56 protein-coding genes (1 of these 56 running past the window's edge) are annotated in these 56,729 nt (G+C 58.1%); 32 read left to right on the top strand and 24 right to left on the bottom strand.

Features of this window, described 5'->3' with window-relative positions; all coding sequences use genetic code 11:
• On the bottom strand, positions 1–335 hold the 5' portion of the coding sequence (locus ACTG3T_RS13395; RefSeq protein ID WP_439102784.1) for a DUF1820 family protein. It extends 13 nt beyond the left edge of the window; the window shows 335 of its 348 coding nt (coding positions 1–335); its start codon is at positions 333–335; its stop codon lies off the left edge, out of view.
• 213 nt (positions 336–548) lie between these two features.
• Here ACTG3T_RS13395 and miaB point away from each other — a divergent pair, with 213 nt between their 5' ends.
• From miaB to ACTG3T_RS13330, 13 genes are all read left to right on the top strand, one after another.
• A complete protein-coding gene (gene miaB / locus ACTG3T_RS13390; RefSeq protein ID WP_439102783.1) occupies positions 549–1,889 on the top strand; it encodes a tRNA (N6-isopentenyl adenosine(37)-C2)-methylthiotransferase MiaB in 1,341 nt (446 codons plus the stop codon).
• 39 nt (positions 1,890–1,928) lie between these two features.
• Positions 1,929–2,963 carry a PhoH family protein gene (locus ACTG3T_RS13385; protein ID WP_439102782.1) on the top strand — a complete coding sequence of 345 codons (1,035 nt, stop codon included), beginning with the start codon at positions 1,929–1,931 and terminating at the stop codon, positions 2,961–2,963.
• Entirely contained in the window at positions 2,963–3,484 is a 522-nt protein-coding gene (gene ybeY, locus ACTG3T_RS13380) for an rRNA maturation RNase YbeY (RefSeq protein ID WP_439102781.1), read from the top strand. The genes ACTG3T_RS13385 and ybeY overlap by 1 nt, the downstream gene beginning before the upstream one ends.
• Positions 3,481–4,323, top strand: a complete 843-nt coding sequence (locus tag ACTG3T_RS13375; protein ID WP_439102780.1) for an HlyC/CorC family transporter — start codon at positions 3,481–3,483, stop codon at positions 4,321–4,323. The genes ybeY and ACTG3T_RS13375 overlap by 4 nt, the downstream gene beginning before the upstream one ends.
• Positions 4,320–5,855 (top strand): apolipoprotein N-acyltransferase, encoded by a 1,536-nt coding sequence (lnt, locus tag ACTG3T_RS13370; RefSeq protein ID WP_439102779.1) that lies wholly within the window; start codon positions 4,320–4,322, stop codon positions 5,853–5,855. Before ACTG3T_RS13375 ends, lnt begins: the two co-directional genes overlap by 4 nt.
• Before the next feature lie 65 nt (positions 5,856–5,920).
• Positions 5,921–8,380 (top strand): leucine--tRNA ligase, encoded by a 2,460-nt coding sequence (gene leuS, locus ACTG3T_RS13365; protein ID WP_439102778.1) that lies wholly within the window; start codon positions 5,921–5,923, stop codon positions 8,378–8,380.
• Positions 8,381–8,492: 112 nt separating this feature from the next.
• Positions 8,493–8,978 carry an LPS-assembly lipoprotein LptE gene (locus ACTG3T_RS13360; RefSeq protein ID WP_439102777.1) on the top strand — a complete coding sequence of 162 codons (486 nt, stop codon included), beginning with the start codon at positions 8,493–8,495 and terminating at the stop codon, positions 8,976–8,978.
• A gap of 9 nt (positions 8,979–8,987) precedes the next feature.
• Entirely contained in the window at positions 8,988–10,022 is a 1,035-nt protein-coding gene (gene holA / locus ACTG3T_RS13355) for a DNA polymerase III subunit delta (protein WP_439102776.1), read from the top strand.
• 130 nt (positions 10,023–10,152) lie between these two features.
• Positions 10,153–11,022 carry a translesion DNA synthesis-associated protein ImuA gene (gene imuA, locus ACTG3T_RS13350; protein WP_439102775.1) on the top strand — a complete coding sequence of 290 codons (870 nt, stop codon included), beginning with the start codon at positions 10,153–10,155 and terminating at the stop codon, positions 11,020–11,022.
• A 141-nt stretch (positions 11,023–11,163) separates the two neighbouring features.
• Positions 11,164–11,601, top strand: coding sequence for an OsmC family protein (locus ACTG3T_RS13345; RefSeq protein WP_439102774.1), 438 nt, complete (start codon positions 11,164–11,166; stop codon positions 11,599–11,601).
• Positions 11,602–11,610: 9 nt separating this feature from the next.
• A complete protein-coding gene (locus ACTG3T_RS13340) occupies positions 11,611–11,817 on the top strand; it encodes a DUF2788 domain-containing protein (RefSeq protein WP_008294084.1) in 207 nt (68 codons plus the stop codon).
• Positions 11,818–11,900: 83 nt separating this feature from the next.
• Positions 11,901–13,328, top strand: a complete 1,428-nt coding sequence (locus ACTG3T_RS13335; RefSeq protein ID WP_439102773.1) for a Y-family DNA polymerase — start codon at positions 11,901–11,903, stop codon at positions 13,326–13,328.
• A gap of 288 nt (positions 13,329–13,616) precedes the next feature.
• Positions 13,617–13,997 carry a hypothetical protein gene (locus tag ACTG3T_RS13330; RefSeq protein WP_439102772.1) on the top strand — a complete coding sequence of 127 codons (381 nt, stop codon included), beginning with the start codon at positions 13,617–13,619 and terminating at the stop codon, positions 13,995–13,997.
• A gap of 135 nt (positions 13,998–14,132) precedes the next feature.
• Here the strand turns inward: ACTG3T_RS13330 and ACTG3T_RS13325 are convergent, their stop codons facing one another.
• From ACTG3T_RS13325 to ACTG3T_RS13305, 5 genes are all read right to left on the bottom strand, one after another.
• On the bottom strand, positions 14,133–14,723 hold the full coding sequence (locus ACTG3T_RS13325; protein WP_439102771.1) for a lipocalin family protein: 591 nt from the start codon (positions 14,721–14,723) through the stop codon (positions 14,133–14,135).
• 96 nt (positions 14,724–14,819) lie between these two features.
• Positions 14,820–15,050 carry a methyltransferase family protein gene (locus tag ACTG3T_RS13320; RefSeq protein ID WP_439102770.1) on the bottom strand — a complete coding sequence of 77 codons (231 nt, stop codon included), beginning with the start codon at positions 15,048–15,050 and terminating at the stop codon, positions 14,820–14,822.
• Between the two features lie 70 nt (positions 15,051–15,120).
• The gene (locus ACTG3T_RS13315) at positions 15,121–15,351 is read right to left on the bottom strand and encodes a hypothetical protein (RefSeq protein WP_439102769.1); all 231 of its coding nucleotides are present in this window, start codon (positions 15,349–15,351) and stop codon (positions 15,121–15,123) included.
• 211 nt (positions 15,352–15,562) lie between these two features.
• Positions 15,563–16,384 (bottom strand): class I SAM-dependent methyltransferase, encoded by an 822-nt coding sequence (locus ACTG3T_RS13310; RefSeq protein WP_439102768.1) that lies wholly within the window; start codon positions 16,382–16,384, stop codon positions 15,563–15,565.
• On the bottom strand, positions 16,381–17,244 hold the full coding sequence (locus tag ACTG3T_RS13305; protein ID WP_439102767.1) for a lipase family protein: 864 nt from the start codon (positions 17,242–17,244) through the stop codon (positions 16,381–16,383). The genes ACTG3T_RS13310 and ACTG3T_RS13305 overlap by 4 nt, the downstream gene beginning before the upstream one ends.
• Before the next feature lie 67 nt (positions 17,245–17,311).
• Here ACTG3T_RS13305 and ACTG3T_RS13300 point away from each other — a divergent pair, with 67 nt between their 5' ends.
• Positions 17,312–18,091 (top strand): SDR family NAD(P)-dependent oxidoreductase, encoded by a 780-nt coding sequence (locus tag ACTG3T_RS13300; RefSeq protein WP_439102766.1) that lies wholly within the window; start codon positions 17,312–17,314, stop codon positions 18,089–18,091.
• A 43-nt stretch (positions 18,092–18,134) separates the two neighbouring features.
• Here ACTG3T_RS13300 and ACTG3T_RS13295 read toward each other — a convergent pair whose 3' ends face one another.
• Complete coding sequence (locus ACTG3T_RS13295) at positions 18,135–19,262, bottom strand: DsbA family protein (RefSeq protein ID WP_439102765.1); 1,128 nt, start codon at positions 19,260–19,262, stop codon at positions 18,135–18,137.
• 164 nt (positions 19,263–19,426) lie between these two features.
• On the opposite strand from ACTG3T_RS13295, the gene ACTG3T_RS13290 reads away from it, so the two are divergent.
• Entirely contained in the window at positions 19,427–19,816 is a 390-nt protein-coding gene (locus tag ACTG3T_RS13290; RefSeq protein ID WP_439102764.1) for a neutral zinc metallopeptidase, read from the top strand.
• A gap of 211 nt (positions 19,817–20,027) precedes the next feature.
• Here ACTG3T_RS13290 and ACTG3T_RS13285 read toward each other — a convergent pair whose 3' ends face one another.
• From ACTG3T_RS13285 to ACTG3T_RS13270, 4 genes are all read right to left on the bottom strand, one after another.
• On the bottom strand, positions 20,028–20,315 hold the full coding sequence (locus ACTG3T_RS13285) for an encapsulin-associated ferritin-like protein (RefSeq protein WP_439102763.1): 288 nt from the start codon (positions 20,313–20,315) through the stop codon (positions 20,028–20,030).
• Between the two features lie 111 nt (positions 20,316–20,426).
• The gene (locus tag ACTG3T_RS13280) at positions 20,427–21,617 is read right to left on the bottom strand and encodes an NAD(P)/FAD-dependent oxidoreductase (protein ID WP_439102762.1); all 1,191 of its coding nucleotides are present in this window, start codon (positions 21,615–21,617) and stop codon (positions 20,427–20,429) included.
• Entirely contained in the window at positions 21,610–22,167 is a 558-nt protein-coding gene (locus tag ACTG3T_RS13275) for a DUF1415 domain-containing protein (protein WP_439102761.1), read from the bottom strand. Before ACTG3T_RS13275 ends, ACTG3T_RS13280 begins: the two co-directional genes overlap by 8 nt.
• A gap of 19 nt (positions 22,168–22,186) precedes the next feature.
• Positions 22,187–23,032 carry a glycoside hydrolase family 16 protein gene (locus ACTG3T_RS13270; protein ID WP_439102760.1) on the bottom strand — a complete coding sequence of 282 codons (846 nt, stop codon included), beginning with the start codon at positions 23,030–23,032 and terminating at the stop codon, positions 22,187–22,189.
• Between the two features lie 163 nt (positions 23,033–23,195).
• Here ACTG3T_RS13270 and ACTG3T_RS13265 point away from each other — a divergent pair, with 163 nt between their 5' ends.
• Positions 23,196–26,306, top strand: coding sequence for an error-prone DNA polymerase (locus ACTG3T_RS13265; protein WP_439102759.1), 3,111 nt, complete (start codon positions 23,196–23,198; stop codon positions 26,304–26,306).
• Positions 26,307–26,377: 71 nt separating this feature from the next.
• Positions 26,378–26,578: a YgaP family membrane protein gene (locus ACTG3T_RS13260; protein WP_439102758.1), complete on the top strand. Its 201-nt coding sequence runs from the start codon at positions 26,378–26,380 to the stop codon at positions 26,576–26,578.
• 4 nt (positions 26,579–26,582) lie between these two features.
• Here ACTG3T_RS13260 and ACTG3T_RS13255 read toward each other — a convergent pair whose 3' ends face one another.
• The 9 genes from ACTG3T_RS13255 to ACTG3T_RS13215 all read right to left on the bottom strand — a co-directional run bounded on the left by ACTG3T_RS13255 (position 26,583) and on the right by ACTG3T_RS13215 (position 35,308).
• Entirely contained in the window at positions 26,583–27,533 is a 951-nt protein-coding gene (locus tag ACTG3T_RS13255; RefSeq protein ID WP_439102757.1) for a proline iminopeptidase-family hydrolase, read from the bottom strand.
• 41 nt (positions 27,534–27,574) lie between these two features.
• Entirely contained in the window at positions 27,575–27,964 is a 390-nt protein-coding gene (locus ACTG3T_RS13250; RefSeq protein ID WP_439102756.1) for an MAPEG family protein, read from the bottom strand.
• 45 nt (positions 27,965–28,009) lie between these two features.
• Positions 28,010–29,152, bottom strand: a complete 1,143-nt coding sequence (locus ACTG3T_RS13245) for a PQQ-dependent sugar dehydrogenase (RefSeq protein ID WP_439102755.1) — start codon at positions 29,150–29,152, stop codon at positions 28,010–28,012.
• Between the two features lie 62 nt (positions 29,153–29,214).
• Complete coding sequence (ppnN, locus tag ACTG3T_RS13240) at positions 29,215–30,639, bottom strand: nucleotide 5'-monophosphate nucleosidase PpnN (protein ID WP_439102788.1); 1,425 nt, start codon at positions 30,637–30,639, stop codon at positions 29,215–29,217.
• A gap of 71 nt (positions 30,640–30,710) precedes the next feature.
• The gene (locus ACTG3T_RS13235) at positions 30,711–31,337 is read right to left on the bottom strand and encodes an alpha-ketoglutarate-dependent dioxygenase AlkB family protein (RefSeq protein WP_439102754.1); all 627 of its coding nucleotides are present in this window, start codon (positions 31,335–31,337) and stop codon (positions 30,711–30,713) included.
• Between the two features lie 13 nt (positions 31,338–31,350).
• Positions 31,351–31,665, bottom strand: coding sequence for a hypothetical protein (locus tag ACTG3T_RS13230; RefSeq protein WP_439102753.1), 315 nt, complete (start codon positions 31,663–31,665; stop codon positions 31,351–31,353).
• A gap of 139 nt (positions 31,666–31,804) precedes the next feature.
• Entirely contained in the window at positions 31,805–32,371 is a 567-nt protein-coding gene (locus tag ACTG3T_RS13225) for a peroxiredoxin (RefSeq protein ID WP_439102752.1), read from the bottom strand.
• Positions 32,372–32,529: 158 nt separating this feature from the next.
• Positions 32,530–34,023, bottom strand: a complete 1,494-nt coding sequence (locus ACTG3T_RS13220; RefSeq protein WP_439102751.1) for a flavin-containing monooxygenase — start codon at positions 34,021–34,023, stop codon at positions 32,530–32,532.
• 64 nt (positions 34,024–34,087) lie between these two features.
• Positions 34,088–35,308, bottom strand: a complete 1,221-nt coding sequence (locus tag ACTG3T_RS13215) for an argininosuccinate synthase (protein WP_439102750.1) — start codon at positions 35,306–35,308, stop codon at positions 34,088–34,090.
• Between the two features lie 135 nt (positions 35,309–35,443).
• Here ACTG3T_RS13215 and pyrC point away from each other — a divergent pair, with 135 nt between their 5' ends.
• Together pyrC and rnt are read left to right on the top strand one after the other, a co-directional pair.
• The gene (gene pyrC / locus ACTG3T_RS13210; protein ID WP_439102749.1) at positions 35,444–36,493 is read left to right on the top strand and encodes a dihydroorotase; all 1,050 of its coding nucleotides are present in this window, start codon (positions 35,444–35,446) and stop codon (positions 36,491–36,493) included.
• A 3-nt stretch (positions 36,494–36,496) separates the two neighbouring features.
• A complete protein-coding gene (gene rnt / locus ACTG3T_RS13205) occupies positions 36,497–37,129 on the top strand; it encodes a ribonuclease T (RefSeq protein WP_439102748.1) in 633 nt (210 codons plus the stop codon).
• 15 nt (positions 37,130–37,144) lie between these two features.
• Here the strand turns inward: rnt and ACTG3T_RS13200 are convergent, their stop codons facing one another.
• From ACTG3T_RS13200 to mpl, 3 genes are read right to left on the bottom strand one after another with little or no spacing between them, the layout of a single operon-like run.
• Entirely contained in the window at positions 37,145–37,735 is a 591-nt protein-coding gene (locus ACTG3T_RS13200; protein WP_439102747.1) for an LON peptidase substrate-binding domain-containing protein, read from the bottom strand.
• Entirely contained in the window at positions 37,732–40,362 is a 2,631-nt protein-coding gene (locus tag ACTG3T_RS13195) for an efflux RND transporter permease subunit (RefSeq protein ID WP_439102746.1), read from the bottom strand. The genes ACTG3T_RS13200 and ACTG3T_RS13195 overlap by 4 nt, the downstream gene beginning before the upstream one ends.
• Positions 40,363–40,420: 58 nt before the next feature.
• Complete coding sequence (gene mpl, locus ACTG3T_RS13190; RefSeq protein WP_439102745.1) at positions 40,421–41,791, bottom strand: UDP-N-acetylmuramate:L-alanyl-gamma-D-glutamyl-meso-diaminopimelate ligase; 1,371 nt, start codon at positions 41,789–41,791, stop codon at positions 40,421–40,423.
• 89 nt (positions 41,792–41,880) lie between these two features.
• Between mpl and ACTG3T_RS13185 the strand changes: the two genes are divergently transcribed.
• Positions 41,881–43,191 carry a 6-phosphofructokinase gene (locus ACTG3T_RS13185; RefSeq protein WP_439102744.1) on the top strand — a complete coding sequence of 437 codons (1,311 nt, stop codon included), beginning with the start codon at positions 41,881–41,883 and terminating at the stop codon, positions 43,189–43,191.
• A gap of 159 nt (positions 43,192–43,350) precedes the next feature.
• Positions 43,351–43,989: an inorganic pyrophosphatase gene (locus ACTG3T_RS13180; RefSeq protein ID WP_439102743.1), complete on the top strand. Its 639-nt coding sequence runs from the start codon at positions 43,351–43,353 to the stop codon at positions 43,987–43,989.
• Positions 43,990–44,011: 22 nt separating this feature from the next.
• Here ACTG3T_RS13180 and ACTG3T_RS13175 read toward each other — a convergent pair whose 3' ends face one another.
• A complete protein-coding gene (locus ACTG3T_RS13175; protein WP_439102742.1) occupies positions 44,012–44,788 on the bottom strand; it encodes a M15 family metallopeptidase in 777 nt (258 codons plus the stop codon).
• Between the two features lie 87 nt (positions 44,789–44,875).
• On the opposite strand from ACTG3T_RS13175, the gene ACTG3T_RS13170 reads away from it, so the two are divergent.
• The 11 genes from ACTG3T_RS13170 to acs all read left to right on the top strand — a co-directional run.
• Complete coding sequence (locus tag ACTG3T_RS13170) at positions 44,876–45,199, top strand: Rieske (2Fe-2S) protein (RefSeq protein ID WP_439102741.1); 324 nt, start codon at positions 44,876–44,878, stop codon at positions 45,197–45,199.
• Positions 45,200–45,564: 365 nt separating this feature from the next.
• A complete protein-coding gene (gene dksA, locus ACTG3T_RS13165; protein WP_439102787.1) occupies positions 45,565–45,978 on the top strand; it encodes an RNA polymerase-binding protein DksA in 414 nt (137 codons plus the stop codon).
• 22 nt (positions 45,979–46,000) lie between these two features.
• A complete protein-coding gene (gene gluQRS, locus ACTG3T_RS13160) occupies positions 46,001–46,867 on the top strand; it encodes a tRNA glutamyl-Q(34) synthetase GluQRS (protein WP_439102740.1) in 867 nt (288 codons plus the stop codon).
• Positions 46,868–46,948: 81 nt separating this feature from the next.
• Entirely contained in the window at positions 46,949–48,076 is a 1,128-nt protein-coding gene (locus ACTG3T_RS13155; protein ID WP_439102739.1) for a sensor histidine kinase, read from the top strand.
• Between the two features lie 75 nt (positions 48,077–48,151).
• Entirely contained in the window at positions 48,152–49,600 is a 1,449-nt protein-coding gene (locus tag ACTG3T_RS13150) for a sigma-54-dependent transcriptional regulator (protein WP_439102738.1), read from the top strand.
• Positions 49,601–50,125: 525 nt separating this feature from the next.
• Entirely contained in the window at positions 50,126–51,406 is a 1,281-nt protein-coding gene (gene pcnB, locus ACTG3T_RS13145) for a polynucleotide adenylyltransferase PcnB (protein ID WP_439102737.1), read from the top strand.
• Positions 51,403–51,924 (top strand): 2-amino-4-hydroxy-6-hydroxymethyldihydropteridine diphosphokinase, encoded by a 522-nt coding sequence (folK, locus tag ACTG3T_RS13140; RefSeq protein WP_439102736.1) that lies wholly within the window; start codon positions 51,403–51,405, stop codon positions 51,922–51,924. Before pcnB ends, folK begins: the two co-directional genes overlap by 4 nt.
• Positions 51,921–52,586: a deoxynucleoside kinase gene (locus ACTG3T_RS13135; protein WP_439102735.1), complete on the top strand. Its 666-nt coding sequence runs from the start codon at positions 51,921–51,923 to the stop codon at positions 52,584–52,586. Before folK ends, ACTG3T_RS13135 begins: the two co-directional genes overlap by 4 nt.
• A gap of 80 nt (positions 52,587–52,666) precedes the next feature.
• Positions 52,667–53,458: a 3-methyl-2-oxobutanoate hydroxymethyltransferase gene (gene panB / locus ACTG3T_RS13130; RefSeq protein WP_439102734.1), complete on the top strand. Its 792-nt coding sequence runs from the start codon at positions 52,667–52,669 to the stop codon at positions 53,456–53,458.
• A gap of 289 nt (positions 53,459–53,747) precedes the next feature.
• Positions 53,748–54,632, top strand: a complete 885-nt coding sequence (gene panC, locus ACTG3T_RS13125; protein ID WP_439102733.1) for a pantoate--beta-alanine ligase — start codon at positions 53,748–53,750, stop codon at positions 54,630–54,632.
• A 179-nt stretch (positions 54,633–54,811) separates the two neighbouring features.
• Positions 54,812–56,729 (top strand): acetate--CoA ligase (gene acs / locus ACTG3T_RS13120; protein WP_439102732.1); only part of this gene is annotated, 1,918 nt, incomplete at its 3' end.

Here is a 56,729-nt window from a genome sequence, read left to right as displayed (position 1 = left end):
CTGCGAGGCTTCACGGGGCTGGATGGCATGGGAAAGGACGTCACGTTGGTATTCTCGCCGGGCTTCACATCGGAGATTTTGGCGATACCCTCTTTGGCTACTTCGTCGATACGAATCACCGAGTGAAGGGGGATGTAGCTGCGCTGAACGCCGTTAAACTCTGTTTTGAGCTTTTCCTCGGCAGGATCCACAAGAATCTGGGAGCGCTCGCCAAAGAGAAGTTCTTCCACCTCGATGAAGCCCCACATGTCGCTCTGGTAAATCTGACGCGCGAATATCTCTACGACCTGGTTGCCGTTCTGGAAAATAACTTTATAGACAGGACTGCTGGACATGGCGTTTCCGTTTACTCACTGTGGCTGCCCGGACGTCCTCCGACGTTCCGGATTGCCGCGTTTTAGCGGGCGCGAGAGTCTACCTAGCCTGCCACCGGAATACCAGTAAATTCACTGGGCAGCGGGGACATCCGGCGCTATACTCCGCGGCCCTTTTAACAAGGCTCATCCCGCGTGTTGCATCGCGAGGAGGTGCCCGCAAGGTCAGGAGCCGTGAGCAAAAAAGTCTTCGTCAAAACCCATGGATGTCAGATGAATGAGTACGATTCCGCGCGCATGCAGGATTTACTCGTGGACAGCCATGGACTGGTACCTACAGACCGTGAGGATGACGCCGATGTCATCCTGCTCAACACCTGCTCCATCCGCGAAAAGGCCCAGGAAAAGGTCTTTCACCAACTGGGCCGCTGGAAGAACCTCAAGCAGAAAAACCCGGAGCTGATCATCGGTGTGGGCGGCTGCGTCGCAAGCCAGGAAGGCGCCGACATCGGCAAGCGCGCACCCTACGTCGATCTGGTGTTCGGTCCCCAGACGCTCCATCGGCTGCCGGAAATGCTCGACGAGCGTCGCGGCAGCGGCAACCTCGTGGTAGATATCACGTTTCCGGAGATCGAAAAGTTTGATCGTCTTCCCGAACCCAGCGTCGACGGGCCCTCGGCCTTTGTGTCAATCATGGAAGGCTGCAGCAAATACTGCAGCTTCTGCGTGGTCCCTTACACGCGGGGTGAAGAGGTATCCCGCCCCCTCGATGACGTCATTGCCGAAATCGCCAGCCTCGCCGGGCGCGGCGTGCGAGAAGTCAACCTTCTTGGACAGAACGTCAACGCCTACCGCGGGGAGAGTCACGAAGGTGACATCGTCGATTTCGCCGAGCTCCTCCACTTTGTAGCCGCTATCCCAGGCATCGACCGCATCCGTTACACCACCTCCCATCCGGTGGAGTTTTCTGAAGCGCTGATTCAGGCCTATGCCGAGATACCCGAACTCGTGGATCATTTGCATCTGCCGGTGCAGGCGGGCTCCGATCGCGTATTGGCCAATATGAAGCGTGGACACACCGTGCTTGAGTACAAGTCGAAGATTCGCAAACTCCGTGCTATCCGCCCGGACATCAGCCTGTCATCGGACTTTATTATCGGCTTTCCTGGAGAAACGGAGGCCGACTTTGCCGCAACCATGAAGCTCATTGACGACATCGGCTTTGATATGTCCTTCAGCTTTATCTACAGCGCTCGACCAGGCACGCCGGCTTCGGACCTCGAAGACGACACCGATGAAGAGACCAAAAAATCCCGGCTGCATATTCTTCAGGCGCGGATTAATCAGCAGGCGCAGGCCATCAGCCGGCACATGGTGGGCACCCGTCAGCGCATCCTGGTCAGCGGCCCGTCTCGAAAGGATCCGGGGCAGTTGCAAGGCCGCACGGAGAACAATCGGGTGGTTAACTTCAGCGCGGATGACCACAGCCTTATCGGCCAGTTTGTGGATGTCACCATTGGCGAAGCCCTCCCCAACTCCCTTCGGGGTGAATTGATACCGGGCACCGCGGGTTGACTGTGGCGGATTCGTGACTATTCTTGCAGTTCCATCGACATGGCTAGCGCCACCAACAACGATTTGACCTCAGAACCTCCCAGTCCGGGCGGGCAGCCTTTCAGGCTGACCCTAGAACCTGATGATGCACGACATCTTGCTGCCCTGTGTGGGCAGTTTGACGCGCACCTGCGCCAAATCGAAGAGCGCCTTCAGGTCACCATCCGCTCCCGCGGCAATCAGTTCACTCTGGAAGGTGACACAGATGCCGTCGCCACCGCGAGTGCGCTCCTGGAGCATCTCTACGCCGAGGTGTGCCAGGGCATTGGCGTAACGCCGGAGTCTCTGCATCTGCAACTGCAGCACGCGGGCACCGAGGGACTGAACACCGGGGACGGCGCCTCCACCTTACAGGTGATCAGAACCCGCAAAGGCTCCATCAAGCCCCGGGGCAGAAACCAGCAGGCCTATGTGCGCAGCATTCATAACTGCGATATTAACTTTGGCGTGGGTCCTGCGGGCACCGGAAAGACCTATCTGGCGGTAGCCTGCGCAGTAGAGGCGCTTCTCGAGGAAAAAGTGCGTCGCATACTTCTGGTGCGCCCGGCAGTAGAAGCGGGAGAGAAGCTCGGTTATCTCCCGGGGGACCTCAGTCAGAAGGTGGACCCCTATCTCCGCCCCCTTTATGACGCACTCTACGAGATGCTCGGATTCGAAACTGTCAGCAAATATATTGAGCGCAGCATTATCGAAGTGGCGCCCCTGGCATTTATGCGCGGGCGCACACTGAACCACTCTTTTATCATTCTCGACGAAGCCCAGAACACCACCCGGGAACAGATGAAAATGTTTCTGACACGTATCGGCTTTGGCTCCACGGCCGTGATTACCGGTGACGCCACACAGATTGATTTACCCCGGGGCACCCAGTCGGGACTCACCCATGCAGCCAACATCCTTGAGGATGTGGCGGGCATCGGGTTCACCTGGTTTGCCAACAGAGACGTGGTTCGTCATCCACTGGTACAGCGCATCGTCGCCGCCTACGAGAGTCATGACGCGAACACCACAAGTCTGGAGAAGAGTAAGCCCTGATGCTCACCCTCGACGTATTTCGTGAGACTGTCGAGAAATCCCCGGATGATGAGACGCTCCTTCGCGCCGCCAAAACTGCATTAGCAGTGGGTTCACCCGAGACCGGCAAGCACTGGGAAGCCGCTCTTCGCATTGTCGATAAACCGGAAATGCAGCAGTTGAACGGGCAGTATCGGGCAAAGGACAAGCCGACCAACGTGCTGTCCTTTTCCGCGGATTTACCCGCTGATGTCACGCTGGATCTTTTAGGGGACATCATCATTTGCGCGCCGATAGTAAGAGAAGAAGCAATGAGCCAGGGCAAGTCCCTCGCCGCGCACTGGGATCACCTGCTGATTCACGGCGTGTTACACCTACTGGGTTTTGACCACGAAATTGACGCTGAGGCGACACACATGGAATCCCTGGAAACCCGGGCGCTGGCTACCCTTGGCTGGCCCTGTCCCTACAACGCCGACCGGGCAACTCAGACATCGCAAAACCAGGCACCGGCAACCCAGCCAGAGGTAGCGCCCGGATGAGCGACGATCGCAACGGCAGCGAAGAAAAATCTTTTTTGAGCCGCATTGCCCAGGCGTTTTCCAGCGAGCCACGCAGCCGCGAGGATCTCAAGGAGATTCTTCAGCTGGCTATGGAGAACGACATCATCGAAGAGGACTCCATGTCGATTATCGATGGTGCCATGCAGGTCAGTGGCATGCAGGCGCGGGACATCATGGTGCCCCGCCCACAGATGGTAGTGATCAAGGCGGAAAGCACCCTTGAAGAGATATTGCCGCACATCTCCGTTAGCAAGCACTCCCGCTACCCGGTGATCGGCGAAAGCCCCGATGACATCCTCGGTATCCTGCTGGTAAAAGACCTGCTTCCACAGATTCTGTCCGATGACCGCGAAAACTTTGACGTGCGCCCGCTGCTGAGGCAGACCGTGGTGGTACCAGAGAGCAAACGTCTTAATGTGCTGTTGCGGGAGTTTCGTGAGAACCGCAATCACATGGCCATCGTGATTGACGAGTACGGCGGCGTCGCCGGCCTGGTCACCATCGAGGATGTTCTGGAAGAAATCGTAGGCGAGATCGAAGACGAGACGGATGAGGAGGAAGATCAGTTTATCCGCCGCATCGCCGATGATGATTTCTTTGTTCGGGCACTCACGCCCATCGAAGATTTCAACGCCTACTTTGAAGTGGCATTCAGCGATGACGAGTTCGACACCATCGGGGGCCTGGTCATGCACGCCTTCGGACATATGCCCACGCGCAATGAAATCACGCATATCGACGGCTTTGAGTTCAAAGTGATCAACGCCGACCAGAGAAAAATCCACAGTTTGCGGTTACGTCCTCCCGGCGCGGAATGAGCAACGCCCTGAACCCGCCCGCGAGCGCTCTGCCCCGCTGGCAGGTTTTACTTCTGGCGCCCTCCGGGGGCGCCCTGGTCACCCTGTCTCTCGCGCCATTTAATCTCTGGCCCCTGGCGATTTTGGGCTGCGCCATCTACGCCTACCTCCTCGCAAGCTGTACAGCGGCACAGGCCTTCCGACGCGGCTGGCTGTTCGGCATTGGTCTGTTCGGCTCTGGCGCCTCCTGGGTCTATGTCAGCATTCACGTTTATGGCAACGCCGGATTCGCCCTAGCGACGTTTCTAACCCTGGTGTTCTGCGCGGGCCTGGGACTGCTCCATGCACTGCAGGCCTGGCTGTATACCCGCATCGTCAGGCCTCTACCCGGCGGCATGCTTCTGGGCTTTGCCGCTTTCTGGGTGCTCGGGGAGTGGCTGCGCAGCTGGCTGCTCACGGGATTCCCCTGGCTGTATCTCGGCTACGCCCACGTGGACACCTGGCTGTCGGGTTGGGCGCCGATCACCGGGGTTTACGGTCTCTCCTTCGCGGTGGCGTTTACCGCGAGCTGCGTATTCCTCACCTGGCGCAGCCCCCAGCCTGCGACGGTACTCAGCTATAGTGGATTACTCGCCACGCTGTGGGGGGGCGGATTGATGCTCAAACCCATTGAGTGGGTAGTCCCCGCCAGCGAACAACCGCTGAGTGTCGCCATCTACCAACCCAACGTTCCCCAGGAACAAAAATGGGATCGACGCCGCTACCAGAACATTCTCGCTCAGTACGAGCGAGCAGTGCGGCCCATGTTTGATCAGGACCTGGTGCTGTGGCCGGAGTCGGCCATCCCCCGAGTGGCCGATCGTGCGGGGGACTTTCTCGACCCCATCGCACGCCGGGCGAGCCTCAGCGACACAACGCTCATTACCGGCATACCCACACGGGATGCGCAGAACCGCTACTTCAACAGCATCATTGCCCTGGGTCAGGGTAGAGGCCAGTACGATAAACAACGCCTCGTGCCCTTTGGGGAATATGTTCCCCTGGAGGATCAACTTCGGGGACTCATCGACTTCTTTGACCTGCCCATGTCGAATTTCAGCCGCGGCGACCGCAAGCAGGGACCGCTGGAAGCGGGCAATCATCGGGTGGCGCCCCTCATTTGCTACGAGATCGTCTATCCCGAGTTGGTTGCCAAAAGCGCCCAGCGGGCGGAGCTGTTGATCACCATCAGCAACGACAGCTGGTTCGGCGCCTCCATCGGCCCTCTGCAGCACCTGCAGATGGCGCGGATGCGGGCTTTGGAAAATGGTCGCTATCTGCTGCGCGGCACCAACAACGGGGTGTCCGCGATCATTGATCATCGCGGCAAGATCATTGCCCGCACGGAGCAATTTGTAGAAAGCACCCTGCTGGGCAACGCCCAGGTCATGCTGGGCAATACGCCTTTTACCAGCTTTGGATCCATGCCGTTGCTCATCGCCCTGGGATTACTCCTTAGCAGCATGGGACTGATGTATCGCACCCTCTGGCGCGACGTCGATAACGGGGACTGAGGCTTCGCCGGAAAACGGGTTTGCTGCTACCATGCGCGCTCGAAAAAACGCACCCAGCAGAGCCCATGGAACACTACTACGACCCCCAAAATATCGAACGCGACGCGCAGACGTTCTGGACCGAAAACCGCAGCTTTGCAGCGCGGGATACCCTTGAGGGCGACAAGTTCTACTGCCTCTCCATGTTCCCCTACCCCAGCGGCAAGCTGCATATGGGGCATGTCCGCAACTACTCCATCTCCGATGCCATTGCGCGCTATCAGCGCATGCTGGGCAAGAACGTGCTCCATCCCATGGGCTGGGACGCCTTTGGCCTCCCCGCAGAAAACGCTGCCATCGCCAACAAGACCGCGCCGGCAAAGTGGACCTACAGCAACATCGGCCACATGCGCGAACAGCTCAAAGCGCTGGGCTTCAGCTTTGACTGGGATCGGGAGCTAGCCACCTGCACACCCGAGTACTACCGCTGGGAGCAATGGTTCTTCACGCGTCTGTACGAGAAAGGCCTCGTTTACAAAAAAATGGCGACGGTGAACTGGGACCCTGTGGATCAGACCGTGCTTGCCAACGAGCAGGTGATTGACGGCCGGGGCTGGCGCTCCGGTGCGCTCATTGAGCGCCGGGAGATTCCCCAGTGGTTTATCCGGATCACCGCCTACGCAGAAGAGCTGCTCAAGGACCTCGACAAGCTCGAGGGCTGGCCCGAGCCCGTGCGGATCATGCAGCGCAACTGGATCGGCAAAAGCCGGGGGGTCGAGCTCGCCTTTGGCCTCAAGGAGGCTATCGCCGACCAGGCGCGCATCGAGGTGTACACCACCCGCCCGGATACGCTCTTCGGTGTCACCTATGTGAGCCTCGCTGCAGAGCATCCCATCAGTCTTGCCCTGGCTGCGAATAATCCAGCGCTTGAGCAGTTTATCGGAGAGTGTAAAAAGGTCTCGGTTGCCGAAGCCGATATGGCCCAGGCAGAAAAGCTCGGTATGGATACCGGGCTTCGCGCCGTGCATCCACTGACGGGCGAAGAAGTCCCGGTGTGGGTCGCCAACTATGTGCTCATGGATTACGGCTCCGGTGCGGTCATGGCGGTCCCCGCCCACGACGAGCGTGACTACGAATTTGCCAGCAAGTACGAACTGCCCATCAAAACCGTGATTTGCGATGAGCAGGGCGAGGCCGCGGACGTCAGCGAAGCTGCCTACACGGACAAAGGCGCGCTTACCGCCTCCGGTGACTTTGACGGACTGGGATTCGAAGACGCCTTTGATCGCATCGCCGCACGCCTTGAAGAGCTGGATGCAGGCAAGGTCACCACGCAGTATCGCCTGCGCGATTGGGGCGTTTCGCGACAGCGTTACTGGGGCACGCCCATCCCCATGCTCAATCTTCCCGACGGCGGTGAGATCCCTATCCCGGCAGATCGACTGCCTTCACTGCTCCCCGAAGACGTGGTCATGGATGGGGTGGCATCCCCGATCAAAGCCGACCCCGAGTGGCGCAAGTTTGATCTTGACGGTCAGGCCTGCGAACGGGAGACGGACACCTTTGACACCTTTGTGCAGTCCTCCTGGTATTACGCGCGCTTTACCTGTCCGGAATTTGCCGACGGCATGCTGGACAAGGAAAGCGCCGACTACTGGTTGCCGGTAGATCAATATGTAGGCGGCATTGAGCACGCAATTCTCCACCTCCTCTACGCGCGCTTTTTTCACAAGCTCATGCGCGATGAGGGACTGCTGAGTTCTGACGAGCCCTTCACCCGTCTGCTGACTCAGGGCATGGTGCTCAAAGACGGCGCCAAAATGTCCAAGTCCAAGGGCAATACCGTGGACCCCCAGTCACTCATTGACAGCCACGGCGCCGATACCGTGCGCCTGTTCAGTCTGTTTGCCGCGCCGCCGGATCAATCCCTGGAATGGTCGGAAGATGGCGTTGAGGGCGCGCACCGTTTTGTAAAGCGCCTGTGGCGGCTGGTGCATGAACACACGGATCAGGGCCCTGCCCCCGCATTGGATACGGGTGCACTGAACGACGCGGAGCGTGATGCCCGGCGCAAGATTCACGAAACCATTGCTAAAGTCAGCGACGACATGGGCAGACGTCAAACCTTCAACACTGCTATCGCTGCTGTCATGGAGTTATGTAACGAACTCGGCCGCCTATCCGGCCCTGGCGCTCAATCCCGCGCGGTGATGCAGGAAGGGCTGGATGCCGTGGTGCGCATGTTGGTACCTATCGTCCCTCACATCTGCCATCACCTGTGGGGAATGCTGGGCGGTAAAGGCGACGTCACCTATGCGAACTGGCCCACGGTGGACGAATCCGCGCTGGTGCGTGACACGCTGGAGATCGTGGTACAGGTGAACGGCAAGGTGCGGGCCCGCATGGATGTTGCGGCGGATGCCGACAAAGCCGCCCTGGAAGCGGCGGCGCTTACGGCCGAGAACGCGCAGCGCTTTATCGAGGGCAAAACCATCCGCAAGGTGATCGTCGTGCCGGGCAAGCTTGTGAATATTGTGGTGGGGTAGACTAGGCCCCATGCCCAAGCATTCGTTTACCTGCTTTTTCAGGAGCTCACTACTCAGGAGCCACCTGCCCACGAACCGCGCTTCCCGGCGCCGGCTCAGGGGATCCTCGATCGTGTTGGCGCTATGCCTGCTGATAACCGCCTGTGGTTTTCAGCTGCGGGGCACCGGTGGCGCCTCAGCACTGCCATCAGGCTGGAGCCGTATGTATTTGGCTTCCAACGATCCGAACGGAGAGCTCACCCGGATTGTTGAATCCACCTTCAGTGCCAGTGGCATCATCTGGGTGCCCCGGGCGGAGGCACAACATATCCTGCGCCTGGGTCCTGAAACATTCAGTCAGCGCAATCTGTCGGTAAACGCCCAGGCCCGCGCGGCCGAATTTGACCTGCAAATGAGCGCGGACTTCATCGTTTTTAACAGTAAGCGCGAAAAGGTCATGGATCGCACCACCGCCTCGGTCAACAAGCAGATGGAAAACGATCCCCAGAACGTTGTGGGCAAGGCCGAGGAAGTGCGGGTGCTGCAGGGTGAGCTGCGCCGTGAACTGGCCACGCAAATCCTGCGCAGAATCAGTTTTGTCGCGGCTAACGCCGAATAACGGCAGCCCATGCGAATCTATCCCGAAAAGCTTGCCCAGGATCTGGACCGCACGCTCCATCGTGTCTACCTCATTAGCGGCGACGAAACGCTGCTGGTGCAGGAGTGCGCCGACCAGGTTCGAGCAGCGGCGCGCCGGGCAGGCTGCCACGAACGTCATGTCGTCGACGCAAGCGATCGCAGCTTTAACTGGCAGGATCTCACGCAGGATGCCAGCAGCATGTCGTTGTTTGCGGAACAGCGTCTCATCGAAGTGCGCATTCCCAACGGCAAGCCGGGCACCGAGGGCAGCAAAGCCCTGCAGGAATACCTGGATCAGGCGCCGGAGAACGACACACTGTTAATTGTCGCAGGGAAGATCGACAGGGCCAGCACCAACAGTAAGTGGTACAAGGCCATAGATCAGGCGGGCGCGACCATACAGCTCTGGCCCGTCAATGCCGATGAACTTCCCCGCTGGCTGGAAAGGCGTGCGCGAAGTATCAATTTGTCCATTGACCGCGACGGCCTGACCCTCCTCGCCGAAAGAGTCGAAGGCAATCTGCTGGCGGCCGTGCAGGAACTGGAGAAACTCCGCCTACTGGCGGGCGACAGCACGGTAACGACCAAACAGGTTGCCTATGCGGTGGCCAACAGTGCCCGTTTTGACAGCTTTGCGCTGATTGACGTGGCGCTGGCGGGACGCGCCGAAGACAGCCTGCGCATGCTTCACGGCCTCCGATCGGAGGGCATCCAGCCACCGGCGCTGCTGTGGGGAGTGGTGCGGGAATTGCGTCTTCTGCGGGGGCTTTTGCAAGCCTTAGAGGCAGGACGACAACCCATGCAGGCGCTCAACGAGGCACGGGTCTGGAAAAGCCGCCAGGCAGTGGTTCAGGCCGCTATGCAGAGACACTCAGTGGAAAGCTGTGAAGAACTCCTTTCCCTGGCCGCCCACGTTGACGGCTGTATCAAGGGCTACGCCCAGGGTGACCCATGGGAGCAAACCGAGTGGCTGGTGACCGGTATTGCCCTTGACGGAAAGCCCACCCTGTCCCGGTCGGCCTAGTTTGGGTACGCCACCCTCGAAAACCTGTTTTGTGAACATGTCTCAATAGACGACAGGTCAAAAGTATTTACTTGCGGAATGTTCGAATCCAGACTACTGTTTTTATATACAGTACTTTTGGAGAGCGGCGATGCATCAGGATCCGGGCAATACTTTACAAGGCAAGCTTCATAACCCCCACAACGCCCATAAAAGCGTTCATCACCTGGCGGCAGGACTGGCAGAGGGACTGGCAGCAAAAGAGATTCCCGAAAGCCTGCACAGCGTCATCAACCGGCGCGATACCTGGCTCGGTTATAGTGATCTTGCCCGTACGCCACTTGTTGAAAGTCCTCAAAGCAAACGACACAGTGATGGCGCGGCAAACAGTGACCTCCATCACCATCAACGCATCCCTACCGGATTTGGCGCACTGGATGCCCGCCTGTGCGAGCAGGGCTGGCCCCTGGGCACCTGCATCGAAGTCATGAGTGACGCCTCGGGCATGGGCGCCATGGGTTTGTTCCTGCCGGCCATGGAAGATCTCAGCCAGCAGGAGCGCTGGCAGGCGTTTATCGCCCCCCCCTACACGCCCTATGCTCCCCTGCTCGCAGCCCGGGGGGTTGATACCCAGAAAATCCTCCTCATACACCCCAGGGAACGCGAAGAACTACTGTGGAGCACCGAGCAGGCCCTCCGCAGTGGCACCTGCAGCGTGGTGTTCAGCTGGTTGGGAAATGGCGAGTACCGTTACGCAGAGCTGCGAAGGCTGCAATTGGCTGCGGCGCGAGGCAATACGCTAGCCGTGTTGTTCCGCTCTCAGGACGCCGCACACCAGCACGCTCCGGCTGCCCTGCGCTTACAGATGAATGCGTACCGGCAGGTGCATATCCTCAAGCAGCGCAGCGGCATACAGGGTATCGATGTCTATTTACCACCGGAGGATGATGTGCCCCACCAGCCTCAGCTTTGGGAGCTGCCCAAGGACGAGATTGCACCGGCGAGTCGCGCCGCCTCTTAGAGCCAAACCGGAATCCAAGCCAAAACCTGCAACAATGGGGTAATGGCCGCGGAACCGTGTTACCTGTTTCCTGTCATGAGTGCTCTGCCATAAAATGCAGGCACTTTATCGAACACGTCCATCAAGACAGGAATGATTCTCATGCAAGATTTCCCCCATCACTATCAGGCCAGCGGCCGCGCCACAACTGACAGCCCCGTGGTAATCACCGCCGCTAATGTTTCAGAAATCGTAACGGCGCCACCGGCGGAATTCGGCGGCCCCGGAGACAAGTGGTCCCCCGAGTCATTGCTCGTTGCGGCGGTAGCGGATTGCTTCATTCTGTCCTTCCGGGCTATCGCCCGCGCCTCAAAACTGGATTGGAACGAGCTGCAATGCCACGCATCCGGCACTCTGGATCGCGTAGAGCGGGTTACTCGATTCACCGGCATCAAGGTAGAAGCCTCCCTGAATATTCCCGCCGGTGCCGATGCCGAAAAAGCCGAGAAACTCCTGCACAAAGCTGAACAAAGCTGCCTGATCACGAACTCGCTCATCGCCGACAGCACTCTCAGCACGACGGTCACGGTGGACGACTGACGCCTCCCCATGGATCTGTGGCTCACAGAGTACGGCGTCACCATTGGAGTCGGCGGTCTGATTCTATTTATGGTGTTTATCATCTGGGATCTTGCCAAGCGCAGTAACGCCGGCGTCTTTGGCACCATGATTCTCTATCTTGCCCTCGCCCTGGGTGTTCTGGGTTTCGTGATCAAGATCGCCATCAGCTATCTTTTAGAGCGCGGCATGAACTAAGAGCAGGTCTTTTCGACCGCCAGCTATCGCCATAAACCAGAAAGTCGAGTACTGTATAAATATACAGTGCTCGGGCTTTTCTCATGCAACTCTGGCTATGTCTGCGCCTCAGTGAACTGGCGGTTCAATGCCTCCCTCAGCGGCGGCCTCAAGCGCTCGCTGTCGTGGAGAAGCAGCGCATCCATGCCGTCAACGCAACGGCCAGCCTGCTGGGCCTGGAGCCCGGCATGGATCCGGCCGCTGCTCGCAGCCTGGCAGGAGACAGCCCGCTGCAGCTCTTGCCCCGGGAACCCGAGGCCGAAGCCCAGGCGCTGGAGAATCTCTGCTGCTGGGCCTATGGCATTACCCCACACCTGTATCCCTTTCGGGGCGACTGCCTGATGCTCGAAATTGGCGGCTCCCTGAAACTCTTTGGCGGCAGCGATGCCATTATTCGTCATGCCCGCCAGGGACTGGCGGGGCGCGGTTACAGTGCAGATATAGCCCTGGGTACAACGCCTCTCGCCGCCTGGGCGTTTTCTTACACCGCAAGCGGCGATAGCGCTACGACGGATTACTCCCAGAGAGACAAGCTTCATAAGCTTCCCCTGCGCATACTGGAACCCCTGCACGAACAGTTTATTGTCTTGCAGCGCAGCGGCTTTAAAACGCTGGGGGAGGTTCTCGCACTCCCCAGCGCCTCCCTGAACCGACGCTGCGGAGCACAGTTCCGGAAGCTTCTTCAGCACCTAAGCGGCGAAGTGGTCGCGCCGCCGGTGCATTTCGAGCCCCCCAGCTGCTTTGTGGACAGTTACCCGCTGGGTTATCCCGTGCGCAACCAGGACGAACTGGGCCCGGCGCTGGAGCAATTGCTGGCATCACTGGATGATTATCTCCGCCAGCGACAATTACAGACCCGGCAGCTTGTCTGGCATTTTTCCGGCGTTAACGATTACCGGGAAGTACTGGACGTACGTACCAGCGAGGCGCGCACACCGCGACAGGACTGGTATCGTCTGACCCGGCTTCGCCTGGAGCGGCAGCCTTTTACCGAAGAGGTCGAACTGGTGCAGCTGCGCGCTGAGCAGCTGGAATCCGCGCACCCGGCCAGCGGTGACCTGTTCCGCCAGGCCAGCCAATCAGATTCAACCAGCGAGCTGGTAGACCTGCTCAGTAACCGCCTGGGAACCCAGGCAGTCAACAGCCTCCACCACCGGGATGCCCACCTGCCAGAGCACACTACAGCGGTGGCAACCACGGGCACAGCCAACCCACTCCCTCCGGCGGATACGGCGCAGCGACCCTTCTGGCTATTGCCAAAGCCGGAAGCACTCCGCCATGAGGCCGGCGAACTGCTGTTCTGGGGCGGCCGTCTGGAGCTGATTTATGGACCGGAACGCATTGAGGACGGCTGGTGGGAGCGCAGTACCAGCCGGGATTATTTTGTGGCGCGCAACACCCAGGGACAGCGGTTCTGGGTGTTCCATGAGCGTCGGGAGCAACGGTGGTTTATGCAGGGGTTTTTCGCGTAAGCGGCAAATAGTTCGACCGAATATGACAATATTATTACAATTTTATGAAAAATATAGCTTTTCCCTGTGAATTCGGCGTATTATGGATTCCTGCTTAGCACAGCTTTATGTCATTTTTGTGACAATTTGCATCAGATCGTCATGATCAGGCCGTTATAAGTAAGTCCTTGTAAACAGGTCCTTGTAAATGCAACTGCAGGCATAAATTTTAACCCCGGGTACCGACAGGAACGGAAGGAATCGAGAAACTTGCAGGACCCACATCGCCGTGAGGCGAAGGAGACACAAATGAACAACACAAAGAAATCAAATAACCGTCTGCTTAAAAGCAGCCTGCTCATCGCAGCAAGCGCTATGGGCTTATCCTTACTTCCCATGTACGCCAGCGCCGAAATAACTCAGGAATGCATTCTTGAGGGCACCGTGGACATGCGTAAAGCTAAAGAACTCGGACAGCCCGTTTACGTGAAGTTCCGTAACGCGCGTCGCGGTGAAGAGGCTGGATGCAGTCTTAACCGCCGCGCAAAAAGCCGACGGGTACAATTCATCAGTAGCCCGGATACCACGGACGTCGAGACTGCAGCTCACGGCAGCAAAGTTCGCTACCGTTACATCGAGCGCGACAACCAGGCGGGCAAATGGGAACTGCTGGACGTCAGCGGAACCTAAGCACCGCTTACTACACAGCAAACTGGCAACAGCAACCTAGCAACTCATCCAGAGGTCCGGCCGACACGCCGGACCTCTTCTGGGCTATCCGCCAAGCTCATAAATAAAGCAGTCTAGCCAGCTAGCGCTCAGGCCTTACCTGCCCATCGCAGGCCCCTCATCCGCCTCCACAGGCGAGTGCTCTACCCAGATCAGCTCCTGAGTATCAAAACCCAGCGCAGAAGCCCTCTCCACAAATTGTGACTGCAGGGCATCGGATACCGTCGGCGTTCGCGCGAGCAACCACAGATAATCGCGATTAAAGCCCGATACAAAGGCATAGTCGTAACTCTCGCGCTCAAGTTCAAACACGACGTAAGAGGCATAAAACGGTCCGAAAAAAGAAACTTTCAAATGCGCTTCATCCTGGGGACCTACAAAACTGGCCTTACCTTCTATATCGCTCCACTCCTGATCTTCGATGTCATAACCGCGATTAAACACCCGTACCGAGCCGTCCTCCCGCCAGGCGTACTCGGCGGTAACATTCCTTAAACCCCGTTCAAAGCTGTGGTCCAGGCGCGCAATTTCATACCAGCGCCCAAGATAACGCTCGGCTTCAAAATCCTGCACCGCCACCACGCCATCGGGCGTACCCAGACATGCCGTCAGCGATGACAGCAAGACACCCGCCAGAACCCATCGAGCGATGCGTCCCAAGCCCGCCGTTCGTTTTCTCAATTTCATAAATTTCCTTTTTAGGGCCGTCACGACCTCTTCCCCGCGGCCAATAAAAAAAACAGCACAAGCACTGTCAGTGGAGACATCTATCTAATCCTGAATCTACAGCCAGCGCCGGACACTACGACGATAACGCGCAAAATCATCTCCGAACCTCTGCGCCATCAAACGCTCCTCCGGTACGATCTGAAACCGCGTCATGCACACCGCGAACACAATCGCGATAAACAGCGACAAGCCACTACCCAGATACAAACCCCAGGCGATAAGCACCAGCAACATACCGAGATACAAATGCAAAAGCGGCAACGCTGTCCACAGGAGCCATAGCACACATCGCTAACCCGGCCCCTGCGAGGAGTATCACCGGAGGCATTATCAGTTCCAGATTCATGGGGAAAGCTTAACGGTTTTTACGGCGCAGCTGACGACTGAATTTACGACAGCCGGCGGCCTGAAACTCTTCTTCATAGCGGGTGCGCGACTTGCGCCACGACGCCATACGCGCATTAGAACCCCCTTTACGTCGCAATCGGGTGTAATGCTCAATCTTTTCACTGAGATATACACAGCGCTGAAGGGCCTTATCGGGGTCCGCGGCAAAAGGTGTTTGCGTCGCCAGGACAAGTGACATGAATAATAGTAGAGGAGGCATGCCCCCATGATCGAGCTTTGTGTATCACTGCGGAACATTCTTCCCGTGCATCAGTGCTCAAAAGCGTCCACCTGCGCGATAAACGGAATCAAAGATTACCACTCAGGTGAAAAAGGCGCCCTCGCAAAGACCTGCCGTTTCACAGCAGGCCGATCCGCGCTTTGCGAGTAGCAGACGCTTTTTCAGCGACTCAACGCAGTGTCACCTTTACGACAAAGGGCATCCATTGGCGGGCGCCGGGCATCAAAGGTGCCGCCTTGCTGGCCAGCCGGGCCGGGCCCCGGGGAAAGGGCGGATAGTCCAGAAGACTAACATCACCGCTCCGTCCTACCCAGCTTTTGAGTTGCGATTTCAGGAGAAACCGATAGACACCCCAGGGCATGATCGGTGTCCGGTAATGGCGCGTCAGGGGCAGCCCTCCCGCCAGGACCGATGCCCGGGACACCCAGTGCGGTATGACATCAAACACCAGGTGACATCGTGGAAACTGCATAGCGATATCTCCCAGCAAATCGCGCACATCCTGCTCCTGAAAATACATAAAAAGGCCCTGGGCTGCGATGCACACCGGACGGTCCCGGGGAATGCGCTTCATCCAGGCTCTGTCGGTGGCTGACAGCGGAATATGCTCGTGGCGGGCATCGGGCTGCATAAAACGCTCGCGTATCGCTATCGCCTCGGGCAGGTCCACGGTGAACCATTCGCAGGGGACCTCGGCCAGGCGATAGCGCTGCGTCTCCAGACCCTCGCCCAAATTGACGACGCTGGCTCCGGGGTACTCTTCAAGAAACGCAGAAACCACGCGATCAAAAAGCTGCGCGCGGAGCGCCGCCATGGGATTGCTGCGACCAAAATTGCGCTCAAAGTCGTAATCAAGCCCCTGATAGATCTCCACGGCTTTATCATCGGAGATAACACCGTCCGCCCGCATGGCTTCCTGCGCCCGACTATGCAGGGTCCAGAGCATTGTTTCCGGCACATCGGTGAGCCCCGGGGCTTGCGGCTGAGTCATCGTTTTTTTGCTCTCTCGTCCCGGGCAAGGTCTTTCATCAGTCTGGGTATGTAACTGTTGCGGTCGGCCACCAGTCGATGGTGGTCCGCAATATCAAAGCGCTTTCCCGTCATGTCTACAAAGTTCTTCAATGCCGCAATGCGCTCGTCGAGCCACGATCCCTTGGTGCGCTTTTTGTGATTATGCTTGAGTATGATCCGGGACCCCGGATGACTGAAGAAAGGCTCCGGCGGCACATGGGGGACCACATCACCGGAATTCACCACGCGATAATGAGGGCCCTGAATTCTTGCGTTGAGTGCGGCGGCGAACTTTTCATCCCCAGGCCGGGGGCTGGCGAAGGTATAGAGCCCATACACATCGATATCGTTTTCAAGGAGCATGCCGGCGTAAAGGGAGCCCAGGGCTCCACCCAGGCTATGACCCGTGATCCACACTTTTCTAGGCCGTGAGGCGTCCCGTCGAAGGATCTCCGTGAGCTTGATCACCGCGGGATACAGGGAATCCTGAAAACCCTCGTGAGCGCCGGTACTGTCGAAAGGACCCGGGTCCTGGGATGCCTGAAAATTCGCAAACCAGTCACTCCCCGAATCGCTACCGCGAAACGCCACGGCAATATGCTGGTCATCGGCCATGAGAAAACACTGGGTATCGATATCGGGCTTTTTCTGACGGGAGACCAGACCCAGAAACTCATAACCCCAGGTGCTCTCCACACAGCGCTTTAGGTCTCTCAGGGGTGCATACGCCAACTGACAAGCCAGGGCCAGCGACAGGGCATTCTGAGGGTCGTAGGCATGGCAGGCCTCTAACGGCCGAAAGTGCTCCGCATACTTCATGCCTGCCTCCGAAAGATCCATGTTCCTGCGATCATTATGCCGCTATGCTGGCAAAAAATAACAAGGAACTCATCCAGGAATTTTTTCTATGACCGCAGCAGACAACACAATGGCCAGAAAGGTCGCACTCATCACCGGCGCGGCGTCCGGTATTGGTGCAGCCAGCGCCCGCAGACTAGCCGCCGCCGGCGCGTCGTTGGTCCTTACAGACATTAACTACAGCGCTGTAACGGCGCTCGCCGATGAGCTCAGCAAAGCAGGCACGCAGGCAGCGGCCCTGCAGCATGACGTCACGCAACCGGTTGACTGGGAAAACGCCGTAGCACTGGCTGCTGACACTTACGGTGGGTTGGATATTGTCGTGAACAACGCGGGGATCGCCGGCGATAATACGGACCTGATGAATCTTGATCTCGAGCAGTGGCACAGCGTGCTGTCGGTAAATCTCGATGGCGTCTTTCTCGGTTTGCGCTACGCAGGCCCCGCTCTTGAAAAACGCGGCGGCGGGTCGATCATCAATATCAGTTCGATTTTGGGCAAGGTTGGATTCCCCGGAGCGGCCCCCTACTGCGCTTCCAAGGGTGCCGTTACCCTGCTTACTAAATCTGCCGCGCTGGAGTGGGCGCCCCTGAACATTCGCGTGAATTCCGTGCACCCGGGCTTTGTGGAGACACCGCTGGTGACGCAGGCATTGGAAGATCGCGAAGACGGCGCAGAAACGGCGGAGCTGCTCGTCGCCGCTCACCCGCTGGGACGGTTGGGGCAAGCAAGCGAAATCGCAAACGCCGTGGCTTTTTTGGCCTCGGATGAATCAAGCTTTATGACCGGGTCTGAGCTGGTCATCGACGGCGGTTATACAGCGCAGTAGCCACTGTGTTGACGCCGGCAGCAGCCAACATTGCGCAGTTTGCTTAGGTAGTCGCTCCCAGTTTTCTTGCGATGAGCGGCAAATGCTGACGACCAATAAAAATCTCATCATCCAAAAGCACTACCACGCCGGGCATTGCCGGACGCAGGAGCTGCTCCGGCCCATTATCCGAAAGCGATATGCCGCCCGCTCTTAGTAAGTCAGTGATCACTTCGCCATAGCTCGCTGGCGTTTGAGCCGGGACAGCGTAGCGACGCTCATTGGCAGAGGCAGTGTCACCGCGGAATCGCTGATGCATGGCGCTGCGGGAATCACCATCCTCCCTTGGCGTGGTGCCGCCTGATTTGCGCGGCGGGATGCGCACCCAGCTCACCGCACCCTGGTAATCCCTCAGGAGCGCCTGCAGCTGCGGGAGGGCTCGCACACTGTCCAAAGAGTCGTCGAGCCCGACAAAGATCTGCTCGGGCATCGGAGTGTCTATAGAAAGTGTATCTGGCAATGGATTGGTGATATCGGGCGCGTCTCCCGGACGACCCTCGATATGCCAGCGCACCCGGGGTAAATGCTCCCGTCCAAAATAGCACTCGCCATCGACAACATAGCTGGGCACACCGTAGATACCTGCAGCAAAGGCTGCATGCTGAAACTCTTTATTAAACGCCAGGCCATCATCATGGGCCCACCGCAGAAAGGCTTGCCCATCGAGACCGCAATCGTCGAGCAGCTTGACGATAACGTCTTCACTCTCCAGATCCAGGTCGCGCACCCAAAAGGGCGGGTAGACCCTGTCGATAAAGCCCGCGGTCGCCTCAAAGGAGACGGTTTTAGTCCACAGCATCGCTGTAGAGACCAGGTTGGTATCCCAGATTTTTTCCGTGCCGCGTATCCGCAGCCCGTACAGGCCCCCGTAGCGTCGACAGTCGTAGTAGGCGTACTTCACACCAGACCATTGCTCGGCACTCCGTTTCTGCTCAACAACCTCCCCGCCTTTACCCAAACGCGCGCTCCCCAGATAACTGGGAATATCCAATACAAAGGGTCGCCAGTCGAAGCGCACGCCCAGCTCTTTTTCGAGCTGTCGTGTGGGTTCGACCGCCAGGTAAGCGTAGGGACTTTTAAAGTCGATGTAGACGATAGCCGGCGCATCAGACAGGAGCGGAGATAAATGCATGGACATAATCCTGGATTGCAAACAGACGACTCAGGCTATGCCCGAGCCAGCACTACTGAGCTTGAGACCTATGATGCCAACAACAATCAGCGGTAACAGCCACGCCATTGCCTATCTCCCCGAGTTAAGCCTCGCGACAGTATATCCATCGAATATCGAGTGCCATGGGACCTTTTTATTGCCCCGGTGATCAAAAAATCTACCTGGACTTGTCTTTCTTCGAACAGCTGAGTCAACGCTATGGCGCTCCGGGCGATTTCGCCCAGGCCTATGTACTGGCCCATGAAGTGGGTCATCACGTACAGACGCTGCTTGGCATCAGCGCACGCAACCAGGCGGCGCGGCAGATTCTTGAAAGCGGCGATATCGAGGAGGCACTGGCGGCAGCAATCGCCATCGGCGATGACACTCTGCAGCGCCAGGCGCAGGGACGCGTGACGCCGGATTCCTTCACCCAAGGGAGTGCGGAGCAGCGCTTGCGCTGGTTTACTGTGGGACTGGAGAAGGGATCGCTAGAGAGCTGCAATACCTTTGCAGCGACATCACTGCGCTAAAAACAGTGCCAAATGCAGCCCCAATTAATACCCCCGGTCCCGCTCTATCCACGGTTTCGCTCTCGATCATTTCGCCCCAGTGTATATGACATGCGCTTCCGCTCGATTTTCAGCTATCGATGGGCAGCTTCGGATCGAAAGCAATCGTTCGCCCTCCCGCTACTAAAGCTCGACCGTCTGAACCCGCAGTCAACAGCCGCGATTATGCAAGCTAGCTATGCGCGATTGCTTTGTCGGTGAATAAGTAATCTTTTAGCTCCTTGTCGAACCTTGGATCCTTGCGACGTATCCACTCCAAAACCATTGCGGCGTGTTCTTTTTCCTCATCACGATTGTGCTCGAGGATGGCTTTAAGTTCGTTGTCTTTACAAGCATCAACTCTTTGGTTGTACCAGTCCACGGCCTCCAGCTCCTCCATCAAAGAGGTGATCGCGCGGTGCATATCTCTGGTTTCGTCTGATAGCTCTTCAATTGGTTCGTGGTAGCCCTCGTTTGCCATTTGCTTCTCCGATTAGTTTGATTGCAGACTCAATTATTCCACAAACAGCGCCATAACCATTAACACGCAAAACACCTGTTAAAAAACCACTGAAGAGTTAGGCAGGCTTTTTCAAAGATGCTGCCCGCAGCACCATCCCGATGCCCAGGCCCACTGAAAGTTATACCCACCCAGCCAACCGGTAACATCCAGAGCCTCACCAATGGCGAACATCCCGGGTACGCGCTTCAGCTCAAAGGTTTTTGAAGACACTTCGTCCGTGTCGATACCACCCAGCGTAACTTCTGCAGTCCGGTAGCCCTCACTGCCACCGGGCATAAAGGACCAGCCATTCAAACGCTCCCCGATAGCCTTGAGGTCCGGCGGCGAAAAGCTGCCAATCTTCTGATCCTCAAACCAGGTGCCGGACATCAAATCCACCAGACGATTGGGAAGCTGTGTTTTTAGCACCGTAAGCAGCCGCTGCTGCGGGTTAGCCTCCCGTGCATCAAGCAACCACGCAGCGGCGTCTTGATCGGGGAACAGGTTAATGTCCACCGCCAGCCCCTCTCGCCAGAAAGAGGATATCTGCAGAATTGCAGGGCCGCTTAAGCCTCTATGGGTAAACAGCAGGTTCTCGCGAAAGCTGTGCCCCTGGCAGCTGGCGATCACATCGGTGGAGATACCCGAGAGCGATTCGTAGCGGACTTTGTCGCTGGAATTCCAGGTGAGCGGCACCAGCGCAGCACGCGGTGGGTTCAGCTTCAGCCCCAGCTCTGTTGCCGTGCGAAACGCCAGGTCGCTGGCGATTTTCGGCATGGACAAACCACCGGCGGCGATAACGACCCTGGCTCCCCGGTAATGCTGATCGCCGGTGGCCACGACAAATCCTTCAGATTCTCTTGGGCTGATCGATCGCACCGCCTGACGCAAACGAATCTCAACGCCCGCGTAGGAGCACTGTTCCAACAGCATGGCGACAATGTCCTTGGCGCTGTGATCACAAAACAGCTGCCCCAGCTTTTTCTCGTGGTAGTCGATACCAGCGGCCTCCACCATCTGAATAAAATCCGTCGGCGAGAATCGCTTCATGGCCGAAATGCAAAAATTGGGATTTTGCGACAGGTAATGTTCGCGGGGGTCCGCAAAAACGTTGGTGAAGTTACATCGCCCCCCGCCGGATACCAGAATTTTTAATCCCACCTTGGGGCCCTGCTCCAGCACCAGCACCCGCAAGCCGCGATAGCCCGCACTGATGGCGCACATGAGACCACTGGCGCCGCCACCGACAACGATCACATCATAGTTTGAGGGGCTACTCATCCAGACAGCGCTGCCACAGGGCCTGGAGTTTCTGTGCACCTAAGTCATTAAGAGTGCGGATGTTGTCGTCGGGCACACGGTTGATATCAGGATGGCCGGCAACGGCCCGCTCCACGCTGTCCTCTCTAAGCAAATGCAGCATGGGATAGGGAGAGCGATTGGAGTAGTTCTCCGCGTCGTCAGGCGCCGTACCGGCAAACTGATAGTCCGGATGAAAACTCGCGACCTGATAGATGCCCTCCAGCTTCATCGTACTGAGTAACGCATCACAGCGGCCCAAAAAGTCATTGAAGACGTAAAAGTCGCCGAGCACCTGTGGATGCACGATAAACGCGGTCTCAATCTCCGGGCGATCTTCCAGGCGCTGCAGTTCCTTTTCTAAGGCCTGCAGCAGCGACTCCTCATCGCGAGCATCACTCAGGGTGAACGCCACACTGCCTCGGTCAAGCTCGCGCTTGGCAAAGGGGCACAGGTTGTACTGCACTACAACGCTGTCAATCCAGCGGCGGCAGGCCGCTACGGCATGATCTTCCAGGGGGGTAAACTCCATTGTGCTATCGACAGGTCGCTTAGGGCAGATACTCGTGCTTTACCCAGTCGACTTCCATGACCCAATCACGATCCATAGTGGCGTCGTTTATCTTTGCAAAGTTGAGAATTGCAAAAAAGGGCTCAGATAACGCATCACTCATACCGGCGTTTCTGTAAACCTCAACGTCATCCAATCGGTAAATCAGGTCGTCGCCCAGCCACTCGACGGAATACTCGTGATATTCAGCAAGGCTTGCCTCCTGCACCAACATCATCGCGCGCCAGTCACCATCACCGCAGACACCATTGCTGACGATCGCCCGCGCGGCATAGTGATCGGGACCACCATCGCTGTGATGCTCAAAAATATCGATCTCACCGGAGCCAAACATTGGCCAGCACACGGTCTCATCGGGATCTTCCACGGGCGCTTCGTTATTAAGCGCCCCCAACAACCACCAAGCGGGAAACATGCCATCCTGCCCACTATCCTGAACCCGCAGGCGCGCGGTCCATCGGCCTTTTACAAACTCCCTGCGGTTTTTCGACGCAATGCGTGCTGCTACGTATTGCGTGTCCGGATGCTGCACCCCTGTTTTACTCAGATTATTGCAGGGGCGCTTTTCCCCCAGATCTACAACACGGAGTTTCAGAGTACCGTTACTGACCTCCCGGGTATTGAACTGATTGTCGGTCACGTAACAGTGATCCTCATCATTCACCCAGGGCGTGTGATCCACCCAGTTCCGGGGATCAAAGCGATGAAAATCGTCAAAAAAATCAACTTGCCAATCGGCACGCGACAGCTCTTCAGCAGAAAAGGCAGGCGCTGCGAGACACACCGCGATTAACAATGCGCTACCAACTTCATGTCGTTTTTTCATGGCATACATCCTATAAAGCAGTCATTCCCAGTATCAGGCCTTCATCGCGTCGTCAGGCGTATGGAAGATCCACAGCCTGACACGCCCAACCGTGAATACTGTATATTTATACAGTATAGTATTCCCCCTAAAAACCTGGACCTCACAGTCTTCCTGTCTGCTCATGCCCTACTGCGAACTTCATTGCCTGTCATGTTACAGCTTCCTGCGCAGCGCTTCCCGCCCGGAAGAGCTGGTAGCGCAGGCCGCAGCAAAGGGCTACAGCGGCATCGCTATCACCGACGAGTGCTCTTTGGCAGGCGTCGTCAAAGCGCATGTCGCAGCAAAAGAGTATGGGTTACCGCTAATCATCGGTAGTGAGTTCACATTGACAGAGGGCATTCATCTGCTCGCCCTCGCGCCCACGCGGGCGGCCTACGGTGAGCTCTCGGGACTCATCAGCCTTGCCAGGCGTCGCAGCCCTAAGGGAGAGTACGAGGTCACCCTGCGGGATGTGATCTTTCACCTCAAACGCTGCCTGATCATCTGGCTACCCAAGGAAGACAGCGAGGCCAACCGCGGCTACGGCAAACAGCTGGCCCGTCTGTGTCGGGAACGGGTCTGGATTGGCGTGCATTACCTTCTCGGTAATGATGAACTGCGTCGCTACCGGGCACTGCAAACGCTTGCCACTCATCTTCAGCTCCCCCTGGTTGCCTGCGGTGATGTGCGCATGCACTGCGCAACCCGTAAACCCTTACACGATGTCATGACGGCCCTGCACCACAACTGCAGCGTGGCTGCACTGGGTCGTCGTCGGTTACCCAATGCCCAGCAACACCTGCGCAGCGTCAAGCAGCTTCAGCGCTTTTACCCAAACGAGCTACTGACAGAGACGCTGAACATCCTCAGGCGCTGCCAATTCAGCCTGGATGAACTCCGTTACGAATACCCCAAAGAAGTAGTACCCGAAGGACACAACGCACGGGACTACCTGAGAGAGCTGACCTGGCAGGGCGCAAGTCAGCGCTGGCCCGACGGGACCCCTACCGCCATCCGGGAGCGCATCGAAAAAGAGTTGACCCTCATTGGAGAGCTGGATTACGAGTACTATTTTCTCACCGTCTACGACATTGTCCGCTTTGCCAGGGGCCGCGGCATTCTCTGTCAGGGCCGAGGATCGGCAGCCAACTCCGTGGTGTGTTACTGCCTGTTCATCACCGAGGTCTCCCCCGAGAAAGTCTCGCTGCTTTTTGAACGTTTTATCTCCCGGGAGCGGGACGAGCCGCCGGATATCGACGTGGATTTTGAACACGAGCGCCGCGAAGAGGTCATTCAGTATATCTACGAGAAATACAGCCGGCGTCGAGCCGCGCTTGCGGCAACGGTGATCACCTATCGCGCCCGCAGCGCCGTGCGGGACGTGGGTAAGGCGCTGGGTCTGGACCCCCTGTTTGTGGATGATCTCGCCAAGTCCCTGGCCTGGTGGGACAAACAGCGCGACCTGGAAGCCCGCTTTAGCGAACACGGCCTGCAAACCGAAACCAATGACGGCAAGCCCAATATCGCCCAGCTCTTCTATCAATTGGTGCAGGAGATATTGGGTTTTCCGCGGCATCTGTCCCAGCATGTGGGCGGCTTTGTCATATCCCGGGGGCCTATATCCCAGCTGGTACCCGTGGAGAACGCCAGCATGGCGGACCGTACGGTGATTCAGTGGGACAAGGACGACATCGAGGCGCTGGGACTCCTCAAAGTTGATGTGCTGGCCCTGGGCATGCTCTCGGCGATCCGCAAATCCCTGGCCCTGGTGAATCGCTACGATCCTCGTATTCGCACTTTGCAGGACATACCTGCCGAAGACATCGCCACCTACCGGATGCTGCAAAAAGCCGACTCCATCGGCGTGTTCCAGATCGAGTCCCGGGCACAGATGAGCATGCTGCCGCGCTTAAAACCCGCCTGCTTTTATGATCTTGTTATCGAGATCGCCATCGTGCGCCCGGGGCCTATTCAGGGAGACATGGTGCACCCCTATCTGCGCCGGCGGCAGGGGCTGGAAGACATCAGCTACCCCGACCAGGCCGTGCAAAGTGTGCTGGAGCGTACCCTCGGCGTGCCCATATTTCAGGAGCAGGTCATTCGCCTGGCCATGGTGGCTGCGGGCTTTAGCGGCGGCGAGGCGGATCAGCTACGGCGGGCCATCACCAACTGGGGCCGCAACAGCAAACTACTGACCTTTGAGAAGAAGCTCACCGAAGGCATGCTTAATCGCGGCTATAGCGAAGACTACGCGCGCCGGCTTTTTGATCAGATCAAGGGCTTTGGCGGTTATGGCTTCCCGGAATCGCACTCAGCGAGTTTTGCCCTGCTGGCCTACGTATCCTCCTGGCTTAAATGCCACCATCCCAGCGCCTTTTATGTGGGACTGCTGAACAGTCAGCCCATGGGTTTTTACAGTCCATCGCAGCTGATTCAGGATGCCCGCCGTCACGATGTGATCGCCCTGCCCCCGGATGTGAATCACAGCGACTGGGATCATCAGCTCCTGGATGACGGCCAGCAGGGCACTCGCGCGCCCATACGTCTGGGCCTGCGACTGATCAAGGGATTATCCAAGGGCGCCGCCAGGCGTATCAGCATGGCACGCAGCGATATGCCCTACCGCCAGATCGCGGATTTACGCAAACGCGCGGCACTGAATCGCAAGGATATGGAGGCGCTGGTGGATGCCGATGCCCTGGCCAGCCTGAGCGGTCATCGTCATCAGGCACGTTGGCAGGTCATGGCTCTGGAGCCCGAGCGACCGCTCTTGGCCCATGAACAATACTCCGCAAGCACGGCGCCCAATGACGAGGTCGGTTTACCAGAACCTGCCGTTGCCGAATCAGTGATTGCGGATTATCGCAGCACCGGTGTCACCCTTCGGGCCCACCCCCTTGCTTTGCTCCGCAGCGAAGCGCCATTTAATCAATGCAAATGCCAGCGGGATCTGGAGCTTATGGACGATGGCCGCTTTGTACGCATCGCCGGGCTTGTGACCTGTCGCCAGCGCCCCGGCACTGCCTCCGGCGTGCTTTTTCTTACCCTTGAGGACGAAACCGGCAACAACAACGTGGTGGTGTGGCCCAAGGTGCAGCAGAACTTTCGGGAGGCCCTCATGAAGGGCCATCTGCTGCTGGTGAAAGGCACGCTACAAAAACGCGATGGCGTCACGCATATCGTGGCCGGAGCACTGTTTGATCACAGTGATGCGCTGGGAAACCTGGAGACCAAGTCGCGGGATTTTCATTGAGACTGTGTAGCTTATGTACCTCGACGCCACTATTGGTCTAAGCTTTACTAAAGATAAACTTAGGAGGCCCCATGAAAACGAACATACACAGTATCGAACGCGTCGTTCGCGTCCTTGGCGGTGCGGCCATCGTTAGCCTCGCCTTTATCGGCCCCCAGACACCCTGGGCCTGGCTGGGGTTGATTCCCATGGCAACGGGCTTGAGCGGCTGGTGCCCACCTTATGCCATACTAGGCATCAGCACCTGCAAAACCCAGACGGAAGGCAGCTAAAACGCTAGCGGGCCTCGGCCTCGCGCAAAAAGCTCCGCAGTAAGTCGCGGTACAGTTCTGGCTCGCGACTGATGGAGCTGTGCCCGACTCCCGGGATCACCTCAAAACGCGCACCGGGCACGGCATCCGCAAAGCCTTTGACGGTTGCCGGTCGGGCTTCGTCGAACTCACCGGTGACGAACAGCGTAGGCACGTCGATTTCCTTAAGGCGCCCGGTTAGGTCAAAGTCCTGCAAACTGCCGGTGGCGTAAAACTCTGTCGGGCCCCACATCTGGTTGTAGATCACCGAATTCCAGGGTGCGCCCGGACAATCGACCTCCTCTTTGGCTTCACCGCGCCTCACAAACTGCTCGTAAAAAACATCCGTTGCCTGCGCATAGTCGGGATGGTCTGTGGTTCCCTCTGCCTCGTGCTTGTCCAGCACCGCCTGCACGTCCGTATCCAGCGTGGCACGCAGGGCGTTCGCATCACGAATCCAAAGCGGCGTGCTGATCAAAGGTGATGACAGCGTTAGAGACACGATGCCTTCGGTGCCTTTCTCCAGCACGTAATAGGCAGCCAGGGCTCCACCCCAGCTGTGTCCCTGAAGATGCATACGCTCCAGCCCGAGCTCATTGCGAAGCGTGTGCAAAGCCTCTACGAATCGATCGCGATTCCACAGGCTCGGGTCTCGAGGTCGCCCAGAGCGCCCGGTGCCGAGCTGGTCGTAGCGAATGACGGGACGTTCATCTGACAACGGATACAAAAGCTGCAAGCCGCAGGAAGTGCCGCCGGGGCCGCCATGCAGAGTGACCAGGGGCACCGCATTCCCATTGACATCATCTCCGCTCGCGACTTCGTACCACAGCGGACCACCCTCTACGTCGATAAAACCGGAACGCAGTTCTGACTCGGCCTGCGATACTGCCGTTATAAGGAGTAGTGTGCAGGCTACCAAGCCCCTGATCATTGTCATCACAATATTCTCATTACGACACTTTCATTACGCTATCTTCATTACAACAAGGCCGCCATCAGCATCACAAAGGTAGCCGCGAAGCCCACAAACCAGATTGCTGAACGCAGCATGGGGATACCCGATGCATAAGCGGGCACGTAGAGGATGCGCGCGCCCAGATAGGTCCAGGCCGCCTTGGCCGTCAGACTGCCGCCCGCGTCCCCGAGCACCACAACCACCACCGCGATAGTGAAGAGAATTAACCCTTCAAAGTGATTGTCCATGGCCCGCTTGAGGCGACCGGGAACACCCTTTACTTCTTTGGGCTCGTCGCGGGGACCGCCGGTGTAGTCCGTGCCCAGCTGTATGTTCAGAGGCACAGCCATCAGCACAAACTGCAGATACTGAAGCACCGCAGCGTAGGCGAGAACCTGGACTTCAACGGGCATAGTGCTTCCTCTATTGTTTAGGGCTATTGCAGATATCAGCGATGCTTAAGATGCCGGCGTCAGACGAAGGAGACGTCCTTTGCTGTCGCCGTAGTCGTCTTCCAGCACCAAAATGCTGCCATCCGCTGCCTCCTGAACACTGCGGATACGCGCACCCATATCAAAGCGCTCCACCTCTTCGGCAGACCCATCATCACCCAGCTCTACGCGAATAATGGCTTTTGACGAAAGCCCCGCGATGATGGCGTCGCCTCTCCAGGCATCAAATGCTTTCCCACGATAAATCAGCATATCGCCGGGGGAAATCACCGGCGTCCACCACAGTGCCGGCTCGTTAAACTCCGGTCGGGTGTCGTGGTTGGGCATTTTTCGGCCATCATAGTGATCGCCATTGGATACTTCCGGATAACCGTAATTCGCACCGCGCTCGATGAGGTTGAGCTCGTCACCGCCCGCAGGGCCCATCTCAATCTCCCAGAGACGACCGTCCAGGTCCAGGGCCAACCCCAGCAGGTTCCGGTGCCCTAAGGACCAGATCTGGGGATACACACCACCGCGGCCGACGCGGGGGTTTTCAGAGTAGTAATCTACGAAGGGATTGTCTTCGGGCACAGTGCCGTCTTCGTGGAGACGGAGGAGCTTGCCGGAATTGGACTGCATGTCCTGCGATGTTGTGAACTTCTGGCGATCGCCAGACGAAATCCACAGATAACCGTCATCATCAAAAAGCATGCGATGGCTGTAGTGTCCAAAACCCAGCAGCTTAGGATATTGACGCCAGATCACCTCGACATCACTCAGAGCAGGCCGGCGACCGGATGCATCAAGGACACCCCGGGCCACCGCCGCACCGCGCGTCCCCGCAACCCCGGCCTCGGCGTAGCTGAGATAGACCATGCCGTTCTTTGCAAAGTCCGGGTGCAGCACCACGTCGCCCAGACCACCCTGTCCGCCGTAATTAACATCAGGTACGCCGCTCACAGGACGGGACTGTTTGCCATCGGTGTCTACGATAATAAGGTTGCCTTTTGTCTCCGTAACCAGGAGCCGTCCGTCGGGCATCTCGGCCACGGACCAGGGCTCATCAAACTGACTCACCTCGGTGACGGTGAACGGTAGTTCGGCATAAGCCGGTGAAAGGAACACTAGCGCGGCCAGTGCCAGCGCCGGATTCAGCAAAAGCTTCATTTTCAATCCTTATCCTTTTTCATTTGTTTACGATTCTATGGGGAAACATTGCCAGACGCGCATCAAGCCTGACCGGCCACCTCGAAACAGGGGCGATACGATGCTGGATCGATCTTCATACGTCCGTCGCGCACAAAGCCCTCGAGCAACCCGGCCAACCCGGCAATAACCTCGCCCTCTCCGTGAAGTTGATACGGACCATGGGCTTCAACGGCTCTCACCCCGAAGTCTTTTACGTTGCCCGCCACAATCCCCGAGAAGGCCCGGCGCAGCTCCGCCACGAGCTGATGCGCGGGCTGATCCCGATGGAGCGCAAGGGCGGCCATATTGTCATGGGTGGGCAAAAACGTGTGCTGCAACTCCTCGGGGATATGCAACGTCCAGCTGTAGCTGAAGGACTCATTCTGCTCGATGCGCTGACGTCGCAGCGCTTTGATAGCGCCCTTCATCGTCCGCGCCACAGCAGCGGGATCGGCGTTAATAATCTTGTAATGCTCGCTCACTTCCTCGCCCAGGCAGTCGCGCAAAAAGCGATCAATCTGGGCAAAATAGTCAGCGCTCTCTCGGGGTCCGGTAAAAATCAACGGCAGTTCCATATGCGCGTTTGCCGGATGCATCTTGATACCCAGCAAAAACATGATTTCTTCGGCGGTACCTACGCCTCCCGGAAACACCAGAATTCCGTGGGCCACGCGAACAAAAGCTTCCAGCCGTTTCTCAATGTCCGGAAGAATCACCAGCTCATTCACAATGGCATTAGGCGATTCCGCGGCGATAATGCCCGGCTCGGACAAACCCACATAGCGCGTATTGCTGCTTAACTGCTTAGCGTGGGCAATGGCGGCGCCTTTCATGGGCCCCTTCATGGCACCGGGACCACAACCGGTACAGATGTCAAAGCCGCGGAGTCCCAGGGAATAGCCCACGGTCTTGGAGTAGTCGTACTCGACGCGGGAAATCGAGTGCCCGCCCCAGCACACCACCAGCCGGGGCTGCACGTTACTGCGCACCACGTTGGCGTTGCGAAGGATACGAAACACTGCATCCGTGACCCCTTCGGGGCTGCTCAAATCGAAGGTTTGCTGCTCCGCCAGCTTGTGCTCGGTGTAAACGATATCGCGCAGGGCAGAAAACAGATGATGCCGGATCCCTTCAATCATCTTGCCATCAACAAAGGCCTCCCCCGGCGCGTTAAAGAGCTCCAATTTAAGACCCCGAGGCTCAGGGATAACCTGCAGATCAAAATCCGCATAGGCCTCGTAGACTTTGCGCGCATCATCTACATAACCATCCGTATTCAGAATCGCTAAAGCACAGCGGCGAAACAATTCGTGGAGGCTGGCATCGGCATTCGCCAGACTCGCCATCTCGCGCTGGGTGAGCAGGTCGAGGGTCTGCACCGGACGCACGGAGGCCCGAGCAATACGCGGTAGGGTAACTTCATTGCCGCCGGTGGTTTCACCGACAAGCTGATCAGGAATATTCATGGGGTCAGTATAACGTGGCGACATGACAGGATCTTGAACTGCCCGGCTAAGCACAAAAAGCCCGAAGCCAGTTAGCCCTGAGCCTGAGAAGGATACACGTAGCGAAAGGTCAGATTGATGCGCGGACCACAGGGCTGGCTCTGCTTGGCAACCTCATGACGCCAGTTTTTTTGGGTATCGCCGCGCATGATCAGCAGGCTTCCCGAGGTCAGGGGCAATTTCACCGCCTTGATGTTTTTGTCGTGTCGATACTTGAGTCTGAAGATTCGCTCCTCTCCGAGGCTGAGCGAAGCAATCACCGGCTGCGCACCGAGCTCCGGCTCATCATCCGCATGCAAACCCATGCTATCGCGATGATCACGGTACTGATTTGCAAGCACGCTGTTAAATTGCGACCCGCTCAGTGTCTCGACGCGTTCGCGCAGTGCCGCAAGCTGAGGTGTCCATGGCTCGGGATCATGACGGATGCCCGAATATTTGTAAGACACGCCAGCATCGGCATACCAGGCGAGCAGGCGCGGCTGCATATAGGTTTTACCAAAAAGCTTTATGGGCTCCTGACGCCAGGCAACTTCCCGTTCCACGGCCTCAAAAAGATCATCAGGGTCAGCGCCAAGATCTGGCGCGCGAAAAAAAAGCAGCTCGCCTCCAGGCAAGTCGAGGTGTTCCGAATCGTCCACTGCGAAGAGTTCCGTCACGACTCAGCACACCTCACTGGGCATCAAACCCCAGCATGTAATCTGCGGCCTTCACTCCAGCCCACTCGCTGTCCAGAATCGAATACGCGCAGGTGTCCCGCAGGGTGCCGTTGTGATGACGACTATGGTTCCGAAGAATCCCGTCAGCCTTTGCACCGATGCGCGCCATTTCGGCAGCCACGTCTGCGGGTGCGGGCACGTTGGTGTACCAGGCCCGCCATACCTCACCGTCATCGCTCGCCAGGGCCAGCGCATCAGCGTGCTCTGCCTGCAGGGGAATCAAGCTTGCAAACTCGCCCTCGAGGGAGACCGGGTCAGGCCACGGCATAGCTAACTTCCTGATCAAACCAAAAACCCAAGGATGCCATGTTTCAGACAAAAAAAACCCGCTCTCAGGGGAGGGAGCGGGTTTTTGCGGGTCAAGCTGTGCTGACCCAGGTCTATGAAGCTTTTACTTAGCCGACTCTTCAGCCAACAAAGGCTTTTCGCGGCTCAGATACACCTTCGGACTCCGTGCCCTTGAGGTAAGCCAGCATGGTATCGGCGTCGGAGACCTCAAAGGGATCTGTCTCGCCGTTGTCGCAGTAACCCGCTTCCGAGAACAGCTTCTCGATGTTGCCGTCATTGACGAGCATGGAGTAGCGCCAGGAGCGCATGCCAAAGCCAATGTTCGACTTGTCGACGAGCATGCCCATCTTGCGGGTGAACTCACCGTTGCCGTCAGGCAGCAAAAAGATGTTCTTGTTGCCCTGCTCCTGGCCCCACTTGAACATCACAAATGCGTCATTGACCGACACACAGATTACCTCGTCCACACCCTGCGCCTTGAACTCATCGTAGAGCTCGTCGTAGCGCGGCAGGTGGTTAGAGGAACAGGTGGGTGTGAAGGCGCCGGGCAGTGAGAAAACAACCACTTTCTTGCCACCGAAGATATCGGCCGTGGTCTTTTCTTCCCAACGGAAAGGATTGTCACCGCCTACGGACTCGTCGCGTACGCGGGTTTTGAAAGTCGCTTCTGGTACCTGTGTCGTCACGTCTAAGCTCTCCTTAATTAATGAATAAAAGTACTGCTGGTCTTGCGATGTATATCGCGAACACTATCCCAGCTATCTAACCGCAACATCATAACGAAGATCTTACAATCGATAAAACGATATTTATCGCACTGCATGTTCGATTTTATCGATCAATTTTAAGCAGCCCGCTGAGCCTCGGACTCGATGTCGGCGGGAGACCTATAGCGCAGAGCCGCTTCGTCAAAGCGCATTTCCTCAAACTCCCGCTTCTCTCGCAAGTAGTTCTGGGAATTCACCCAGGGGCTACGATCGCCCTGCTTAGGAAACAAGTGCATGACCCGCTGCATATAGCCGGCGGAAAAATCATCAATCCACGGCCGCGGCGTCATGGCCGGAAGATCGTCTTCAATCTCGGCTGTCACTACCGTTGCCCCTGTGCTGTCCATGTGCGCGAGGAGGCGACACATCCACTGCGACACAATATCCGCGCGGAGGGTCCAGGAGGCGTTGATATAGCCGAACACCGACACCATGTTAGGCAAGCCGGTGCACATCATGCCGCGGTAGGACCAGCTGGAGGGAATATCAAAATGCACACCTTCCACCTGAAGATCAATGCCGCCCATCAGCTCCAGTTCGAGACCGGTGGCCGACACGATAATGTCCGCCGCGATCTCGGTTCCATCTTCAAGCCGCACGCCCTCGGGAGTCAGTGTCTCAATCTGATTGGTGACTACCCGCGCCTTGCCACTCTTTATCGCGGCAAAGAGGTCGCTGTCGGGGACCAGGCAAAGTCGCTGATCCCAGGGATCATACTGGGGCGTGAAGTCAGCCATATCGCCGGCATCGCCCAACTCCTTGCGCGTTCGGTCGAGGAGCATCTGGCGCACTTTTTCCGGCTGCTTCCGGGTTTTCTTGTAAAGCCAGTGCTGCATGCGGGTGTTTTTCCAGCGCGTGGCGCTGTAAGCCCAGCTCTTGGGCAAAACGGAACGCAGTAGATTGGCAATCCAGTCCGTGGAGGGACGGGACACGACCCAGGTAGGCGACCGCTGGAGCATCACCACTTCCTCTGCCTTGTCGGCCATGGAGGGCACCAGCGTCATTGCCGTGGCACCGGAACCGATGATGAGTACTCGCTTACCCTCGTAGTCCAGGTCTTCGGGCCAAAACTGCGGGTGGATGAACTCGCCCTTGAAGGTATCGCGTCCCGGGAATTCCGGTTGATGTCCGTGGTTGTAGTTGTAATAGCCCGCGCACAAATGCAAAAAACGGGCTTTCAAACTTGTTGGCTCCCCGCTGGCACCATCATCGATGGTTAGCTCCCAACACTGCTCCTGACTATCCCAGTTCGCCTTTTTTACCTTGTGTTGGTAACGGATAAGCGATTCAACGCCGTATTCCTTTGCCGTCTCCCGCACGTAGCTGAGAATAGAGGAACCATCCGCAATGGCCTTGGATGCCTCCCAGGGTTTAAAGCTATAGCCTAGGGTGTGCATGTCGCTGTCGGAGCGGATGCCCGGGTAGCGAAACAGATCCCAGGTGCCGCCGCTGCGCTCCCTGCCTTCGAGAATAGCGATTTTTCGCTCGGGACAGCTGCGCTTCATGTGACAGGCAGCACCGACTCCGGATAGCCCCGCACCAATAATCACTACATCAAGAATGTCGCTCATAGATTTCTACCCTGAAAATATATTTATTAGCTCGCCGGCATCAGTGTCGCATGCTGCCGAGGCTCTACCTGGCGCTGCGACCACGACCCGCGGCGATTCTCAAGCGCAGGGCGTTGAGCTTGATAAAGCCCTCGGCATCCGCCTGATCGTAGGCGCCGGCGTCATCTTCAAAGGTCGCGATGCTCTCGTCAAAGAGGCTGTCATCGGAGCTCCGCCCCACCGCCGACACGCTTCCTTTATACAGCTTGAGGCGCACAGCTCCGTTGACCACCGACTGGGATTGATCAATGGCCGCCTGCAGCATCTGCCGCTCCGGCGACCACCAATAACCGTTGTAAATGAGATTGGCGTAGCGCGGCATCAACTCATCCTTCAGGTGGGCCACCTCGCGGTCCAGGGTCAGGGACTCGATAGCACGATGCGCTTTGAGCATGATGGTGCCTCCCGGAGTCTCGTAGCAACCCCGGGATTTCATGCCCACGTAGCGGTTTTCAACGATATCCAGACGACCTACGCCGTTAGCACCCCCAATACGGTTCAACTCTGCGAGCACCGTTGCCGGCGACATTTCCTCGCCATCGATCGCCACGATGTCACCACCGCGGAACTGAAGCTGGATATAGGTCGGCGTGTTGGGCGCCTCCTCGGGGCTGACGCTCCAGCGCCACATGGACTCCTCGGCCTCGGCCCAGGGATCTTCAAGAATCCCACCCTCGTAGGAAATGTGTAGCAGGTTCGCGTCCATGGAATAGGGCGACTTCTTACCCGCCGCAGCAAAATCTACAGGAATATCCCGCTCGCGGCAGTAGGCCATGAGCGATTCGCGGGAGCTGAGATCCCACTCGCGCCAGGGCGCAATCACCTGAATGCCCGGTTTCAGCGCGTAGGCACCCAGCTCAAAGCGCACCTGGTCGTTACCCTTGCCCGTTGCACCGTGGGAAATCGCATCGGCACCGGTTTCCGTCGCAATATCCACCAGACGTTTGGCGATGAGGGGGCGGGCGATCGAGGTGCCCAGCAAGTACTCCCCCTCATAGATCGTGTTCGCGCGAAACATGGGATACACGTAATCGCGGACAAACTCCTCCCGAAGGTCCTCGATGTAGATTTCTTTGACACCCAGCGCCTCGGCTTTTGCCCGGGCCGGCTCCACTTCCTCGCCCTGCCCGATGTCGGCGGTGAAGGTCACCACTTCGCAGTCGTAGTGATCCTGTAGCCAGCGCACAATCACCGAGGTATCCAATCCCCCGGAATAGGCCAAAACCACTTTGTTTACCTTCGCCATACTGCTCCCCGAAACCTAAAAGAGCGCAAGTCTACCGCCGCGGCGCACTCTGTGCACGAACAGGTCCTCTGGAGAGTGTCGTCACTGGCACCTTTGCGGTAGCATCAACGTCCTTCTTCAGCTCGGCTCAGACCCTTGGACACCCTAACTCTTATTCGCCCCGACGACTGGCACAGTCATCTCAGAGATGGCGCTTCTCTGACCCAAACCTCCGCCGATATGGCCCGCTACATGGGCCGCGTCATTGTTATGCCCAATCTGGTGCCACCGGTCACCAATGCGCGCCTCGCCGCAGAGTACCGTCAGCGGATACTGCGCAGCATGCAGGATGCGCCGCGGCAGTTCGACCCCCTGATGACGCTCTACCTCACCGACGGCACCAGTGCCGAGGATATTCGCGAGGCCGCTGAGATTGACTGGCTGGCCGCCGTAAAGCTGTATCCTGCGGGTGCCACGACGAATTCCGCGGCGGGGGTCAACTCCCTGGAGGCGCTCTACCCGGTACTTGCCACCATGGAAGAGGTAGACCTGCCACTCCTGGTGCATGGCGAAGTCACCGATGCAGACGTGGATATCTTTGATCGCGAGGCGGCCTTCATTGGCGAGCACCTGGCACCCATCGTCGAGCGTTTCCCCAAACTGCGCGTCGTACTGGAGCACATCACCACCGCCGATGCGGTGGAGTTTGTGAAAGGGGCAGGCCCCAAAGTCGCCGCAACGATCACCGCGCACCACCTGCTGCTTAACCGCAATGACATGCTGGTGGGCGGCATTCGGCCCCACTATTACTGCCTGCCCATTCTCAAACGGCGGCAACATCAGGAAGCACTCCGCAAGGCCGCTACCGGCACGGATCGCAGTTTCTTTCTGGGAACGGACTCTGCTCCCCATGAACAGGAAGCCAAAGAGAGTGCCTGCGGCTGCGCGGGGGTGTACACCGCCCATGCGTCCCTGGAACTTTATGCTGAGGTGTTCGAAGACATGAATGCCCTTGATCAGCTCGAGGACTTCGCCTCGCTCCGCGGACCGGACTTCTATGCCCGACCACGAAACAGCGATACCGTGGCACTCCGCCGTGTCGCCTGGGAGGTACCCCAGAGTATTCCCCTGGGAGACACACGCATGGTGCCCCTGCGCGCGGGCGAGACCCTGCGCTGGCAAGTCGTCGATGCGGGAGCGGCCTGACCCATGACCATGAAGTCGCGCTTCCGCGGATTTTTGCCGGTGATTGTCGACATGGAGACCGGTGGGTTTTCCTCCTCCACCGACGCCATTCTGGAAATCGCGGCAACCGTCGTGCGTATGGACGATTCGGGACAAATAGCCGTCCATGAGACCCACAGCTTTAACGTAGCTCCCTTCGAGGGCGCCAATATTGAACAGTCAGCGCTGGACTTTACCGGCATCGATCCCTGGCACCCTTTCAGGGAGGCCCTGGCGGAAAAAGAAGCGCTGGGAGAATTGTTTCAGATCATCCGGCGGGAGATCCGGGACCAGGAATGCACCCGCGCCATTCTGGTGGGCCACAACGCCCATTTTGATGCGGGTTTTTTGAACGCGGCAGTGGAGCGCTGCGAGATTAAACGCAATCCCTTCCACCCCTTCTCCCATTTCGATACCGCAACGCTCTCAGGCCTGGCCTATGGACAAACGGTTCTGGCGAAAAGCTGCTTTGAGGCGGGCATTCCCTTTGACAATGAGCAGGCTCACTCGGCGGCCTACGACGCAGAGCGCACTGCAGAGCTGTTTTGTGGCATCGTCAACACCTGGCAACAGCTGGGAGGCTGGGTGCCCGGGACGCCGTCTTCTGCTGACGGGTAGCCCGTAGCTATCCGACTAACTTTCGCCGCTGAGCGCGTTGAGGAGCAGATCCAATTCCCGCATAAGCTCCTCGATCACCGTGAGCGACAGTAACTCCACCTTGAGGTCTTCCTCCAGCGGGAGTAGCTGCACCAGACTGTAGGCCACCTGCCAGGCGTCGGACATATCCAAGGGCATGCCGATACGCTGCACGTGCGGGTGAGCCTCAAGGCCCTGGAGCACCGTGCGCATGGGTTCCCAGGCATCAATCATCGCTGCCGGCTCCAGCGGCGGCAACAGATCCACCTCACCGCGGATCAGGCCGTTATTCTCCCGCCAGAATTCCCCGGGTCGGAAGCGCTGCCCTCCTTCAACGGTGACGCCCAGTAAACCGTTGTCCAGCTGATCCCAGTCAACGATGGATGCGACGGTTCCGATGTTTGCCAGCTCAGGAAGCCGCGCGGACCCCACTTCGACACCCCGCTCGATACGAAGCATGCCAAAACCCTCACCACTGCGCATGGACGACTTCACCAGATCGAGATAGCGCTGCTCGAAAATCTGCAGCGGCATGCGGCCATAGGGCACAAGCACCGCCGACAACGGAAAAAAAGCGATTTCAGTCATGACTGCGCACCCAGTGGCTTGAAGAGCATGATCAATCGCGGCAGCAACAGCAGTGCACCTATGACGGCCGCGGTCATGGCAATTACTGTTAACACGCCGAAGTACAGGCTGGGATTAAAGTTCGACAGGGTGAGGGTACTGAAGCCCACTACCAGGGTCAGCGTGGTGTAGTACATCGCGCGCCCGATGCTGCCATGGCAGCGATACATGGTCGCCAGATAATCGCGATCCGCCGGAAACTCCCGCTTGAAGCGATGGACATAGTGGATACAGTTATCCACACCAATACCCACCACAATCGCAGCAATGGTGATGGTCATGATATCCAGCGGAATGCCGGCAAAGCCCATAATCCCCAGCACCATGCCCGCCGCCAGAAGATTGGGAGTCAGGGCAATAAGGGCGAGGGAAAAGGACCGGAAGAGAATCCAGAACATCACGAGGATCACGGCAAACACCGCACCCAGAGTGAGTATCTGTGAGGCAAAGAGGCTCTGCAGCACATTGTTGTACATCACCAGCATGCCCGTGAACTGCGCCTGCCCCTCCTCGAGGCCACCTTCTTCCTTAAAGGCGCGATCCAGATCCCGAAGGAATGCCGCCCGCCGCAAATCTTCGCTGGTCTCCTTGACCCTGACGGTGATGCGCGCCTCATCCCGCTCCGCATTGAAGTAGGGCGTGACTAACTGACGGGAGATATCCTCCGACAGTGCGTTGCGCGCCAACGCCAGCTCCACACTGCCCATGTCGTCACCCAAAAGCTGGCGAAACAGCTCAAAGGTCGTCGACAGGGACTGGACCTTACCGGTCTCGTTGTAGTCATCCACGATGCCCTGGAGCCGATCGATAAGACGCATGCCCTCAAGACTGAACCAGAAACCGGGATCGACGCTGGCCTCGGGGTTACTGCCGGCAAAGGCGTCATCGCCTCCGGCAAAGGCATCATCCCCGAAAGGATCGTCATCGAAGCCGTCCTCAGCCAGCAGATCATCATTGGCAGACGAGGCGCCGGCGTCACTGGCAAAAGGATCGTCGAATTCATCGGCAAAGGGGTCGTCAGCCGCCACAGGGTCTCCGGGTTCCCCTGCGGAGTTTTCAAGTCCGGGAAGCGGTGCAGAGCTGTCCGGCGCCGCGACCACAATGTCCAGGGGAATCGTGCCACCGAGTCTGGCATCCAGAAGCTCCATGCCCTGATAAATTTCCGTGCTTTCCTTGAAGTAATCGATAAAGCGATTCTCAACCTGCAAACGCAGCACACCCATCACCACAAACACGCTCAACGCGAGGCTGCCCCAGAGCACCAGGGAACCATGATGATCGGCGATGGCGGCAAACCGCAGGGTAAACGGCGCGCTCTCGCCACCGACGGCGGGTTTGGGATCCTTACCCCACAGCAGCATGAGCGCCGGCACCAGACTAAAGGACACCAGCAGAGCAACACAGATCCCCAGGGTCATCATCCAGCCAAAATCAATGACCGGCTGGATGCCCGACACCACGAGCGACACAAAGGCCACCATGGTGGTTACCCCGGTATAGACGCAGGGCACTGCCATAAGCCGCATGGTGTCGCGCACCCTGTTGTGCAAAGGATCATCCGGATCGTCCGTGTGGATCTCCCGGTAACGCACCACCAGATGAATGGCGATAGCGAGGCCCACGATCAACAACACCGCCACCACGTTGGAAGAAATCACCGTCATGCGCCAGTCAAGAAAACCCAGAATTCCCAGGGTGTAGGCCACGCCCACGGTACAGCTCAACAGGGGAATAACCACCCATTTGACACGCCGAAAGATCAGCGCCAGCACGAGCACCATGGTCGCAAGAATAGCGCTGCCAAAGAGCAGCAGATCATTGCGGACAAAGCTCACCATATCGGCAGCAATCATGGGCAACCCGCCCACAAATATTCCCGCATGATCGCGATAACCCTGCACCACGTCCCGTACACCGGCCACCAGATTGCTCTGCTGAGTCAGCTGCTCGGCGTTGCGACGCTTCACCGCCGCTTCCACCACCGCCAGACGCAACCCTGCTTCACTGCTGAGCTCTCCGTCGCGCTCCGCCTGGCGAAGCTCCTCCCGCTCGCGCAGGAGCTCGGCATCACCGTCGGCGCGCTCGAGATTGACCTGAATGGCCGTCACATCGCCCGCCTCTCCCACCAGCAAGTTGCTGTAGAGAGGGCTTTGAGTAAATTCCTCCAGCGCCTGACCCCGATCAACGTCAGAATCTTTAAGAGTAGGCAGCGGATCCCCGGAAGTGACCTGTGAGAGGCCTACCGGAGGGCTTTGGAGCAGGGGCACATCCAGGACCGTCACCACGGAGGACACACCAGGCAACTCGCGAAGCTCATCCGCCAGATTGGACAGGGGCTGAAGCGATTCATCGGACAGGAGCGGCGCGTCCGGGCGCCAGGTAATAACGATAAATTCTTCGCTACTGTAACGCCTGCCCACCTCCCTGAAATACTCCAGCGCTGGATCGCCCTGAAGCAGCAGGGAGTCGGCGGACGCGTCGATGCGTATCTTGGGAAACTGCAGCAACGCCAGAAACAACAACACTGCGAGCAGACTGAGTACCGCGACAGGGCGCCGCAGCACTAACTGCTCGTAAAAGGCCAACATACAGTTACTCCCGTTGTTCTTGATAATGTTCTAACTAATATTCTTGCTGACCGGCTGACTAAGGCTTGCGCGCCAATGCCGACAGCAAACGCTCATGGATGCCGCCAAAGGCGCCGTTACTCATCACTACGACATCATCACCGGGCAGAGATTCACCGACGATGCGCGCCACCAACTCATCCATATCCTCACTGATGGTCGCCGGCACCTCGCTCCTCGCCAGGACATCGTCAAGGGACCAGCCCAGCGCTCTGGGCTGGTACCAGAACACGGCGTCGGCATCGACGGTAGACGGCGCTAACGCGGCCCGATGGTCTCCCATACGCATGGTATTGGATCGTGGTTCGATAACGGCCAGCACGCGCTGGCGATTGGCCGCGCCCTTCATGGCTTCAAGGGTGCTGGCAATCGCCGTGGGGTGGTGAGCAAAGTCATCATATACGCGCACCCCGCCTACTTCGCCGCGCAGTTCGAGCCGTCGCCGAACGCCGGCAAATCGCTCCAGCGCCTCCACCGCGTGCTTGGGCGTTACCCCTACATGCCGCGCAGCCGCGCAGGCCCCCAGGGCATTGGCGACGTTATGCGCGCCCCGCTGCGCCCAACTCACAGGCAGGCGTTCACCCCCCGGAGCAGTGAGCGTCCAGTGTGACGCGCCGGGCTCATCCAGAGCAGCCTCCCAGTCGGCGTTTTGATCGCTCACCGACAGGGTCTCCCGGGGTGTCCAACAGCCCAGCTCCAGCATCTGCTCCACCGCAGGCACCCCGGCGGGAGCAATCACCCGACCTGTGCCGGGAACGCAGCGAATCAGATGATGAAACTGACGTTGGATGGCCGCCAGATCGGGATAGATATCTGCGTGATCAAACTCCAGGTTGTTAATCACCAGGGTACGGGGCCGGTAGTGAACAAATTTGGCGCGCTTATCGAAAAATGCCGTGTCGTATTCGTCCGCCTCGATAACAAAAAAACTGCCGCCGCCCAGGCGGGCAGACACACCAAAATCAAGGGGCACACCGCCGATAAGGAAACCCGGCGCCAGTCCCGCGTCCTCGAGAATCCAGGCAAGCATACTGCTGGCAGTGGTCTTGCCGTGGGTGCCCGACACGGCGAGCACCCAGCGATCGGCCAGCACCGCCTCCGCGAGCCACTCGGGCCCTGATTGATAGGGCAGCCCCCGGTCGAGAACGGCTTCGACTGCGGGGTTGCCCCGGGACAGCGCATTACCCACTACAATCAGGGCATCCTCGGGAAGATGCTCCGGATCAAAGCCCTCCTGGAGGGCAATACCGGCCGCCGCAAGCTGATCGCTCATGGGCGGATAAACGTTGGCATCGCAGCCACTCACTTCCCACCCGAGCTCCCGGGCGATGAGCGCAAGCCCGCCCATAAACGTGCCGCATATGCCAAGAATGTGCAGACGCTGTTGCACAGCCGATCTCCGCAGAAAAAGAGCGAAAGTCTAGCACGGCATCACACTATGGCCCTGCCCCGCGGTGCACAGCGAGCCCCGCATCCCGTATGATGCGGTCCCTGGATTCATGCTCCCTGAGGAACGCTGTCTTGAGCCGCAAAGCTAACGCCTTTTACGCCCAATCCGGGGGCGTCACCTCCGTCATCAACGCCTCCGCCTGCGGCGTCATCGAGACTGCCCGGGAGCATCGCGACGTTATTGCCAAAGTCTTTGCGGGACGCAATGGGATCATCGGTGCCCTGCAGGAAGAGCTCATCGATACCAGTAAGGAAAGCAAAGCGGGAATCCGCGGGCTGCTGCAGACGCCCTCGGGCGCTTTTGGCTCCTGCCGCCACAAGCTCAGGTCCCTCGAGAACAACCGCGCTGAATACGAGCGACTGATCGATGTCTTCAGGGCACACGATATCCGGTACTTCTTTTATAACGGCGGCGGAGATTCCGCCGACACCTGCCTCAAGGTGTCCCAGCTGAGCGAATCCCTCGGGTATCCCCTGCAAGCCATTCACGTACCCAAAACTATTGATAATGACCTGCCCCATACGGACAACAGCCCCGGTTTTGGCTCCGTCGCCAAGTACGTGGCCATTTCCACACGGGAAGCCGCCCTGGACGTTGCCTCCATGTGTGCAAGCTCCACCAAAGTCTTCATTCTCGAAGTGATGGGCCGCCATGCAGGATGGATCGCTGCGGCTTCCGGCCTCGCCGCCGAGCAGGAGGGCGACGCACCGCACGTTATTCTTTTCCCAGAGATCGCTTTTAACAAAAAGAAGTTTCTGACGCGGGTGCAAAAATCGGTAAAACGCTTTGGCTACTGCGTGGTGGTCGCCTCGGAAGGGGCACAGACCGCCGACGGTCGCTTCCTCAGCGATATGGGCACCCGCGATGCTTTCGGCCACGCGCAACTGGGTGGACTGGCCCCGGCGCTCGCCGCCATGGTGAAAACAGAACTGGGCTATAAGTACCACTGGGCCGTTGCCGACTATCTCCAGCGCGCGGCAAGGCACATCGCCTCGCAGACCGACCTGGATCAGGCCTATGCGGTCGGCGAAGCGGCGGTAGAGATGGCGGTTGCCGGCAAAACAGCGGTCATGCCCGCCATCGTGCGGGGCAAGGGCAAGCGCTACAGTTGGCGCATCGGTGAAGCCCCCCTGGACGAGGTCGCCAATGTTGAAAAGATGATGCCCCGCAACTTTATCAGCCGCGACGGCTTTGCCATAACGCCCGCCGCCCGGGGCTACCTGCAACCGCTGATACAGGGCGAGGCTTACCCGAGCTATCGTCAGGGCCTACCCCAATACGTACGTCTGAAAAATGAACTGGTGCCCCGGAAGCTGCGCAAACGCTTCAATGTCGCCTGAGACGACCCGTCGGCCCCAGCGGGGCAACGGCAGTAACGCCTCGCAGCTATCCCGGGTAGCGGGTACAATCGCGTCCCGATTTTGCAGCATCCTTTGCAACACTGGATACACCACGGCCTAGCCGCACCCTCGCGCGCCGTGAACTATTAAGGAGACATCATGTATCGTAACGAGAAGTTCAATCGCTGGCGCCGCCATCCCTGGCACGGCCTACACACCCAGATGGACGGTGCGGAAGAAGGTGTAGTGCAGGTGTATATCGAAATGCTGCCCACCGATGTGGTCAAGTACGAGCTGGACAAGGCATCGGGCTTTTTGATGGTGGACCGCCCGCAGCGCACGACTTCCAGCCCCCCGGCACTCTACGGCTTCATCCCCCGCACCTACTGCGCGGAAGAAGTGGCCAAGCGCTGCCCCGGCGTCGAGGAAGCCGATGGCGATCCTCTGGATATCTGCGTGTACTCCGAACGCCATATAAACCGCTCAGACATTGTGCTTAATGCGCGCGTGGTCGGTGGTATACAGATGATTGACGACGGCGAAGCCGACGACAAGATCATCGCTGTGCTTGATGGGGACAATATCTGGGGCGATGTGCAGGATATTTCTGATCTGCCACAGATCAAGATTGAGCGGCTTCAGCACTATTTCTCCACCTACAAGCTCGTTCCCGGCAAGGAACTCAACATCAAGGTCGATCATGTCTATGGCCGCGAGGAGGCGATGAAGGTGATTGCGGCTGCCGAAACAGATTATTGGAATCACTACGGGGAACTTCACGAACAGGCAAAAGAATAAGTGCGAAACCTGCCGCTGGCGATCAGTCCGGCGGTAGGTAGGCAAGCGCGGCTGCGGGGGGCCTGGCTACCCGCAGCACAAAGCGCTCGAAGATCGATTCCAGCTCCCTCTCCAACGCCTCCCTGGCAACCGGCTGTCTGACAGCAGTCTTTCCTTCGCTGTTTCCTTCACTGTTTCCTTCAAAACCGCCCTCGCCACGCCATAGCCTCCGCAGCAGTGACTCATCGATTGCACACTCGAAGTCCGTAGCCAGCGGCGCGTAGCTCAAATGCCAGCGCTCGGCGGCCACACCGCCACGATCCCGATCGTAAGGCCGGTAAAATCCAAAGCTTTCGCCCCGGGCAATGCGTTGATCCAGCCAGGCGTGCATTGCGCCGAAGGGGCCCGCTGCGTCTACCTCGGCGGCACTCAACTGAACGCGGTAATCGTCGGCCACCGCCGCGGCATCGTACACATCAAGATCCGTACCCCAGTGATGGCGACTGCCGCCGGGCATCGCAGAAAAACGCAGCACGCAGCGAATACACTCAGCGTCGCTCAGATCTCTGATATCAATTGTATGATCATTGTCATCCAGGACGGGGCGCTCGCCGGACAATTTGCCGTTCCAGATCGATAGCTGCCTTTCATAGGAACGGTAGGCGCTGGCAATCTGCAGCTTGTAGCCCTCTTTTTCGGCAGCCAGGCTAAGATACGTCCAGGCGTTCCAGACGGCGGGTTGCAGCTTGTGTCGTCCACGCGCAAGTAATGCGTTCTCATCAAGACCCAACAGCTGGCGTTGAAAAACCGACAGGCTCAAAGACCATCTCCGGGCATAAGCTTGCCTTTACTTTGGGACCGATGGCTTACTGCGCCGTCCCGACGTTGATAAGAAGACTCCTGGACCATGAACGACTCCGAAACGATTTCTCCGGTTCTAGAAATGGCGGATAACAGCAGCCAAAGTGTAACGCTGGAGGGGCGATCGCTGATACTGGTGAAACGCCGGGATGAGTTTTTTCTCTTTGAAAACATTTGCCCCCATACCCGCGAGACCCTGGCCCCCCTGGGCGGGTCGCTAAGCGATGACAGCGGAGATCTTATTCACTGTCAGCGCCATGGTGCGGAGTTTCTCGCAGAGACCGGAGAATGCGTGGCCGGCCCGTGCATGGGGGAGTCCCTGACCCCGGTCGGTTTTACCATCGCCGCCGGACAAATTTATCTCGATTGAGCTGCGGGCGAATAATGATTCGTCAAGGGCGTTTTTTTCTGGTGTGCAGGGCGCAATTCTGGTAGCTTCTCGGCGCTTCGAAATGCGCCCTGCGGAAATAACCCGCGCGGCAGTCAGAGTAAGATAGTTGGAACACCACTATGCCGACAAAAGCAGCACCTAAAGCAGCACCGAAAGCAAAAAGCAAAGCAGCGAAAAAAGCCGCGCCAAAGAAAGAGGCCGTCAGCGCTAAAACTGCCAGCAAAGCCGCGACTCAAGCTGCGACTAAAGCCGCTCCCAAGAAAAAGGCTGCGACCAAAGCCAAGGCAGCGCCCGCGAAGAAAACCAGCTCCCGCGCCGGCTCAAGAAAAAAAGCGTCTGGCGGCGTGGAATTCCGCAATTTTGAGCCCTATAAGCCCAAGCGCGGCGAAGAGTACATGAATGAGCCGCAGCGCGAGCACTTCAAGCTCATCCTCAAGCGCTGGAAAGCGGAGCTCATGGAAGAAGTGGACCGCACCGTTACCCATATGAAGGACGAAGCGGCCAACTTCCCGGACCCTGCCGATCGCGCCACACAGGAGGAGGAGTTCAGCCTCGAACTGCGAACCCGCGACCGTGAGCGCAAATTAATCAAGAAAATCGATTCAACCATCGAGCGTATCGAACAGGACGATTATGGCTTCTGTGACGCCTGTGGCGTCGATATCGGTATCAAGCGACTGGAAGCGCGCCCCACCGCGTCCCTGTGCATCGATTGCAAAACCCTCGACGAGATCAAAGAACGGCAGGAACTGGGCTAAGCCCCACGCAAGGTCCCGGTTGATGGCTGCCAAGCCTCAATACCGGGGCCGCTTCGCCCCCTCCCCTACGGGCCCCCTCCATATGGGCTCGCTGCTCACTGCCGTCGCCAGTTATCTCGATGCGCGATCGGTGTCCGGCATCTGGCTCCTGCGCGTTGAAGACATCGATCCTCCCCGGGAAGTCCCGGGAGCGTCCGACAGCATTCTGCGATCTCTGGAAGCCCACGGTCTGTATTGGGATGAGGACGTACTGTTTCAGTCCACGCGTCTGGATGCTTACGCCGAAGCCCTCAAAAGCCTGAAGGCCAGCGGCAGACTTTTTAGCTGCTCCTGCACCCGGGCAATTCTCGGCCCGGGGGGAAACTGCCTCAGGCGCTGTAGCCCAACGCCGGAAGACACTACCGCGCTACGCATCCAGCTTGATGAAAACATCGGATTTGATGACCAGATTCTTGGCATTCAGGCTCCCACGATGGAACCCGGCGATTTAGTACTCCGCCGTAAAGATGGTCTCTACGCCTATGCCCTGGCGGTGGTGGTTGATGATGCCTGGCAAGGTATTACCCACGTGGTCCGCGGCGCAGACCTCCTTGGCCAGACCTTTGCACAGATTGAACTGCTGGCACTGCTGGCGAGCCCACCACCGAGTCATGCCCATCTCCCCGTGGTCTGTGACAACCGGGGCACGAAGCTCAGCAAGCAGGCGGGGGCGCCGGCGCTCGACGATAAACAGGCGCTGGGCAACCTCCGTGATGCCTTGCGACTCCTTGGTCAGGCCAGCGCCGAAAGCCCCGCTGCCACAGCGGAAGAGCTCCTTGCACAGGCAGCGGCCGTCTGGAACCGGGAAGCCCTGGCAACAGCCTCCAGCAAACTTCTGGTTTACCCCTAAACGGCATGCCCGTAGCATAAGCGACCCTGTCTCTCACTGACGAGCCTTCAGCGAACGCTGCCACCGCTTTTGCCTGCACTCATGGATTTTCTCTATTTTGCGATACCCGCGCTCGCACTGCTCATTACGCTAGTGCTGCTTTACCGCCAGCGCCGGGAATATCAACAAACCTTTGAAGAGCTGCCCACGGGGCTCTGCGTCGTCAATGGTGATAACCGCGTTCTGCGCTGGAATCGCCAGATGTCGAGCCTCAGCGGCATCAGCGCCGAAGAGGCGATCGGAGAAAAAATTGCCAGTCTGCCCGATCCATGGCCTGAGGGGCTAAGCGCCGCCCTCGTAGACCCTGAAGGCACGGTCATCAAACAATCTCTGGGCTACGACGACAACGGAGGAGAACGCTGGGTCATTGTTCACAGTAGCGCCCTGCAACTTCCCGGCAGACGGCGGCAGATCCTTGTAGAAAACATTACCGACTATCAGCGACTTCAGGATGAACTGCTGCACAACGAGCGCCTGGCATCCATCGGACGTCTCGCCGCCGGCGTCGCCCATGAAATTGGCAACCCCGTAACCGGCATCGCCTGTATCGCGCAGAATCTTGCTGACAGTGCCGACGCCGTGGAGTTGGAAACCGGCACCCTGGAAATCCTCAAACAAACAGACCGGATTTCCCGCACCGTTAATGCGCTCATGCAGCTATCGCACCCCGGAAGCGGCGTCCGCGAAGCTGATTCCGTGCCCTGCAACCTAGCTGACTGCATCGACGAAGCAGCCCATCTTCTGAATCTGGATATGGACGTGCCCCGGGGGGAGTTCATCAACAACACGGACCGCGAGCTCTTGGTTCGCGGCGACAGCCAGCTATTACTGCAGGTTTTTTTGAATCTTCTGGATAACGCCCGCAGTGCCGCCACCGACGAAGGGCCTGTGCTCATCGAGGCGCGGCAGGACGGAGACACCACGACCATTATCATTGACAACCCCGGTCCGGCCATTGCCGCGGAGGTGATTTCTCAGGTTTTCGAGCCTTTCTACACCACCAAGGACGTGGGCGAGGGCACCGGGCTGGGTCTCGCTCTGGTGAGACGGATGCTGGAGGACATGGGGGGTAGCGTCAGTCTCGCGAGCCCGTCACCGGTTACCCCGGGACGGGGCGTCAGAGCCCGCGTCGTACTGTTCTCTGCTGAATACAATCAGGCGTTTGCCTGAGGAACCCATGGGACCAAAGACAGACTCGCTGAGAGTGCTAGAATGCGGTGCAGCGCAAAGAAGGGTCCCCGATTGATGCAAAAGATACTGATCGTCGAAGACGAGTCAGTCATCCGCGCGGCGTTACGCCGATTGCTGGAGAGGCACGGCTACACGTTAGATGAAGCAGGATCTGTGGCTGAGGCGCAAAGCGACTACACCCTCGCCAGTTACGACCTGATCATCAGTGATCTGCGGCTCCCCGGCTCCCCCGGTACCGATCTCATTGCCCTCGCTGGATCGACTCCCGTGTTGATCATGACCAGTTATGCGAGTCTCCGTTCCGCTGTGGATTCCATGCGGATGGGCGCTGTGGATTACATCGCCAAACCCTTTGACCACGCGGACATGCTGCAAGCGGTACAGCGCGTTATCGATAAGCACGCGCAGCACAAAACTCCCAAAGGAAAAAAAACACCCAAAGCGGAAAAAGCCGACGCGACTCAGTCACCGGGCGCCCAGGACAATGGCGTGGCGATGATCATTGGTGAATGCGATGCCATGCAGGCGCTTGCCGAGCACGTGGGGAAGTTCGCACCTACGGACTCCACGGTTCTTGTGCTTGGAGAAACGGGAACCGGTAAGGAGCTTGTCGCCCGCGAGATCCATGCCCAAAGCAAGCGCGCTGAGCAAACCCTCATTTCCGTCAACTGCGCCGCCATTCCCGAGACACTGATCGAATCCGAGCTCTTCGGCTATGAGAAAGGTGCCTTCACCGGCGCCAACACCAATCGCATGGGGCTCATAGAAGCGGCGGACGGTGGCACCCTTTTCCTCGACGAAATTGGCGAACTGCCCATGGAAGCCCAGGCGAGGCTTCTGCGCTTTATTCAGGAAGGAGAAATACGACGCATCGGCTCCGTGCACTCGCGCAAAGTGAATGTGCGTCTTATCTGCGCCACCCACCGAGACCTGCAAACGCTCGCCTCCGAGGGCAGCTTCCGGCAGGATCTTTTTTATCGCATCAACGTATTGCGACTGAAGCTTCCGCCGCTAAGAGAACGGGGAAAGGACATCCTGTTTCTCGCCGAGCGGCTTCTGGACAAACAGGCGGTCCGGGCCAACCGCGCCACCATGACGTTATCACCCCGTGCCATACAGGCGATAACTACCTACCAATGGCCGGGTAATGTCCGGGAGATGGAGCACGCGATCGAGCGGGCAGTCATCCTTACGGACGGCTCAGAGATCGATAACGAAGCCCTGGGTATTGACCTTGAACTGGTCAATATTAACCGCCTGCGCGGCGACAGGGTGGCCAGCGGCACCAATAAACGGCAACCCCGCAACAGTGATCCCGTGGAAGACCTGTCGCTGGAAGACTACTTTCAACGGTTTGTGATCGAGCACCAGGACTCCATGAGCGAAACAGAGCTTGCCCAGAAACTGGGCATCAGCCGCAAGTGTCTTTGGGAGCGCCGGCAACGTTTTGAGATACCACGAAAAAAATCTGGCGGGAACCGTCCCCGAAAAGCAGCGGGCTGAGCGTTACCCTCCTCCATTGATACCCGCGGTAACAGTAGATATTAGTAACAAATCGGGTAAAAAAGCTCTCTCAGCCCCGCATAGAAAAAACCTAAGCTACTGAATATAAAGAAAAAAAAATGGATGGCACAAAGCATGCTTTTTACTTGTTGCACAAAAATAATAATAATGCGCACCGCAATAATAATAATTGGTTTAGTGAACCTGGAAGGGGGAAGTTTTTAACTTCCCCCTCGTTCGTTTTGCGCGACTTGTAAAGAAACCTCCCCGGGCCTCCCCAAAGAAAGATCACAGCGCCTTCGCAGCAAAGCATCAGCCCCCACAGACCTGCCCAGGCAGAGATCCCCAAAAATCTCCCCCAAACCTGACTTTGGGACACCCTGTGCTACCATGCCCGCAACAAAAAAAGGCCCTGAACGCACATTGCAATCCCTTTATTTGAGGTAGTGCTTTTACAGGCTCCCGGCACAGGCTTTTACGCCTTTACCTTGCATAATTGGCGATACGAAGAGAAGACATCAGCGCTTGAAAGTCATACCCAGAGAGAAACACTGCGTCTCACGCAAGGACATCAGTCCCGGCGCCTTAAAAGTCATGGCACGGCTGCGGGATCGCGAGCACCAGGCGTATTTGGTAGGCGGCGCGGTTCGAGATCTGCTGCTGGGGGGGCACCCCAAAGACTTCGATATCGCCACCGATGCCACGCCGGAGGAAGTTCACGCACTCTTTGGCAACTCCCGCATCATCGGCCGGCGCTTTCGCATTGTGCACGTCAGATTTGGTCGGGAAGTTATCGAAGTAACGACTTTCCGCGGCCATCATGATGACACCGAGGCAATTACCGGCGCCAAGCGCTCCTCCCGGGGCCTGCTTCTGCGGGATAACGTGTTTGGCACCCTTGAAGAAGACGCGGTTCGCCGGGATCTGACGGTAAACGCTCTCTACTACGACAGCGGTAGCTTTGAGGTCTTCGACCAGGTAGGCGGCCTGGATGACCTGGAAGCACGGCAGGTGCGGGTTATCGGTGATCCTGCAACACGCTACCGGGAAGACCCGGTGCGCATGTTGCGCTGCCTGCGCTTCGCCGCAAAGCTGGATTTCAAGGTGGAAAAGTCCAGTGGCGCAGCCATTCCGAGGCTCGCCGCCCTGCTGGACGACATACCACCCGCGCGACTCTTCGACGAATTCGGCAAGCTGTTTCTCACCGGCAACGCCCAGGCAACCCTGCGGCTACTGCGGGAGTACCGCTGCTTCGAGCACCTTTTTCCCGACAGTGCCCGCCTGGCTGACAGCGACCCCTTCTACGACCGCCTCCTCGATGCCGCCATGGGCAACACGGACCAGCGTATTCGCCAGGACAAACCGGTGACTCCCGCCTTCATTCTCGCCGCTGTGCTGTGGCCCGCGGTCTGTGAGCGCCGGCAGCAGCTGGAAAACCAGGGAGAAAAGCCGGTGCCGGCAATGCACAGTGCGGGACAGGAGATTGTGGCCCAGGCCTGCCAGCGTATCGCGATTCCCCGCAGATTCAGCATGCCCATGCGGGAGATATGGGAGATGCAGCTCCGTCTGCCCCGCACCGAGGGCAAGCGGGCGATGGAGCTCATGAGCAAGCGCCGTTTTCGGGCTGCCTACGACTTTCTGTTGCTGCGGGAGCAAGCCGGTGAAGACTGCTCCGGGCTCGGGGCAACCTGGACCCGCCTTCAGGAGGAGCACGGCCCCATCGAGATAGTGGACTCTCCCGAAGATCGCCGCCCCCCGCGCCGCCGTCGCCGGGGCGGGCGCAGACGTCCGGCGCCTCCCGCGTGACAGCGTGCTTCGTCGGGCTGGGCGCCAATCTAGGCGATAGCCATCGGGCTCTGATCCAGGCTGCACAGGACATCGAACGACTGAGTGCCACAACAGTTACTGGCCGGTCCTCGATCTACCGCTCAGCGCCCATGGGGCCTCAGAACCAACCCGACTACCTTAATGCGGTCATCGCCGTGGACACGGCGCTGGAGCCCCTCGCGCTTCTCGACACCCTGCAGTTTCTGGAAAAAAAGGCGGGCAGAGTGCGCAAGGAGCACTGGGGACCAAGAACGCTGGACCTGGATCTGTTGATCTACGACACGGTCACCCTGCAGAGCGAGCGTCTGACCCTACCGCACCCAGGACTCATTGACCGCAATTTTGTGCTTCGCCCTCTGGCCGACATCGTGGGTGAGCAATGGCAGCTGCAGGACGGGTCCACGCTCGCCCAGCGCCTGAAGGCCTGCCCGGATAGCGACTTATCGGATAGCAGCCTCGGGTGGTCGCTGCCGGAGTCCGAGGCCATGAGCGCATGACTACGCCGGATCTGCGGGGTCGCAAACCACCCGCCTATATCGCAGTGGAAGGCCCCATTGGCGTGGGGAAAACCACCCTCACAAGGCGCCTGGCAGAAACCTTCAACCACGAAACCCTGCTGGAAGACGCGGAGCAAAACCCATTTCTGGAACGCTTTTATCGCAATCGGAGTGAAGCCGCGCTCGCAACGCAGCTGTTTTTCTTGTTTCAGCGCGCACAAAAAATACAGGAGCTGCGGCAGTCAGAGCTGTTTTCGCCGGTGCGCGTGGCCGACTTTCTTATAGAGAAAGATCCGCTATTTGCCCGCATCAACCTCGATAGCGACGAGTTTGAGCTCTATGAAAAGGTGTATCAGAAACTCACCATTGATGCCCCCCGGCCCGACCTGGTTATCTATCTCCAGGCGCCCACGGACGTACTTCTCGAACGGATCGAAAGCCGGGGAATAGGGCACGAAAGAAGCATCGATGGGCGCTATCTGGAGCAGTTAAACGAAGTGTACAGCGAATTTTTTCTGTACTACGATGGCGCGCCTCTGCTTATCGTCAATGCGAGCATGATTGATCTTGCGCAGGGCGACAGTGACTATCTGCAACTGGTGGATTATTTGCTGGATATTCGCAGCGGTCGCCATTATTTCAACCCGACGTTCTTTGGCTAACGCTAGCCTCAGGCGCTTTTCGGATAGCCGCAGGCGCTTGTGACTTACGGGCTTCCAGTTTCGGAGCAAATTTGTAGTTTATGGCTAAAGTAACCATCAGCACTCTCGACAAGATGAAGGCCGCGGGCGAGAAATTTGTGTGTATCACAGCGTACGATGCCACCTTCGCGCGTCTCGTCAGTGAAGCCGGAGCAGAGACGATCCTGGTGGGAGACTCCCTGGGCATGGTGCTTCAGGGGCACGACAGTACAATTCCCGTGACCATCCAGGACATGGAGTACCACACACGCTCTGTAAACCGGGCGGCCCCCCACTCACTGGTCATCGCCGACCTGCCTTTTATGACCTACAGCAACAGCACCGAAGCCATGACCAACGCCACGCGACTCATGCAGGCTGGGGCACAGATGGTGAAGATGGAAGGTGGTGTCTGGCTGAGCGATACCATCAGCGCCCTTGTGGAGCGAGGTATCCCGGTGTGCGCCCACCTGGGTCTAACGCCCCAGTCGGTCAATGCCTTTGGCGGCTATCGTGTGCAGGGGCGAACGCCAAAGGAAGCTAAATCAATTCTTGCGGATGCGGTGGAAATTCAGGACGCCGGTGCCAGCCTGCTGGTACTTGAGTGCATTCCCGCGGAGCTGGCGAGCGACATCTCGGCGAAGCTGGACATACCGGTAATCGGTATTGGCGCCGGTGCGGGAACCGATGCCCAGGTTCTGGTAATGCATGATTTGCTGGGCCTTTCAGATCATCAGCCCCGCTTTGTGGAAAACTTCATGGCGGGCGCCGACAGCGTTCAAGACGCACTAAAGGCGTTCGTGACATCTGTCAAAGACGGCAGCTACCCCCGGGAAGCGCACAGTTATAAGTAGCGTCTCTTGCCAGGTCGGTCCTCGCATGGCTCCTCGCATCGGCGAAAGTCCGGTCAACATAACCATAGGTTACACATTTCGCTTCTTTTGGTAACAAAAGAGCCATCACAACAGCGCCACCGCACGCTTGCCCACCCCCCGCTAAAGCTGCATACTCGTCCGCCCTGAGCGGGAAAACCCGCCACAACCCGGGCATGGAGCGACTCTTGGTAATTGACGGCGCTCCAACGGCCCACCCTGACCGCAAGTGGGGTAGCACGATGCTAGTAGAAAGAATGCTGGTAACAAAATGCTGGTAATAGACAGCAAGACAGGATTGCAGCATGCACTGCAACGGCATCGACTTGCCCGGGAAAGCATTGCCTTTGTACCCACCATGGGCAATCTTCATGAGGGACACCTGGAACTGGTGCGCCGCGCAAAGCTGCTCGGCGACATCGTGGTGGTCAGCATATTTGTCAATCCCATGCAGTTCGGCGCCAATGAAGACCTTGATGCCTACCCCCGCACACTGAGCGCGGACCGTGAAAAGCTGTTTGCCGAGGGGGCCAACTACCTCTTCGTTCCCTCAGAGGATGATATCTACCCCGATGGCCTGAGCGCACAGACTGTGGTCCGGGTCCCGGATCTTTCAGAGACCCTCTGCGGCAGTAACCGACCGGGACACTTCGATGGCGTTGCCACCGTGGTCTGCAAGCTCTTCAATATGGTGCAACCTAATGTTGCTCTCTTCGGAGAAAAGGACTTTCAGCAGCTGTCCATCATCCGCAAAATGGTGGAAGACCTGTGCATGCCCGTCGATATCGTAGGGGTGCCTACCGTGCGCGCTGATGACGGGCTCGCTCTGAGCTCCCGCAACCATTATCTCAGCCTCGCCCAGCGCGATATTGCCCCCTTGCTGCACAAAACGCTTTTGGACTGCCGGGATGCCATTGCCTGCGGCTTCGACAATTTCCTCCAAATCGAATCCCACGCGCGCATGCAACTGCTTCAAGCCGGTTTTGCCCCGGATTATTTCGCGATCCGCGACGCCCGTACCCTCCAGGCCGTCGGGGAAAACACCGAAGAAATTGCGATCCTCGTCGCTGCCCGCCTTGGAGGCACGCGGCTCATCGACAATGTGCGACTGACCTTAAATCCGGCATCAGACTGGGGTATGCTCGCGACGCCCTGACGCTCACGGGCAATCGAATCCCCCTTTGTCCCGAACCCGCGGAAGCGCCGACGTACTTTTCTGCGCTCCGTACAGCGCCACCGCCCGACTTAGACTAACGTAGGCTTGCCTCGCTGCCCTGTGCGTCTAGAATCGTTTGCTCAGTCAACACAGCGAATAATGATAGAGAGGGACCCACCATGTCTCACCACTTCCCGACGCATCCCATTCCCGCGGGTTTTGAGGACGCGCACATCAAGCCCGAAGACTATAAGGCCATGTACGAGCGCTCCCTGAACGATCGCGACGGCTTCTTTGCCGATATGGCGACAGAGTTCCTGACCTGGGATAAACCCTGGGACTCCGTGTGTTCCTTCGACTTTGTAAATGGCGACGCGAGCTGGTTCGCCGGCGGAAAACTCAATGTCAGCGTGAACTGCATCGATCGGCATCTTCCCGAGCGCGCCGATCAAACGGCAATTATCTGGGAAGGTGATAATCCGGAAGAAAGCCGGGCGATTAGCTACGCCGAGCTCAAAGACGAAGTCTGTCGTCTGGGCAATGCGCTCCGTGCCCGCGGCGTCGGCAAGGGTGACCGGGTGTGCCTTTATATGCCTATGGTGCCCGAAGCTGCTATCGCGATGCTGGCCTGCACTCGCATCGGAGCTGTACACACCATAGTCTTCGGCGGCTTTTCCCCCGAGGCATTGAAAGACCGCATTCAGTCCGCTGAATGCGCAGCAGTTATCACCAGTGACGAGGGACTCCGCGGCGGGAAAGCCGTGCCCCTGAAGACCAACGTCGATAAAAGCCTCGCAGACTGCCCCAGCGTGAGCACCTGCATCGTCGTGCGGCGCACGGGAGCAAAGGTGTATATGGAAGAGGGCCGCGATGTGTATTACGACGACATCACCGCCCAGCAAAGCAATGACTGCGAACCTGAATCCATGGATTCAGAAGATCCACTGTTCATACTTTACACCTCCGGATCCACGGGCAAACCAAAAGGCGTGCTCCACACCACCGCGGGCTACCTTCTTCAAGCAAGCATGAGTTTTAAATACGTATTCGATTACCGCGAAGGCGAGGTTTATTGGTGCACCGCAGACGTGGGCTGGGTCACCGGGCACTCCTACATTGTCTACGGCCCCCTGGCCAATGGCGCCACGACGCTGATGTTTGAAGGTGTACCGACCTACCCCGACGCGGGGCGCTGCTGGGATGTTGTGGATAAACATCAGGTATCGATTTTTTATACCGCGCCCACGGCAATCCGCGCGCTTCAGGGCAAAGGCGATGCCTTTGTCACGCGATCATCACGGAGCAGTCTGCGTATTCTTGGCACGGTGGGAGAACCCATCAACCCCGAAGCCTGGGAGTGGTATTTCCATATTGTGGGGGAAGAACGCTGCCCTATCGTGGACACCTGGTGGCAGACGGAGACCGGGGCTCATATGATCAGTCCCCTGCCGGGTGCCACGCCCATGAAAGGCGGCGCCGCATCGGTGCCATTTTTTGGCGTTGAGCCTGTGTTACTCGCAGAGGATGGCAGCGAGGTAGAAGGCGCTGGCTCCGGCTACCTGGCCATCAAGTCTTCCTGGCCCAGTCAGATACGCTCGGTCTACGGCGACCACCAGCGTATGGTGGATACCTACTTCTCAAACTACCCCGGGTACTATTTCACCGGTGATGGCGCCACCCGCGATGAGGATGGCTATTACTGGATTACCGGCCGCGTAGACGACGTGCTCAATGTCTCCGGCCACCGCATGGGCACAGCGGAGGTTGAGAGTGCTGTGGTCCTCCACGACAGCATTGCCGAGGCGGCGGTGGTGGGCTTTCCCCACGACATAAAGGGCCAGGGTATCTACTGCTACGTGACACCCATGGAGGGCGTGGAACCCGACGACACGTTGAAGGCCGAACTCGTGCAGCTCTGCGTTGAAGAAATCGGCCCCATCGCCAAACCTGACGTTATTCAATGGGCTCCAGGGCTCCCCAAAACCCGCTCCGGCAAAATCATGCGCCGTATCCTGCGCAAGATCGCGGAGAATGAGCTGGACAGTCTCGGGGACACGTCGACCCTTGCGGATCCCGGTGTTGTGGATGAGCTGATCA

Source organism: Congregibacter sp. (assembly GCF_965660375.1).
GTDB lineage: Bacteria > Pseudomonadota > Gammaproteobacteria > Pseudomonadales > Halieaceae > Congregibacter.
Note: the sequence above shows the minus strand (reverse complement) of the source record. Positions and strands in the feature narration are given on the sequence as shown.

What these genes read in the sequence shown, in the direction of transcription:
- ACTG3T_RS13385 (WP_439102782.1), top strand. Translation starts at nt 1,929, where the DNA reads ATGGCTAGCGCCACCAACAACGATTTGACCTCAGAACCTCCCAGTCCG.
- ybeY (WP_439102781.1), top strand. Translation starts at nt 2,963, where the DNA reads ATGCTCACCCTCGACGTATTTCGTGAGACTGTCGAGAAATCCCCGGAT.
- ACTG3T_RS13375 (WP_439102780.1), top strand. Translation starts at nt 3,481, where the DNA reads ATGAGCGACGATCGCAACGGCAGCGAAGAAAAATCTTTTTTGAGCCGC.
- lnt (WP_439102779.1), top strand. Translation starts at nt 4,320, where the DNA reads ATGAGCAACGCCCTGAACCCGCCCGCGAGCGCTCTGCCCCGCTGGCAG.
- leuS (WP_439102778.1), top strand. Translation starts at nt 5,921, where the DNA reads ATGGAACACTACTACGACCCCCAAAATATCGAACGCGACGCGCAGACG.
- holA (WP_439102776.1), top strand. Translation starts at nt 8,988, where the DNA reads ATGCGAATCTATCCCGAAAAGCTTGCCCAGGATCTGGACCGCACGCTC.
- imuA (WP_439102775.1), top strand. Translation starts at nt 10,153, where the DNA reads ATGCATCAGGATCCGGGCAATACTTTACAAGGCAAGCTTCATAACCCC.
- ACTG3T_RS13345 (WP_439102774.1), top strand. Translation starts at nt 11,164, where the DNA reads ATGCAAGATTTCCCCCATCACTATCAGGCCAGCGGCCGCGCCACAACT.
- ACTG3T_RS13340 (WP_008294084.1), top strand. Translation starts at nt 11,611, where the DNA reads ATGGATCTGTGGCTCACAGAGTACGGCGTCACCATTGGAGTCGGCGGT.
- ACTG3T_RS13335 (WP_439102773.1), top strand. Translation starts at nt 11,901, where the DNA reads ATGCAACTCTGGCTATGTCTGCGCCTCAGTGAACTGGCGGTTCAATGC.
- ACTG3T_RS13330 (WP_439102772.1), top strand. Translation starts at nt 13,617, where the DNA reads ATGAACAACACAAAGAAATCAAATAACCGTCTGCTTAAAAGCAGCCTG.
- ACTG3T_RS13325 (WP_439102771.1), bottom strand. Translation starts at nt 14,723, where the DNA reads ATGAAATTGAGAAAACGAACGGCGGGCTTGGGACGCATCGCTCGATGG.
- ACTG3T_RS13315 (WP_439102769.1), bottom strand. Translation starts at nt 15,351, where the DNA reads ATGTCACTTGTCCTGGCGACGCAAACACCTTTTGCCGCGGACCCCGAT.
- ACTG3T_RS13310 (WP_439102768.1), bottom strand. Translation starts at nt 16,384, where the DNA reads ATGACTCAGCCGCAAGCCCCGGGGCTCACCGATGTGCCGGAAACAATG.
- ACTG3T_RS13305 (WP_439102767.1), bottom strand. Translation starts at nt 17,244, where the DNA reads ATGGATCTTTCGGAGGCAGGCATGAAGTATGCGGAGCACTTTCGGCCG.
- ACTG3T_RS13300 (WP_439102766.1), top strand. Translation starts at nt 17,312, where the DNA reads ATGACCGCAGCAGACAACACAATGGCCAGAAAGGTCGCACTCATCACC.
- ACTG3T_RS13295 (WP_439102765.1), bottom strand. Translation starts at nt 19,262, where the DNA reads ATGCATTTATCTCCGCTCCTGTCTGATGCGCCGGCTATCGTCTACATC.
- ACTG3T_RS13290 (WP_439102764.1), top strand. Translation starts at nt 19,427, where the DNA reads ATGGGACCTTTTTATTGCCCCGGTGATCAAAAAATCTACCTGGACTTG.
- ACTG3T_RS13285 (WP_439102763.1), bottom strand. Translation starts at nt 20,315, where the DNA reads ATGGCAAACGAGGGCTACCACGAACCAATTGAAGAGCTATCAGACGAA.
- ACTG3T_RS13280 (WP_439102762.1), bottom strand. Translation starts at nt 21,617, where the DNA reads ATGAGTAGCCCCTCAAACTATGATGTGATCGTTGTCGGTGGCGGCGCC.
- ACTG3T_RS13275 (WP_439102761.1), bottom strand. Translation starts at nt 22,167, where the DNA reads ATGGAGTTTACCCCCCTGGAAGATCATGCCGTAGCGGCCTGCCGCCGC.
- ACTG3T_RS13270 (WP_439102760.1), bottom strand. Translation starts at nt 23,032, where the DNA reads ATGAAAAAACGACATGAAGTTGGTAGCGCATTGTTAATCGCGGTGTGT.
- ACTG3T_RS13265 (WP_439102759.1), top strand. Translation starts at nt 23,196, where the DNA reads ATGCCCTACTGCGAACTTCATTGCCTGTCATGTTACAGCTTCCTGCGC.
- ACTG3T_RS13260 (WP_439102758.1), top strand. Translation starts at nt 26,378, where the DNA reads ATGAAAACGAACATACACAGTATCGAACGCGTCGTTCGCGTCCTTGGC.
- ACTG3T_RS13255 (WP_439102757.1), bottom strand. Translation starts at nt 27,533, where the DNA reads ATGACAATGATCAGGGGCTTGGTAGCCTGCACACTACTCCTTATAACG.
- ACTG3T_RS13250 (WP_439102756.1), bottom strand. Translation starts at nt 27,964, where the DNA reads ATGCCCGTTGAAGTCCAGGTTCTCGCCTACGCTGCGGTGCTTCAGTAT.
- ACTG3T_RS13245 (WP_439102755.1), bottom strand. Translation starts at nt 29,152, where the DNA reads ATGAAGCTTTTGCTGAATCCGGCGCTGGCACTGGCCGCGCTAGTGTTC.
- ppnN (WP_439102788.1), bottom strand. Translation starts at nt 30,639, where the DNA reads ATGAATATTCCTGATCAGCTTGTCGGTGAAACCACCGGCGGCAATGAA.
- ACTG3T_RS13230 (WP_439102753.1), bottom strand. Translation starts at nt 31,665, where the DNA reads ATGCCGTGGCCTGACCCGGTCTCCCTCGAGGGCGAGTTTGCAAGCTTG.
- ACTG3T_RS13220 (WP_439102751.1), bottom strand. Translation starts at nt 34,023, where the DNA reads ATGAGCGACATTCTTGATGTAGTGATTATTGGTGCGGGGCTATCCGGA.
- ACTG3T_RS13215 (WP_439102750.1), bottom strand. Translation starts at nt 35,308, where the DNA reads ATGGCGAAGGTAAACAAAGTGGTTTTGGCCTATTCCGGGGGATTGGAT.
- rnt (WP_439102748.1), top strand. Translation starts at nt 36,497, where the DNA reads ATGACCATGAAGTCGCGCTTCCGCGGATTTTTGCCGGTGATTGTCGAC.
- ACTG3T_RS13200 (WP_439102747.1), bottom strand. Translation starts at nt 37,735, where the DNA reads ATGACTGAAATCGCTTTTTTTCCGTTGTCGGCGGTGCTTGTGCCCTAT.
- ACTG3T_RS13195 (WP_439102746.1), bottom strand. Translation starts at nt 40,362, where the DNA reads ATGTTGGCCTTTTACGAGCAGTTAGTGCTGCGGCGCCCTGTCGCGGTA.
- ACTG3T_RS13185 (WP_439102744.1), top strand. Translation starts at nt 41,881, where the DNA reads ATGATGCGGTCCCTGGATTCATGCTCCCTGAGGAACGCTGTCTTGAGC.
- ACTG3T_RS13180 (WP_439102743.1), top strand. Translation starts at nt 43,351, where the DNA reads ATGTATCGTAACGAGAAGTTCAATCGCTGGCGCCGCCATCCCTGGCAC.
- ACTG3T_RS13170 (WP_439102741.1), top strand. Translation starts at nt 44,876, where the DNA reads ATGAACGACTCCGAAACGATTTCTCCGGTTCTAGAAATGGCGGATAAC.
- gluQRS (WP_439102740.1), top strand. Translation starts at nt 46,001, where the DNA reads ATGGCTGCCAAGCCTCAATACCGGGGCCGCTTCGCCCCCTCCCCTACG.
- ACTG3T_RS13155 (WP_439102739.1), top strand. Translation starts at nt 46,949, where the DNA reads ATGGATTTTCTCTATTTTGCGATACCCGCGCTCGCACTGCTCATTACG.
- ACTG3T_RS13150 (WP_439102738.1), top strand. Translation starts at nt 48,152, where the DNA reads ATGCAAAAGATACTGATCGTCGAAGACGAGTCAGTCATCCGCGCGGCG.
- ACTG3T_RS13135 (WP_439102735.1), top strand. Translation starts at nt 51,921, where the DNA reads ATGACTACGCCGGATCTGCGGGGTCGCAAACCACCCGCCTATATCGCA.
- panB (WP_439102734.1), top strand. Translation starts at nt 52,667, where the DNA reads ATGGCTAAAGTAACCATCAGCACTCTCGACAAGATGAAGGCCGCGGGC.
- panC (WP_439102733.1), top strand. Translation starts at nt 53,748, where the DNA reads ATGCTGGTAATAGACAGCAAGACAGGATTGCAGCATGCACTGCAACGG.